Here is a 56,531-nt window from a genome sequence, read left to right as displayed (position 1 = left end):
GTGTCGAGCCAGTGCTGCTTGTCGGTGGTGTCCGAAGCCCAGTACTTGTCGTGCGCGTAGTAGCCGAGGTAGTCCGCCGGTTTGACGGCGCCGCCGGGATTGACGGTGCCGTCGGCGTTGTAGGCGGTCGGCGGCTGGTGGAAGAACTGGGTGGCCGCCTCGGGGCTGTGCCCGAGGGCGGTCAGGATCGCGGTGGTCGGCTGGAACCCGACCCCGTCCTGCCGGTCGCCGAGCAGGTTGAAGCCGCGTCGCGCACCGTCCGGCGGGAACGGGCCCGGCCAGTGGCCGTTCTTCAGCGCGGCGTCCAGCTGGGTGACGTGCTCGGCGATCGGGTTGAGGAAGTGCGGGTCGTAGCTGCCGGTCGCCAGGATGCCGGAGAGCACCTGGTAGCCGTACGGGGCGAACTGCGGGCCGTGCGCGGGGCCCAGCTGCTGGCCGCCGGCCCGGCGCAGGGCGGCGGCCCAGTCGTCGGACAGGTGCGGCTGGTTGCTCTGGCGGGTGGCGGTGGCCAGGTTGAGCCCGAGGTTCTGTTGCAGCTCCCGGTACGCCGCCCAGCGGGCGTCGTTCGCGGTGGTGTAGTGCTTCGGGTCGCCGACCATGCTGTTCCAGGACTTGATCAGGCCGTCCGGGCCGAGGTCCTGGTAGAACCGGGTGGCGAACGCCGGGTCGTTCGCGTGCGCGGCCAACAGCGAGTTGAGCTCGGTGAGTTCGGGGTCGCTGATGTCCCCGCCCCGGGCAGCGAGCCGGGCGGCGCGCTTGCCGTCCGCGTCCGGGCCGCCGCCGATCGCCTGGCCGTTGAAGGCGTGGTCCTGGCCGGTGGAGGTGTCGGAGTTCAGGGCGTAGGCGATCCGCTCGTCGGCGGCGGTGGCCTCGGCGACGGCGGCGTCGATCGCCTGCCGGAAGACGGCGGCGGTGTCGCTCCACTCCTTCACGTAGTCCGCGTAGGCGCCCGGGTCGTGGTGGGTGGCCGCGTCCGCCCCCGGCCAGCTGATGGTGCCGGTGTCGGTGACGGTCAGCTTGGCGGCCCGGGCGTCGCCGACGGCCTTGTCCAGCTTGGCCCTGGCCGCCTTGAACTCGGTCGCGGCGTCCTGGAAGATCGAGGCGAGCGCGGTCGCCTCGGTCACCGCGTCGGTCAGCTGGTCGTTGGTGCGCTTGAGCCCGGCTCGCGCCAGGGCGGCCGCGGGACCGTTCCAGCAGGCGGAGTCGACCTTGCCGGTCACCGTGGTGTTCCAGTCCTGGTCCAGGGCCTTGAGTTTCTGCGCGACGGTGTTCCAGGCGGTGGCGGCGCTGTCCAGGGCGCCGAAGTCGGCGGTGCTCAGTTCGTGGAAGTCGACCATGTCCGTCCCTCCGCTCAGGCGCCCAGGTCGGACTTCACGGCCGACTCGTTCCGCTGGTAGTTGGCCGTGCTGGAGCGCAGCGCCTGGGTGGTCTGGCCGATCGTCTGGCCGAGCGCGTCGACGCACTGGTCCCAGGTGGCGGCGGCGGCCTTGGCTGCCTGGCCGGTGGCCCAGTGGGCGAGCGAGGTGGCGACCTTGGCGGTGGCCTCGTCGGCGGCGCGGCCGTCGCCGTTCAGCCGGCCGTGGATCTGGTCGGCGTTGTTGCCCGCGATGGTGAGCGTGTCCAGGTCGGCGGAGACGATGTCGCCGCCACCGCCGGGCGCCTGGGCCGAGTTGAGCCTGGTCCCGGCGGGCGCCCCGCCCCGGGCGGCCTCCTGGGCCCGGGCCTGCGCGGTGAGGTTGCCGTCGGCGTCGTAGGCCCACGGGTTCATCATCCGGTCGAACTCGGTTGCCCGATCCGACATGTCGATCGTTCCCCCTCAGTGCCGGGCTCGCCCGGCGTCCCCGTTGGTGAAGCACTCGGTGGTGGTCGTGGTGCGGGTTCATCTTGCTTGCCGCATATGGTGGTTGTGTTGCGGCCCGGTCCGCAACCCGCACCGACCGCGGGCCGGAAGACGGACGCGGATCAGGAGGCCCCGGCCCGCACCCGGTGAACCGCCTCGGTCAGCACCGCGCCCAGCGGCAGACCGACCCGGGCCTCGGCCAGCTCGTCGCCGCGGGTCGCACCCTGGTTGACGATCACGACCGGCGTGCCCGCGCGGGCGGCCCGGCGGACGAAGCGCAGGCCCGACATGACCGTGAGGGACGAGCCGAGGACCAGCAACGCCTGTGCGGCGTCGACGAGTTCACAGCAGCGCTGGACCCGGGGCTTGGGCACGCTCTCCCCGAAGAAGACCACGTCCGGCTTGAGCGCTCCCCCGCAGGCCCTACAGGGCGCGACCCGGAAGCCGTCCACCAGCCCCGGCGACAGCTCGGCGTCGCCGTCCGGGTTGACCCGGCCCGGCCCGTCCCGGAACCCGGCGTTCAGCGCCTCCAGCCGCAGGTCCAGCTCCTGGCGCGAGCTGAGGCGCCCGCACCCCAGGCACACCACCCGGTGCAGGCCGCCGTGCAGTTCCACGGCCGTCCGGGTACCGGCCGCACGGTGCAGACCGTCCACGTTCTGGGTGATCACCGCCGACACGTGGCCCGACCGCCGCAGCTGCTCCACCGCCCGGTGCCCCGCGTTCGGCTCGGCCCGCGCGATCGTGCGCCAGCCGACGTGACTGCGCGCCCAGTACCGGCGGCGGGCCGCCTCGCTGCCGGTGAACTCCTGGTACGTCATCGGCGAGCCGCGCCGCCGGCTGCCGGTCTCGCCCCGGTAGTCGGGGATGCCGGACTCGGTCGACAGCCCCGCACCGCTGAGCACGACCACCCCCCGCCCGGCCAGCAGCCGCACCAGCGCCGCCAGCCCGGCCGCATCGGCCGCGCCGGCCGCCGTACCGCCGAGACTCGTCGCGGGCACACCCATGCCGTCCAGGGTAGAACCGGCCTGCCGACTCCTCGACCGGGCTTTCCCCGAGGACTTCTCGTCGATCGTACGGTTCCTCCTTTCTCCGAGGAACAGCCGGAACAGATGCCGGGCCGATGCTAGGGTCATTTTGTGATAAACGACAATGGCAGCGCAGCGCATCGCACGGAGCTCCCCGATTTCGCCGAACTGATTGTCGTCGGGGGAGGAATGGCCGGCCTCGCGGTCGCCGACGAATGGGAACGGCGCGGTGGTTCCGGCGCACTGGTGCTGGAGGCCGGACCGGGCGATGATCTCACTCATTACCGGGCGTCCCATGACGAATCCGAGGCGCTCGAGATATGGCTGGATCCGGAGTCCGACCCGTCCTTCTGGCGGCCCTGGAGCACGTCCGGTTCGGCCTATTCCGGGATATCGGCCCTGCGTCGACGGCTGGGCGGCCGCTCCCTCTACTGGCACGGCGTCAGCCTGCCCATCGAGGACTGGGCCCTGCGGGACGGCAGCTGGCCGCCGGCCGTGGTCCGCGACCTCACCCGGTCATGGGACGGCGGTGACTCGCTGTACGACCGGGTGACCGCGGAGCTGACGCAGTGGGCCGCGGCGGGCGGGCGGCAGTCACTCGACGCGGGTCCCGGGCTACGGCTGGGGCCGTACGCGTTCACGCCGACCCCGCAGGCCGTCCGGAGTGAACCCGGACAGGAGACACGGTGGGCGGCCTACAGCCCGCTGGCCGGCTGGCGCGACCCGGCGGGCGGTCTGCTGCACCGACCCGGGGTGGAGCTGATCACCTCCTGCCTGGCCCTCGGCGTCCTGGTGGAGGACGACGCGGCGGTCGGTGTCCGGGTACGCCGTCACGGGGCCACCAAGGACATCCGGGCGCACCGGGTGGTGCTGGCCGCCGGGTCGGTCGAGAACGCCCGGCTGGCGATCCAGGCCCTGACGGAGGGCGGCCGGCTCGCCGAGCCGGAGCTGCCCGGGCTGCGGGACAAGATCGCTCACGGCTTCACCGTCTCGTTCGACCTCGGCGAGCTGCCGCCGGAGGTCGCGCAGGCGGCCCGGCGCGGCTCGTTCCTCTACTCGCCCGCACCGGAGCGGTTGCGTTCCAATCTCTTTCTCAGCCTTCGCCTCAACGCCTTCGGGTCGGCAGCGCTGGATGTCTGGATCATGGGCGAGCAGTCCGCGGACGCCTCCGGCCTCGTGCGCTGCACCCCCACCCCGCAGTGGCCCTGGCCGGTTGCGGTGGAGGCCACGCCGAGCCGGGAGGATCTGGCGCTGGCGACCGCGCAGCAAACGGAGTTGCAGACGGTGTGGGACTCGCTGTCCGGTCTCCTGGACAGGCCGGCCTCCGCCCTGAAGTTCGACCGGGAGTACGGCAGCCCCGACCTGCCGCGGCGGCTGCTCTCCGTCCAGAACGCCCGCGCCGCGAGCGGCCCGATCACCTACTCCTTCCCCCTGGGGTCGGAGCAGCACGACGCCGGCACCACACCGTTCGGGTCGCTCCTCGACGACGGCCACCAGTTCACGGCCGTCCCGGGCCTGTTCGCGGCGGGTCCGTCCAGCTTCGCGCGCACCGGCGCGGCCAACCCTTCGCTGACCACGCTGGCCCTGGCCAAGCGGCTCGGGGCGATCCTCGCCGCGTCCTCGCCCGCACCCGCGGCGGCCGCCTCGGCAGGCTAGACGGGCTGAGACGAACGCCGCTGCGGCCCGTTCCGGAGCGCTGCTCCGGGACGGGCCGGGGCGGCCGTGCGTCCCCCCGGCCGGAAGCGGACGGACGGGGGCGGCCGGGCGGGAGTGGCCGGACGGGAGTGGCCGGGCTCAGACGGTGGACCAGGGGATGTCCCGCCGGCCGTCGCGGTCGAACACCTCGCCGTCCTGGATCCAGCAGGTCGTGGGGAACGCGCTGTCCCAGTCCTCGATCGCGTCGATGCCGACCTGGCCGATCAGGTTGGTCCGGTAGTAGGGCTCGTCGGTGGCCACCACGCCGTGTTCCCGGTCACGAGCGAACCGGACCACACTCCCCGGTTCAAGGTCGAGGAGTTTCCCCTCGAAGACGAAGCCTTTCCCCTGGTGAATCCAGAGGTAGTTGAATCCCGCCCGGTCGACGTGCGGTTCGAGTTCCCCGAGACGGCGGAACGTGGCCTTCACGAATGCGGTGTCGGGCTCGAACCTGGAAAGCGTGAGAATGTCGTCCAGCCATTCCGCGTGGTGTTTCCGATCGTCGTACACACCGGTGGCGAAGAATCCGCACACCTGAAGGTCGTACGGGACCGGTAGGAAGGCACGCCAGGTCTCGCCCGGAATTCGGCCGAGGAGATCCACTCCGTCCACGATCGTTTCCATGCTGGTCCTCCTCAGTCGGGTGTTCCGAATCGGTTGGTGACACCGGGCAGTCCGGCCAGGAATTCGCCGGTCTCCTGCCGACCCCGGGCCGGGTCGAGCCGCCCGGTGACGATCCGCGCGACCAGGCGCGCCGCGGCTCGGGCGTCATCCTCGCGCGCACCGGCGCGGGTCAGTTCCTGAAGGCCCAGCCGTAGACCGGGCCGGCCGTGCGACGGCAGCGGAACAGTGGTGGAGCGCACTCCCGCGTCGAGCAGCCGGCGGCCCCACTCCGCATGCGGCAGGCCGGGTGGCGGCGCCACCCACACCTGGTGGGTCTCGGTGTAGCCGAACCCGGCACCCGCCACGTCGAGGCCCTCCTCCGCCAGGCTCTGCGCGAACGCCCGCGCGTTGGCGACGATCTGCCGACCGTAGGCCCCCCGCGCGTCCATGAGTTCCTCCAGTGTGACGGCCAGCGCCGCGACACTGCCGGTGTGCCCACTGGACACCCGGAACGGAAGGGTCTCGTCGAGTCGTTGGGCCAGGTCGTCCCGGTCGGTCAGCAGCACCGCCTTCTGCGGGCCCGGGAAGGTCTTGTGCGTACTGGCGGAACACAGGTCCACGTCGCGCCACAGCTCCGACCCGTAGGCGGAGGGCAACAGGCCGAGGATGTGCGAGGCGTCCAGGCAGAGCAACGCGTCGGGGCCGATGGCGGCCCGCAGTTCGGCCGGGCGGGGCAGGCGCAGGAGTGTGGACAGATCGAGGTAGACGAAGTTCGGCGGGTCGGCGGCGGCGGCTTCCGCCAGCCGGTCGGTGTCGATGCGCAGCGACGTCCGGTCCACCGGCACATGGCCTACCCGGTAGCCGAGATCGTGGCAGATCCTCGCGGTCGCATAGTGGCCACCGCCGTCGGGGTCCATCACCAGGACCCGGTCGCCGGCCTTGCAGAACGTCGTGAGCATGCTCTGCATGGCGTGCAGGCCGGACAGCAGGTTGACGAACGCGTGCCGGACCTCGAAGTACTCGCCCGTGAGGCCGGCGCAGAGTGCGTACAGATCGGCCAGCTGGTACGGGTCCCCGTAGTGGAAGACCTCCCCCTCGGACCCCGGGTACCGCGCCCCGAGCTCCGAGCCGAGGGCGCGCAGCGCGGCAGGTGAGAGCAGGTTCTCGGTCGGGAAGAGGTTGAGGGTCGGGGCTGCCGCCGCGAGTTCGGCTAGACGCTTTCCGACCTGCCCTGACACCTCGTCGGGTGGCGACGGGGCGGCCGGGCCCCGGGGCGGTGTCGGCCACACGCCCGTACTGGTACTCACACGTCTCCTCGTGCACCTGGGAGTTGGCACGTGGGGGCGCTTCGGTACGCGCGCTGGAACCACGGGTCACAGAGCCCGTGGTCGCCGGCAATCAACGTGATCAGCCGACGCCGTCGGCCAGTTCACGCCAGATCCCCCGATCTTGCCTGCGACCTACCTTGCGACATCGCCTGTCCGCCGTCAAGCGTTCACATGTTTCGCCATGTTGCGACCTCGTGGCGCGAGCTGAGTGACCGTCAGATCCTTGACGGTGATGGATCAATCATGTTCAGTGGACTGTCGTTGACCGAGTGGACCATCGTCCACGCACCGGGCGCCGCGCACCTCACACAGCGCGCGCCCCGTCCACGCATCCCGCTGCATCCCACCGCGCTGCCTTCGTCGAGGTCCGAACCTCGGCCCTTTGCCCACGCGCTGAACGTTTCGAGCGAGAAAGGGGCATTCCTCCATGAGAATCACCCTCCTCAACTTCGCACCGCCCGAACCCGACCCGCGCGGAGCGGGGATCCGGTGGTGGCACAAGTCCGGTGCCCGGTGGCCGGCCACGATCCCGGACCGGAAGAACGACGGCACCGAGTTCTTCCCCTACCCGTTTCTCCTCTCCTACCTGAAGTCGCTGCTGGAGCAGGACGCCCACCAGGTGGTGCTGCTGGACGGCTGCCTGGAGAAGTGGACGACCGACCAGGCGCTCGCCGCGGTCGCCGCGACCCGACCCGACTACGTGGTGTTCGAGACGTCCGAGCAGACCGAGCTCCCGGACAGGCTCACGGTCGGTCGGCTCGGCGCGCTCGCGCCGGTCGTCCTGATCGGTCCCAACGTCAGCGAGGACCGCGACGACCTGCTCGACTGGGAGGGGGTCCACGCCGCCGTCCCCGGCGAGTACCTGCTGAGCACCCGCGACTTCTTCCGCACCGGCGGCCCCGGGATGCAGCGGCGCCAGGAGATCATCGGCACGACCGCCATGGACGCGCTGCCCTTCGCCCACCGTGACCCGGTGACCTACCCCCGTTACAACGCCCGTTTCAAGACCACCCCGGCCGGGGTGCAGGGCGTGTTCGTCAGCATGTGGGGCTGCCAGTACCGCTGCAACTTCTGCATCTGGGTGCATTCCTGGTGGTCGAGGTCCAGCCAGTTCCAGAAGGCCTTCTCGATCGAGCGGCTGTCGGCCGAACTCGACCGGATGCAACACGACTTCCCCGGGATCACCAGCTTCTACGACGACTGCGACAACCACGACTACCGCAAGCCCGAGGCGGAACGCTTCGCGGAGATGATGGGGCGTCGTGGACTGCCGTGGGCGATCCTGACCAGGGCCGACACCTTCATGACGCGCGGCGGGGAGATCGACCGGGACATGTGGCGGGCCTACCGTGAGGCCGGTCTGTACGCGGTGAAGATCGGTGTCGAGGGCGGGCAGGCCGCCATGGACGCCACCAACAAGCGCCTCGACGAGAACGTGGTGCGCGAGTTCGTCCCCTTCATGCAGGATCTGGGCATCTCCGTCTACTCCTCCTTCATGCTCGGCATACCGAACACGGACGACGAGGCCGACCACGCCACGATGCGGCTCATCGCCGACCTCGCCGACCACCGCCCCGACCTGTTCGAGTACCTGATCTCGTACTGCGACGTCACCCGCGTGGTGCCGTTCACCGCCGACACCGAGAACCGCCGACGGCTGCACGACGGCCAGCTCGCCATCGAGGACCTGTACGCGGCACAGGGACTGCCCGGCTCGGTGTCCACCGTGGCGCCCAACAACTTCCCGCTCTGAGATGGCCGGCACCTTGCTGAACACCGCATCCGAGGCGTCCGTCACGGTGTCCGCCGACACCACGGCGCTGCGTGCGCTCGGCCCGGTCTGGACGCGGCTCGCCGAAACCGGAGCCGCGACACCGTTCCAGACCTACGCCTGGAACCTCGCCTGGTGGGAGCTGGTGGGAGAACGCTCCCCGCTGTTCCACCTGCACGTGGTCACCGTGACGGTCCGCGGACGGGTCGCACTGATCGCACCGCTCATGGTCGAGCACACCGACGCCGGCGCGCGGATCCTCAGGTTCCTCTCCGATCCGTGGGGCGACTACCAGGACGTGGTGACCAACCTCGACGGCGAGGACCTGCGGGTCGCGTTCACCACGCTGAACCGCCACCTGGAGGACGGGTTGGGCACCGGGTGGGACGAGATCCGATTCACCGAAGTCCGGGCGGGTTCCCGCTTCGCCGCACATCTGATCACCGCCCCGGGCACCGAGTGGTCGGCCACCGACTCCACCCTCTGCCCGACCAGGTGGCTCGGGGACGGCCCCGGCAGCGGCAGGAACTCCGCCGGGAAGCTCGCCCGCGCCCGACGTCTCGGGGAGGTCCGGCTGACGCTCTGGAACCACGCCCAGGACATCCGGGACCGCCTGCCGGACTACACCGCGATGCACGTCCGGCAGTGGTACGGCCGGCCGGACTGCGGGATCACCTTCACCGACCCCGAGGTCGCCAGGTTCTACCTGGAGTGCCCTCGCTACCTCGCGCCGGCCGGGCTGCTCGGACTGGCCGAGCTGACCATCGGCACCCGGCCCGCCGCGTTCTACTTCGGATTCCTGTACCGGGGCACCTTCTGGGGATACCGGCCGGCGTACGAAACCCAGCTGGCCCGACTGTCTCCCGGGCGGCTGCTGCACCAGCTGCTCTTCCAACAGCTGGCCGAAACCGGCTTCCACACCTTCGACATGATGCGTGGCGACTTCGCCTACAAGCAGACCCTCGCCACGGACAATCCGTTCAACCTCGCCCTGACCCACTCCGGCGAGGCCGGCGGCCGATGACCGAACGACCGCTCACAACCATGGGGGAAACCAATGTCCGGACCGGGCCACAGCCTGATCGGCGAAGCGGAGCGCGCGAACGTCCTGCGGGCCCTGGAGGGCACCCTGACCCGGTACCGCTACGGGCAACCGGGTGAGCCCAGCTTCGTCCACCGCTTCGAGCGCGCCGTGGAGGACACCTTCGACGCCCGCCACTGCATCGCCACCAACAGCGGCACGTCCGCGCTGCTCTCGGGCCTCGCCGCACTCGGCATCGGCCCCGGCGACGAAGTCCTGGTGCCCGGTTACACGTTCATCGCCTCGGTGGCGAGCATCGTGCACGCCGGGGCCACCCCGGTCCTCGTCGAGATCGACGACACCCTGAACATCGACCCGGTCGACGCCGCCTCCAAGATCACGCCTCGCACCCGGGCGATCCTGCCGGTGCACATGCTCGGCGCCGGCGCCGACATGGATGCCATCGGCGACCTGGCCGCACAGCACGGACTCGCCGTGCTGGAGGACGTCGCCCAGGCCTGCGGCGGCAGCCACCGCGGCCGTCGGCTCGGGACCATCGGCGACGTCGGCGCCTTCTCGCTCAACTACTTCAAGGTGATCACGGCCGGCGAGGGCGGCTTCCTGCTCACCGGCTCCCGGGAACTGTACGAACGGGCCTACTCCTTCCACGACCACGGGTTCAAACCGCTGCGGGACGGAGCGATCGACGCCGACTCGCTCTTCGGCCTGAACCTGCGGATGGGAGACCTGGCCGGGGCGGTGGCCTTCGCCCAGCTGGGACGGCTGGAGGACGTGCTGAACCGCACCAGGTCGCGGAAGGCGGCCCTGGTCTCCGCGATCGGGGACCTGCCGGGTGTCCGCCGGCGCCGGCTGGTCGATCCCGCCGGGGACTGTGCCACCACGGTGGTGTACCTCTTCGAGGACACCGACGCCGCCCGCCGGGTCGCCGCGCGGCTCGGCACCACCACCTTGGTCGACTCCGGCCGCCACTACTACGGCAACATGCCCCAACTCCTCTCCCTGGGCGCCGGTGACCGCACGTCGAGCACCTTCCACCGCCGGGACCAGCGCGCCATGCCCGACTACTCGCCCGGCAGCCTGCCCCGCACCGACGACCTGTTGGCCCGCGCGGTGGCCGTCTCGACCGGCGCGGCCGACAGCTACTCGGCCACCAACTTCGGCGTGGACGTGCACAGTTCGGACAAGGAAGTGGAGCTCGCGGCCGAGCGGTTCCGGGCCGCCGTGCTCTCCGGGGCGAGCCGGTGAATCCGATCCTCCGACGGCACCGGTGCGAGGAGGCGTCGTGAACATCCTGCCCACGGCAGCCCTCGACTTCGCGCCCGCGCCCCTGCCCGGCTCGGTCGGATCGAACACCGCCACCGTGCTGGCCGCCGAAGGTGTTCGCGACCTCTCGGTCGACATCCTGCGACTCGCCCCGGGCGGTCTGGTCCCCGGCCACGCCGGCCGGCGCGACCAGGTCTGCCTCGTACTGGACGGCAACGGGTGGGTGCACGACGCCACCCCCGCACAGCGGCCGATCCGTCGCGGGGACATCGTGCACTGGTCGAGCGGAGAGGAGCGCGGCATCGGCACCGACGAGGGCCTGCTGCTGCTCTCACTGCGTTGTCACTCCGGGACGGAGGGGTCTCACGATGCCGGCCGCTGACCCACGACCGCTCGGCGACCGCACGGTGTTCCCCATCGGCCTCGGCGCGCTGCCGCTGTCCGTCGAGGGACGGCCGCCCCGGGCGCAGGCGCTGCGCACCCTGCACACCGCACTGCAGGCCGGGGCCACCCTCATCGACACCGCCGACTCCTACGGCCTGGGCCCCGACGAGATCGGGCACAACGAGGAACTGGTGGCCGCCGGCCTCGCGGCGGCGCCGTCGCTCGCCGCCGGGGTTCTGGTCGCCTCGAAGGGCGGGCACTACCGCCCGGGTGACGGCAGCTGGGCGATCGATGCCCGCCCGGAGCAGTTGCGCCGGGCCTGCGAGTCCTCCCTACGCGCCCTCGGCCGCGACACCATCGACCTCTACCAGCTGCACCGGCCCGACCCCCAGGTGCCGTACGCCGAATCGGTCGGTGCACTACGGGACCTCCGGCAGGAGGGCAAGATCCGGATGGTCGGGGTCTCCAACGTCGATCTGGAGCAGCTCCAACAGGCGCGGGCGGTGGTCGAGGTGGTCAGCGTCCAGAACCGCTTCTCCCCCGCCGACCAGAGCTCCCGCGAGGTGCTGACGTACTGCACCGAGCACGGCATCGCCTTCCTGCCCTGGGCACCGCTCGGCGGACTCGCCACCGGCGGACGGCTGCCCGACCGGCTGGCCGAGGTGTTCGGACTGGTCGCCCTACGGCACCGCGTCTCCGTCCAACGGGTCTGCCTCGCCTGGCACTTGGCCACCTCCCCGGTGGTCGTGCCGATTCCGGGCACGACCCGGCCCGAGTCGGTGACCGACAACGTGGGCGCGGCGGAGCTGCGTCTCGAACCGGCGGAACTGCGGCTGCTGGACGATGCCGTCCACTCGGCCGCCCGAACCGACGGCTCCGCGAAGGACCAGGGCCGTCACCACGACACCGACCAGCACGCGGGAGCACACCCATGAGCGACACGTCCCCGGTCCGGATCGGCTTCTTCGGCAAGCCCGAGGAGCCGCTGAGCCTGCGCGGGCTGGAATTCCTGCGCCGCACCGCCGAGTTCGAGATCGTCTTCGTGACCACCGGCCGCGGTCGCGGCTCGACGACCGGCACCGGCACACTCCAGCGCCACGCCCGCGCCCACGGGCTGCGGCTGCTCGACTACCCCGACGTCGAGGACCGGCTGAGCGAGGTCGACCTGGTGCTGTCGTTCTCCAACTCGGTCGTCTTCCCGGCCTCGTTCCTGAACAAGGCCAGACTCGGGGTGGTCAACATGCACCCCGCGGCCCTTCCGGCGTACCGCGGCAGCCACGGGCTGGCCCACGCGATCCTGAACGGCGAGACCCGGGCCGGCGTCACCCTCCACTACTGCGCGGAGAAGATCGACGCCGGGCCGGTGATCGACCTCCAGTACATCCCGATCGGCCCGGACGACTCGGTCCGCTCGATGTGGGGAAAGATCGACGACCTCGCCCACGCGATGCTGGTCGAACTGGCGCCTCGTCTCGCGGAGGCCGCCCGGCGGGGCGAGCGGCTGCCCACCGTGCCCCAGGAGCCCACCGAGGCACGCTGGTACTCGACCCGCTCGCTGCCCGACGAGTGGGAGTTCGACCCGGACCTGCCGCCTGAGCTCCAGCGGCGGTACGTGCGGGCCTTCGACTATCCGGGACGGCGACCGGCCCATCTGCGGGCGGGCGGCTCGTACGTCCATCTGACCGTCCGGGGCGGGGAGATCGTCATATCCGGCGTGACGCCCGCCGACGACAACGGGGGAACAGCATGACGACACCACAGCCACCGGCGGAGCCGGACCTGGGCCCGATCGCGGCACTGGAGGATTCGCTGCTCCAAGTCGCCGTCCTGCACTGCGCCACCAGCCTCGGCCTCTTCACCGCGGTGGAACGCACCGACGGCCGACCGGAGAGCGTGGCACGCGCCCGCGGGGTGAGCACCCGTGGGGTGCGCGTCACCCTCGACGCGCTGTGCGCGATGGACTTCGTCCGCAAGAGCGACGGCCGTTACCGACTCACCGACCTCGCCCGCCACTACCTGGTCGAGGACAGCCCCGGGTACTACGGCGACACGCTCCTCAAGACCACGCTCATGCCCTCACTGATCGACGAACTCTCCTCCTCCGTCACCCGCGGCTTCGCCGACCCACGCCTGAGCGAGCGCGAGAACGCCGGCGCCCTCTGGGCCGAGGACTTCGCCCCCAGCCTGGTGTCCTGGTCACAGGAGGCTGCCGTCGCGCGGGAGACCTGGCGTGCGGCGGGCGTCGACCTGCACGGCCTGCGCGACGCCCGGGTCCTGGACCTCGGCTGCGGAGCGGCGGTCAAGAGCCTGGTCACCGCGCAGGTCCACCCCGGCAACCGGGTCACCGCGGTGGACCTCCATCCCGAAGTGCTGGATGTCGCCCGCAAGGTGGCCGATCTGATGGGCGTCGGCGACCGGCTCGACGCACGCACCGGGGACCTCCGGGAGCTCGACCTCGGCACGGAAGTCGCAGACCTCGCCTTCTCCAGCGCGGTGCTCTACTTCTACGCACCCGAGGAACTGGCCGGGGTGTTCCGGCGGATCCGCCGAGCACTGCGGCCGGGCGGAACGCTCGTGCTCAACCACCGCATGCCGGACGACGAGCGGACGACCCTGCTCGAACCCCTGCTGCTCGCGGTCCAGCTCTTCCTGCTGCACCACGACAGTCAGGTGCTGACGTTCGCCGAATACCGGGACCTCCTACTGGACGCCGGATTCGAACGGGTGGAGCAGCGCCGGTGGGACCTGCTCACCGCCCAGGTCCGGTGAACGCCCCCGGGTACTTCCGACGACCTCCGGGCCGACAGGTGCTGCGCTCGTTCGGCCTGGACGGACCGGTGCGGCCGGTCCCCGGAGGCCAGGGCACCACCTGGCGCTGCGCGGACGCCGCCCTCAAGCCGGCCGTCCCGGGCGAGACCGAGTGGGCCGCCCCGGTGCTGGCGGCCCTTGCCCCCTCCGACACGCTGCGCGTACCCGAACCGCTGCCGGGACGGGACGGCTGGACGGTCGACGGCTGGTCCGCCACCCGGTGGGTTCCGGGCCGGGCGGACCAGGCGCGCACCGCGGACATCATCCGGGCAGGTGAGGACTTCGCCGCGCTGCTCGCGGATGTGCCACCGCCCGGCTTCCTGCGCGAACGGGACGACCCCTGGGCCGTTGCCGACCGGATGGCCTGGCAGGAACAGCCGCTTCCGCCGGACGGCGCGTACGTCGACCTGGTCGAACGACTCGCGGGCGAGCTGCGGCCGGTCCCGCTCGGGGCCCGGCTGATGCACCCGGACCTCAAGGGCAACGTGCTGTTCCACCCGGGCCTGCCGCCCGCGGTGATCGACTGGCCGCCTTACCTGCGGCCGGTCGCCTGGGGCAGTGCCCTGGTCGCCGTGGACACCCTCGACACCGACGCCTCCCGCCTGGACGTGCTGGCGCCGGCAACCGGCCCGCACTGGCGCCAGCTGCTCATCCGGGCGGAGCTGTACCGGCTGTGCGTGAAGAACGAGGCGGCCCGTCGGGGCATCCGGCTGGTCGACGACAAGACCTTCCACCGGGAGACGACAGCGCGGCTGATTCGACTCCCCGGCCGGTAGAAAAATCACCGGAAAGCGCTTCGGAGAATTCGCCGAAGCGCTTTCCGGGCTGCCCGGAAACGGTTATGAATTCAGCCCCGCAAATAGCCCTTGAATGCATTGACCGACATCTCCGGACGCTGTTAGTGTCCATTTCCGGCAGCCCCCTTCGGGCCCGCCGGATCGCGATCCATTCCCTCTCCAACAGAAAGGTGGTTCCTCACATGGCACTCAGCTCGACGAGCATGCGCAGCCTCAAGGCCGCCGCGGTGGCCGCAGTGGCCGTGGCCGCGCTGGCCTCCGTGGGCACGGTCGAGGCCTCGGCGACGACTGCGCCGGCGCACCAGGACACAACCTGCGCAGTCGCCCCGGCGAACGACACCGTCCAGGTGCAGAGCCTCATCTGCCACTGGTGATGCGCATTGTCGAATAGCACCGGGCCGATGACTCCGGAGCATTCGCAGGCTGGTCGGCCGAGTCTCCACGAGCACTCGGCCGGCCGGTCGCAGCAATCTCGCCGAATAATTCGGCGCAACGGTTCGGAACTGGAGACACTCATGCCTGTACGCAGAATTCTGGCATTGCCGGGGGGCGCCGCCGCCGCCGCGGTGTACGCGGAATCCGTCCAGGCGGTCACGACCGTCGCCGACTCCCCGGAGCAGCTCGTCGCCGAACTGCTCGCCGATCCTTCCCCCGCCCTGGTGTCGCTCGGCGCCGACGCCGTCGAGGCAGACGTCGCCCGGATCGTCACCGCCGCCCACACCGGCGAGCGCCGGATCGGCTTCCTGGACGGCTGGCGCGGCCCGCACGCCGCCGCCGCGCACGCCAAGGCCCTCGCCGGCTGGACCTCCACCAGCCGCCCGGGCGTCACCGCCTGGCTCGACGAGACCACCATCGCCGAACTCACCGGGCAGTACGACACCCTCACCCTCGCCGACACCTCCGCCGGCCTCGACAGCCTCCTGGAGTCCGACGGCCAGCGGGTGCTCTGCCTCACCACGCACGGCAACGGCATCGACGCGCCGGTCTCCCAGGCCTTCCTCTGCGGCCTGTTGGACCAGCCCGAGGGCCATCCGCTGCGCAGTTACTTCCCCTGCGGCTACGGTGCCCCGTGCATCCGGGAGGGCCTCGGCCCCGACGGCACCGTCGTCCGCGTTCCCCGGGTGTCGACCCACCGGCTGCCCGGAGACGTCGTCGTCTGGGGAACCTGTAGCGGCGTGCTGACGGCGGACGCGCCGTTCGACCCGAACGGGGGGCTGCTCCAGGGCCTGATCCGCACCGACCGACTCCGGCAGGTGCTCAGCACCTACAAGTCCTGGCTGCTGGACGAGGCCGCGGTGCTCGCCGCCGGGTTGCTGGTCGAGGCCGGCCACCCGCTGGGTGATGCCGTCCGGTTGCTCAATGCCGCCGCCCTGGCGAAGGCCGACCACGCGACACCGCCGCCCTGGATCCTCCTCGGCGACCCGACGGCCACCCTCACGCCCCACGCCTTCGCGGTCTCCGACGAACCCGCCGACATCGGGCGGTCCAAGTCCGGCCTGATCCGGGTGGATTCGACCGAGCGTGACCGGCTGCTGCTGATCCGGGGCCCCGAACCCGCCGACGAGTCGGCCCGCTCCTGGCTCACGCCGGTCGGCGGCAATCCGCTGGCGCTCTGGCTGCGGGACCGGCCGAGCGACGGTGACACCCGCCTCGACGTCCGGTCGAGCGACGACAGTGCCGAGATCCGGACCCTCCAGCGGGTCTGGTCGGCGGCACCGTCGCTGGAGTTCACCCACCGCTACCTCGAAGACGCGGCAACCGCCTCGGCCGGACCGGGCTTCGAGTACCCGCAGGAGCTCCGCTCCCGGGTGCTGGACACCGCGGCCCGGACGCGCTCCCTGGTGCCCCTGCTCGCCCTGGACAGCGCCTTCTCCGGCAGCGCTACCGACCTGGAGGAGCTGGCGGCCGCCGAGGCCACCGCCTGGCACGACCTCAATCTGGCCCTGCACTCCCGATTCGTCGACCACCTGCGGGTGACCGACCACCGGTTCAGCCCCGTCTACCTGAACCGACCCGGCGCCGACCGGTCCTCGGCGGGCACGGGCACGTGTCCGTACTGCGCCCACGACACCGTCATCCGCACCCGGCGGCCCAACGGCGGGGAGGCGGCCCGGGCGACGGAGTTCTGCGACGGCTGCGGGACGATCAGCGATGCCGAGGCCCACCACGGCCGGATCCTGGTGCTGGGGCCGGACACCGTGACGGCCGGCCACAGCGCCGAGTACCAGGTCCGCGTCGACGGCGCCCGGGACGCCCACCCCCAGGTGCTGGCCGCCGCGCTGATGGTGCGGCCCGTGCCCTGGTTCCGGGAGGAGCGTCCGGAGAGCGTCCTGGTCACCTCGTCACCGACGGGCGCAACCGTCCGCTGGACCGCCCCGGCCGGTTCCCACCCCGGCATCTACTACCTCAACGCCGCGACGGTGACCGACGGCTCGATCGGGATGGGCCACCGGCCCGTCACCGTCCTGCCCGGCTGAGTCAGGCGCACCGACCGGACCCGCGGCGACCGCGAGCCGCACCGGAGCACGATCGAAGGACACCATGACCGACATTCTCTCGACCGAACCGATCACGCCCACGACAACACCGGCCCGCACGACCGGAGCGGACCGTCGACACACCGCGATCGACGCCCTGATGACCGCTGTCGACGCCCTCGGCGCCTCCACCGGGCCCCACGTCGAGCACACGTCCGTCGTTCTCGGCGAGGAACGGCACATCGTCCCCCTGGTCGGCGGTCTGCACGCCGTCAACGCCGATCTGTGGGACGCCGAGGACGAGGCCCGTCGGCCCGGCGCGGACGATTCCGCCGTCGCCGCGGCCAAACGCCGGATCGACCGCCTGAACCTGCGCCGGCACGCCTTCGCCGAGGCCGTGGACGACTGGGTCTTCGCGGCCGTACCGATGAGTCCGACGGCAGAGCTCCACACCGAGGCGATCGGCATCGTCGTCGATCGGCTGTCGGTCCTGACCCTGCGGGAGGCCCACTACCGCCGCGGGGGCAGCGGGACCGAGGGCGTCCTGGTCAACGTACGCCGACAGCGGGGCGATCTGCTCGGCGCGCTGGCGACGCTGCTCCGACAGTGCGCCGACGGGCAGCGCCGGGTGCAGCTCTACCGGGCGCACAAGGCCTACGGCCGGGGTTGAGTCGTGGCAACGCCCCGACGGGCCCTGATCGTCCTCAACGCGGGACTCGGGAACTGGATCATCGCTGCCCCGGTCATCCGCCAACTCCTGGATCAGCAGCCTGGGTTCCGCTACTCGCTGATTGCCAGCACCGGCCCCCAGGCCACCCTGCCGGAGCCCTGGCGGCTGCCCGGGGAGATCGAACCGAGCCCCCCGGCGCTCTGGCGGCGCTTCTCCCCCGACCACCACGAGGCCGTCCTGAGCCATCTCCACACCCACGGGCTCGATCTGCTGATCAACCTCCGCAAGGAGGATCCGGCCCTCGACGGGAACTACTTCGCCTTCCGGGACAAGGCTCGGAACGCCGGTGTCGAATGCTGGGACCTGCATGAACTCGGCGCCGCGAGCCAAGCCCGCCCGATCGGCGACCAGATCTGCGATCTGCTCCGGCTGCACGGTGTTCCCCTGCTCCCGAGCCCCCCGGCATGGCTGGCGTCCGAACGGACCACCGCCACCGCACCCGTGATCGGGCTCTTCCTGGGCGCGAGCAAGGGCGTCAAGCGCTGGTCCACTCGGAGCTGGGTGGACGCCGTCCACCGGATCGCCGCCGCGCACCCCGACGACACGATCCAGCTGACCACCGGGACCAGCACCGACGAGCGCCGTCAACTGACGCTGGTGCTCGCCGAGTGCGCCGACCTGCCGAGTGTCTCGGCCGTCGAGCTCCCCGGCCGACAGGCCCTGTTCGACTGGCTCGCCGGCCTCACCGGGCTGGTCACCCTCGACACCGCGGCGGCCCACCTGGCGGCCGCCCTCGGTTGCCCGACCGTCGGGCTCTACTTCAGCACCCTCGGGTCCGTCTGGGGCCCACGGGCGGCACCAGGACTGTTCGAGACCCTGCAGAGCGGGATCGGCACCCGCTGTCGGGCGATGAAGGTCGACGGCACCTGCGGCCGGCTCGCCCTGGGGTGCCCGGCGCCCTGCCGCCGCGGCGTCACGGCCGAGGCCGTGGCGACCTCGCTCGGCCGTGTCCTGACCCAGCAGCCCACCCCACGATGACCCCCACCGCGCCGAACCACGAGAATGGACATCCCATGACTGTCGTCGTCCCGACCGAGCAGCCGCGAGACGAGCACACCCCGGGAGCGCACCGTCGCCCCCTCGTCGCGATCATCGGTGGACGGGCCCAGAACGTCGCCGACGAACGGGACCTCAAGCTGGCCGAACAGGTCGGCGCGGAACTCGCCGCCCGAGGCTACGGCGTCGTCAGCGGCGGTGACGACGGGGTGGCCGAAGCCGTCAACAAGGGCTGCCATCAGGCCGGCGGCGTCACCATCGCAGTCACGAAGGAGCAGCACCGCGGCTGCGGGCCCTACGTGAGCTACGTGGTCCCCACCGCGATGGACCTCAGCCGAAGCGCGCCCCTGCTCTGGGCGGGCGACGCCGTGATCGCCTTCCGCGGCCGGTTCGGCACCATGTTCGAGCTCGGTCTGGCGCTGGACGCCGAACGCCCGGTCGTCCTGGTGGGCGAGCCCACCTTCGTCACGCCCGAGGTCACCGAGACGCCCGGCGTGGTGCTCCTGCCCGACCTGGCCGCACTCACCGCGACGCAGGTGGTCGACGCGGTCGAGGCTCTGCTGAACCCGCTCCGGTGAACGCACCCGGCCGCCGGCCACTGCCCCTGGTGGCGCTGTCCGGCACCGAGTTGACGCACGGCGAGCCGCTCGACCTGCTGCTCGACACCGCGCTCGTGCTGGGTGCCGATGCCGTCGAGCTCTGGTACCCGGTCAACCTGGCCCGTGGTGACCGCGCAGCAGCCGACTCGCCGTCGGCCCGTGGGCTCCCCGTCGTCGGCATCGGCTCGCCGACCGAGCTGGGCACGCCCGAGCTGGCCGATCGGGACCGACGCACCCTGACGGAGGCCGTCCGCCTCGCGGCGGAATGCGGAATCCCCTGGGTGAACACCTACTTCGGCTATCCCGCCGGAACCGACGACCGGCAGAACGCCGACGACTACGCCCGTGCGCTGGAACCGGTGCTGGCCCTGGCGGAGGAACGCGGGGTCGGGATCACCCTGGAGAACGAGTTCGACTGCTTCGGTACCGACCACCGGGGCGTCGACCTGACCAGGCGGCCGGCCGCGGTCGCCCGCCTGGTCGAGGTGATCGGGTCGCCCCGCTTCAAGCTGACCTTCGACGCCTGCAACGCCCTGTTCGCCGGCCTCGACCCGTTGGCCTACCTCGACCAGTTGGGCGAACACATCGTCCATGTGCACGTGAAGGACGGTCGCAGGGGACCCCGGGCGTCCGATGCCCCGGACGGCTGGCGAACGTTCCACGACCGGGGCGTCCCCTGTCACACGGCACCCCTGGGCCAGGGTGACGTCCCCTGGCCGGCCATCGTCGAGGCCCTCTCCGCCGGCGGCTACACCGGCGCGTACTCCCTGGAGCCGCACGGTGATCCGCAGACCCGCACCGAGGCCTGGCGGCAGGGCCTGTCAACGCTGCGCGCACTCCTCGACGTCCCGGTTCCGGAGGTCTGACCCGACCGCCGGGGGACCTCCGCGGGTCCCGCCGCTGCGCTGGGTGCGCTGCGCGATCTCCTGGACGAGGAGGGCTTCGATCCCGGTCAGGCTCGGCCGAGGACGCGGTCGACGGTGATCTCGATGACCACGCGGTCCGGGTTCACCCGGGGCTCCCGGTAGCGCTCGGTGTAGCGGCGGACGGCGTCGGCGACCTGCTCCGGCTCCTCGCGGACGACGGCCACGCCCTCCAGGGTCGACCAGCGTGCCCGGTCGACCTGGCAGACCGCGACCCGCTGGCCCTCGGGACCGGCCAGCGCCACGTTGCGGGCCTTGCGGCTGGTGCGGCTGGTGATGACCCGGGCGATCCCGGTCTCCGGGTCGTACGTCACGCCGACCGGCACGACGTGCGGCGAGCCGTCCGGGCGGCGGGTGGTCAGGGTGGAGATGTGGCGCTCGCGCCAGAAGGCGAGGAAGGCGTCGTCGAGCTCGCGTGGATCATGGGCCATGGTCGTGATCGTACGACCCCCGGGCCGGCGCCTGGACACCGGCCCGGAGGGCGGACGGGAGGGCTCAGTGACCGCGGGCGATCCACTCCGGCAGGGCCGGGGCCTCGGCGCCGATGGTGGTCGGGTCGCCGTGGCCGGTGCGCACCACCGTCTCCGCCGGGAGCGCCAGCAGCCGCTCCCGGATCGAGTCGATGATGGTCGGGAAGTGCGAGAACGACCGGCCGGTGGCGCCCGGGCCGCCCTGGAACAGGGTGTCGCCGGTGAAGACGGTGCCCAGCTCCGGGGCATACAGGCAGACCGCGCCCGGGGCGTGGCCCGGGGTGTGCAGCACGGTGAGGGTGACGCCCGCCACCTCGATCCGCTGCCCGTCGGCGAGTTCGCCGTCCGGCAGGCGTTCGGGGTGGGTGAGCTTCCACAGCGGCAGGTCGTCCGGGTGCAGCAGGATCGGCGCGCCGGTGCGGGCGGCCAGGGCCGGGGCCGCGTCCACGTGGTCGTTGTGGGCGTGGGTGGAGACGATCGCCAGCAGCCGACGCCCGCCGAGCGCGGCCGCGATGGCCTCGGCGTCGTGCGCGGCGTCGATCACCACCGCCTCCTCGTCGTCGCCGACGATCCAGACGTTGTTCTCCACCTCCCAGCTGCCGCCGTCGAGTTCGAAGGTCCCGGCGGTGACCAGACGGTCAATCCTCGCGCCGGTCACAGGACCACCACCGAGCGGAGCACGTCGCCCTGGTGCATGCGCTCGAACGCCTGCTCCACCGCGTCGAGTTCGATGGTCTCGGTGACGAACGCGCCGAGGTCCAGGCGGCCCTGGAGGTAGAGGTCGATCAGCATCGGGAAGTCCCGCGAGGGCAGGCAGTCCCCGTACCAGGAGGACTTCAGGGCGCCGCCCCGGCCGAACACGTCGAGCAGCGGAAGCTCCAGCGTCATCTCCGGCGTCGGGACACCGACCAGGACGACGGTGCCCGCCAGGTCCCGGGCGTAGAAGGCCTGCCGGTACGTCTCCGGGCGGCCGACGGCCTCCACCACGACGTCCGCGCCGTGGCCCCCGGTCAGCTCGCGGATCGCCTCGACCGGGTCGGTGGTACGGGAGTTGACGGTGTGGGTGGCACCGAGCCCGCGGGCCGTCTCCAGCTTGCGGTCGTCGATGTCCACCGCGATGATCCGGGCCGCGCCGGCCAGCCGGGAGCCCAGGACGGCCGCGCCGCCCACGCCGCCGCAGCCGATCACCGCGACCGAGTCGCCCCGGCCCACATTGCCGGTGTTGATCGCGGCGCCGATGCCCGCCATCACCCCGCAGCCCAGCAGGCCGGCGACGGCCGGCTCGGCCGCCGGGTCGACCTTGGTGCACTGGCCGGCCGCGACCAGGGTCTTCTCGGCGAACGCGCCGATGCCCAGCGCCGGGGACAGCTCGGTGCCGTCCAGCAGCGTCATCTTCTGCTTCGCGTTGTGGGTGTTGAAGCAGTACTGCGGGCGGCCGCGCCGACAGGAACGACACTGGCCGCACACCGCACGCCAGTTGAGCACCACGAAGTCGCCGGGCGCGACCTCGGTGACGCCCTCGCCGACCGACTCGACGATCCCCGAGGCCTCGTGGCCGAGCAGGAACGGGAACTCGTCGTTGATGCCGCCCTCCCGGTAGTGGAGGTCGGTGTGGCACACCCCGCAGGCCTGGATCCGCACCACGGCCTCGCCCGGGCCCGGATCCGGCACGACGATCGTGGTCACCTCCACGGGCGCGCCCTTGGCACGCGCGATGACTGCCTTGACCTGCTGGGCCATCCGAAATCCACCTCCGTCGACCGGCGCGGCTGCGCGCCGGCGTGGCCTTTGACCTGCGACTCAACGACTGCCCACGAAGCGTAGCGTCCGCCGCGGCCGCCCGACGCGCGGACGGCCCGACGCGCACGTGCCGCCGGCATATCCGGCACGGCCCGGCACGCCGTCGGAATCCGGCCCGGCACGCGGCCCGGCAGCGGGGCGCGCGGGCGGGCGCCGCGCGCCGCCGAGCGACCGTCAGACCGCCCCGAACTGCCCGGAAAGCATCGCCGTTGGCTGGAAGTGCCGCAGACGACCGCCCCGCCGCCCACGTACGGTCGTAGCAGAAGCGGTTCACGCGACCACGCTCAGCACATCCGCACCCGGCGCGTACCGACCTACGCCGCCGCACCACGCGCACCCGCCGTACGTCACCGCAGCTCGCCGTAACCCCGCTGCACCCCGCTACGCCCCACCGCACCTCGCCGCACCACCACTCGCTCCGGCACGGCCGGACCCGGGCAGCCTGAACCCCCGGCTCGCCCGCACCCGGTCCACCCGTCCCCCGTGTCCCCGCACGTCCCCGGATCCACCCCCCGTCGGGCCGCCCTGCGCGCGGCCCACCGCCCTGGAGTCTGGAGTACGGATGTCCGCCGAGAACAGTGCGACCGGTGCCGGACCCGGCACCGCCCCGCTCGCCCCGCTGCACTGCCTGCGCCACCTCGAACCCGGACCGCCCCGGCCCGCCGCGCTCGCCACCGGCACCCCGGTCTGGCTGGTCAGCCGGCACGCCGACGTCCGGCAGGTGCTCACCGACCCGCGCCTCGGCCGCGCCCCGCTCTACGCGCCGGACGCGCCGCCGCTGATGGTCACCCCGAACATCCTGGACGACCCGCAGAGCCTGCTGAACATCGACGGCACCGAGCACCAGCGGCTGCGCCGCACCGTCCAACGGGCCTTCACCCCGCGGGCCATCGCCCGCTGGCGGCCCTGGGTCGCCTCGGTGATCGAGGCCCTGATCGACGAACTCATCGACCACGGCTCCCCCGCCGACGTCATCGCCGCCTACACCCGGCCGCTGCCCATCGCGGTCATCAGCCGGCTGATGGGGCTCGACGGCCTCGACGGCAAGCGGCTCGCGCACTGGAGCGACCACGCGCTCTCCACCACGGCCCACCCCGCCGAGGCGATCGTCACCGCGATGCGCGAGTTCGCCGGCTTCGGAGCCACCGTGATCGCCGAGCGCCGCGCCCGCCCCGGCGACGACCTGGTCAGCAGCCTGCTCGCGGCCGCCGCCGAGGACGGCACCATCACCGAGGGCCAAGTGGTCTCGCTGGTCATCGGGCTGGTCGTGGCCGGGCACGAGACCACCATGACCACCCTCGGCAACGCGCTCGTCTACCTCCTCGGCGACGGCCGCGACGCCTGGCAGCGGCTCGCCTCCGACGAGGCCAGCGCCGCCGCCGCGACCGAACAACTGCTGCGGGCCGTCCCGCTCGGCGACGCCGACCACCTGCCCGGCCTGCTGCGCCGCGCCGTCGAGGACGTCGAGATCGGCGGGGTGCTCATCCCGGCCGGCGACATCGTCGCCGCCGACACCGGCGCCGCCAACCAGGACCCCCGGGTCTACACCGGGGACCTGCTCACCGAGCTGTTCTCCCCGCTCGCCGCCCCGATGCTCACCTTCGGCGCCGGACCGCACCACTGCCTCGGCGCCTGGCTGGCCCGGATGGAGCTCGAACTCGCCCTCCACCGGCTCGCCCGCCGCCTCCCGGCGCTGCGCCTGACCGGGTCCGCCGAGGCGATCGACTGGCGGCGCGGCCTGCTCACCCGCAGCCCGCACTCGCTCCAGGTCGCCTGGTGACGGGCACTCCGGGGACGGGCGCACCCGGACGGGGCGCACCGGGCCGGGGCACGCACGACCCAGGCGCCGACGTGGCTGCGGAGCCGGCGGTCGTCCGGGTCGACCGGGACCGCTGCATCGGCTCCGGCATGTGCGCGCTCAGCGCCCCCGAAGCGCTGGCCCTCGACCTCGACGGCCTGGCCGAGCCGCTGGCCGGCTACGCGGCGGGCGGCGCGGAGCTGACGGAGGGCCTGACCGAGGCCGTCGACTTCTGTCCGGTCGAGGCCCTCGCCCTGCACTCCGCCCGCGGCGGCCACCGCATCGCCCCGGCCGACTGAACCGGCCGCCTGAACCGGTCTCCTGAACCGACCTTCTGGACCGGCCGCCTGAGCCACCCTCCCCCGGTGCCGCCCGCTCACCCTCGGCGGGCGGCACCACCGGCCGTCGTTCGCTCCCTCAGCGTCCGCAGGCCAGCGCCGCACGGATCTCGGCGGCCGGATCGCCCTCGTGGTACGGGCGTTCGCTCGTCTCGATGTGGTCCAGGAACTCCTGGTACCGCACCGCGTAGGACAGGTGGTACAGCGGCTCCACCAGCTCCAGCGCGCGCCGCGGCCGCGCCTGCGGGGCGTGCTCCCGCCAGGCCTGCTCCCAGACCGACACGAACTGCTCCCAACGCTCGGGCGCGAGGTACTGGCGCGGGCGCAGCCCGTCCAGGGCGGGGTGACCGAGGCAGGCGTCCGCATAGTCGACGACCACCGAACGCTCGCCGTCGGAGCGCCAGTTGCCCGGGTGGAAGTCGCCGTGCACCAGCGTCTCCGGCAGCCCGCAGGCCGCCAACTCATCCAGCAGCGCCGGCAGTTCGCCGACCAGCCGACGGGCGGCGGCGAGCTCCTCGGCGGTCAGGTCGCTCTCCCCCGGGAGCCGGTCGAGCAGCGCCTGCGCCTGGGCGAGCAGGGTGCGGGGCGTCCGGTCGCGCAGTCCGGCCGCCGCGGCGCGCCCGTCGGCGGCGAAGGCCGCCTGGGCGGCCACCAGCCGGGGCACCACGTCGGCGACGGCCTCGGCGGACGGCTCCCAGCAGTCCTCGCCGGGCACGTGGTCGAGCAGCAGCCGCCCGCCCGCCGGGTCGGCGGCCAGCACCGGGGGCACGAGGGTCGGGTCGGCGCCGCCGAGCAGCGCGATGACCTCGCTCTCCCGGGCGTTGAAGGCGGGGGTGGTGGTCTTCAGCCAGGCGTCCGGGCCGCCGGTGGTCGGGATCCGGAACAGGCCCGACAGGTTCCAGGTCCGGATCTGCCGGGCGGGGCCGGCGGCCGGGCGGCCGATCCGGGCCAGCTCCTGCGCGGCCCAGTCCAGCGCCGCGCGCAGCCCCTCCGGCGTCGCCCAGGCGGCGCGCCGCTCGGCGGGGCCCAGCAGCGCCGCCGTGCCCGCGTCCATCGGCCGGGCGGCCGGGCCGGCGGGCCCGACCGGCCGCCGGAGCGCCTCGGCGTGGTAGGCCACCCGCCCTCCGTGGCCGCCGGTCTCGCTCACGCCCTCGGCGAGCCGCACCACGAGCACCGGCACCCCGGCCAGTTCGGCGGCCCGCTCCACCACGCCGTCCACCGACGACCACCAGCCCAGCGGCACCTCGAACGGCCCCAGCGGCCCGAAGTACTCGCCCTCGTGGGTGAGATGGACCATGACCGTGCGCTCGCTCGCTCGTTGCATCCGGGCAGCCTCCCCCACCCGGGGCGTCGTACGCGACCGATTTTCCGCCCGCTGCCGAGGGGGCCGGTCCCGGCCTACGATTCCGCGGATGACGACCATCACGTACGAGTGGCGCGGCGAGTTCGACAACGCCGCCGTCCACGAGCTGCACGCGCAGGCCTTCGGCCCCGACCCGGAGCCCGTCGACTGGCGGGACCGGGTCCATCGCCACAGCCTCGGCTGGGTCTGCGCCCGGGAGGGCGAGCAGTTGGTGGGGTTCGTCAACGTCGCGTGGGACGGCGGCGGCCACGCCTTCCTGCTCGACACGATGGTCGCCGAGGACCGGCGCGGGGCCGGCGTCGGAACCGCGCTGGTGGCGGCCGCGGCGCGCGGCGCCCGCGCGGCCCGGTGCGCCTGGCTCCACGTGGACTTCGAGGAGCGGCTGCGGCCGTTCTACCTGGACGCGTGCGGCTTCCGGCCCACGGCCGCGGGGCTCATCGCCCTGGGCGGGGGCTGAGGCGCGGCCTCTCCGCCTGCTGCGTGGAGTTGGGTGATCCGGTGGCTTCCCCGCATGTCACCTGCCCAACTTCTTTGTGTCATCTGCCAGTAGGGCGGTCGGATCGGGGCGGAGCAGACTTTCGCCACGACCACGGCTGCGGCTGCGGCCCTCCGGGCCCCGGACTCCCGGAGCCTGGAGGCCCGGCGTGGCCACGGACAGCACGAAGCACAGGAGGGGACGGCACATGAGCGTGGAGCAGCAGTACGACCAGATCGGTGAGGCGTTCGAGGGGTTCAAGTCCCTGCCGTTGATCCAGTACGGGGAGGTGCCGAGCTTCCTCGCCCTGGTCGGGGACGTGAGCGGCAGGTCCGTGCTCGACCTGGCCTGCGGCACCGGCTTCTACAGCCGGGAGTTCAAGCGGCGCGGCGCCGCGGAGGTGTTCGGGGTCGACATCTCCGTCGAGATGATCGCCGCCGCGCGGGGCATCGAGCAGCGCGAGCCGCTCGGGCTGCGCTACGAGGTCGGCGACGTGGCCGAACTGCCCGAGCTGGAGCGGCAGTTCGACGTCGCGCTGGGTGTGCAGTGCCTCAACTACGCCGAGGACCGCGCGAGTCTGGAGCGGATGTGCCGCAACATCCACCAGAACCTGGTGCCGGGCGGGGAGTTCTTCGTGTTCGCCCAGCGGCCCGACTACCAGTTCGACTGCGAGTCCCTGGAGAAGTACGGGTTCCGCTGCGAGCCGACCGGTGAGGAGACCGAGATGGGCCCCCGGTGTCGGGTCACGGCGCTGCTCGACCCGCAGCCGATCAGCATCTTCGGCACGGTACCGCGCCGCGAGGTCTACGAGGAGTGCCTGCGGGCGGCCGGGTTCACCGCCCTCGAGTGGGTTCCGTTGCAGGTGTCCGAGGAGGGGATCGCCAAGTACGGCGAGGAGTTCTGGGCGGACCTCCTCGCGCACCCGCCGCTCGTGCTGCTGCGCTGCCGCGCCTGACCGACGGCGAGGCGGTCGGCCCGGGCGCCCGGGCCGACCGCACGTCACCCGGCACGACAGGGCACGACACAGCATGACCACGCGTCGTACCGTCGTACCCGTGACCGACGAAACCTTCCGCCACCCGCGACTCGCCGCCGTCTACGACCCCCTCGACGCCGACCGCGGCGACCTGGACGCCTACCTCCACCTCGCCCAGCAGCTCGGCGCCACACGGGTGTTGGACATCGGCTGCGGCACCGGCGTGTTCGCGCTCCGGCTCGCCGACCACGGGATCGAGGTGGTCGGCGTCGACCCCGCCGGGGCCTCCGTCGAGGTGGCCCGGGCGAAGCCGGGCGCCGACCGGGTCCGCTGGATCCACGGCGACGCGGGCACCCTCCCACCGCTCCGGGTCGACCTCGCCACCATGACGGCGAACGTCGCGCAGGCGATCGTCCCCCCGGACGCCTGGCAGGCCACCCTGGCCGGCGCCCACGCGGCCCTGCGGCCCGGCGGGCACCTGGTGTTCGAGACCCGGGACCCGGCCCGGCGCGCCTGGGAGGGCTGGAACCGCGCGTCCTCCCACCGGATCACCGACGTCCCGGGCGTCGGCCCGGTCGAGACCTGGGTCGACCTGCTCGACGTCACCGGCCCACTGGTGACGTTCCGCTGGCACTACGTCTTCGCCGCGGACGGCCAGGAGCTGACCTCCGACTCCACCCTGCGCTTCCGGGAACGCCCGGAGATCGAGGCGGACCTGGCCGCCCACGGCTTTCTGCTCCGTGAGGTCCGCGACGCCCCCGACCGCCCCGGCCAGCAGCTCGTCTTCCTCGCGCAGCGCCGCCCGTGAGCCCGCGGCCGCGGAACGGCCGCCTCCGTCATGGAAACGGCCAGCGTGCCCACGGAACGGCCGGCGCGGCTACGGAATGGCCACCGCCGCGCCGGAGACCCGGATGCGGGGATCCCCGTCGTGCAGGGCGACCCGCAGGACGCCCGGGCGGCCGAGGTCCTCGCCCTGGTGGAGGGTGAGGACGGCAGGCGCGGCGGCCGCGCCGAGCTCGCGCAGGTAGGCGCCGAAGGCGGCCGCGGCGGCACCGGTCGCCGGGTCCTCGACGACGCCGCCGACCGGGAAGGGGTCGCGGACGTGGAAGACCTCCGGGCCCTCCCGCCAGACCAGTTGGACGGTGGTCAGGTCACGGGCGGTCATGTAGCGGGCGAGCCCGTCGAAGTCGTAGTCCAGGCGGGCCAGCCGCTCGCGGGTGGCCGCGGCGAGGACGAGGTGGCGGGCGCCGGCGTAGGCGAGCCGGGGCGGCAGCGCCGGGTCGAGGTCAGTGCGGGCCCAGCCGAGCAGGGCGAGCGCCTCGTCCACCTCGGCCGCGGTGACCTCCTCCACCCGGGGTTCGACGCTGGTGAGGGTGGCGCGCAGCACGCCGTCCGCGCCCTTGTCGACCTCGACCGGGACCTCGCCCGCCGCCGTCGCGAAGACGTACCGCCCGGGGCCGGTGCGCTCGGCGAGGGCGACCGCGGCGGCGACCGTCGCGTGCCCGCAGAAGGGCACCTCGGCGAGCGGGCTGAAGTACCGCACCCGGTACGCGCCCTCGGCCGGGCCGGGGGTGAGGAAGGCCGTCTCGGAGTAGCCGACCTCGGCGGCCACGGCGAGCATCCGCTCGGCGGACAGTCCGGTGGCGTCCAGCACCACGCCCGCCGGGTTTCCGCCTTCGGGGCGGGTGGCGAAGGCGGCGTAGCGCAGGATCTCGGGGGCGGGCACGGCCTCGGTGGCATCGTTCGTCATGCCCGGACGAACTCCGTCCGGTCCGCGCCTGTTCCCGGGCGCCGGTTCACCGCGGCACCGCCGCCAGGAAGTCCGAGCCGAGCCGGGCGGCGCCGGCCAGGTCGAGCTGGTGGAGCGCCCGGCAGTGTCCGGCCGCGCCGAGCGGTGTCCGGCGGCCGCCCCACCGCGCCCTCCGGATGCGGATCGCCCGCGCACCGCCGATGCTGGCGGCGACGCGTGCCCGGCCCAGGCGACACGTGCCCGGCCCAGAGGAAGGACGCCCCGAACCGTGAGCGCACTCGACTTCGAGATCATCGACAGCCCCGACAGCTCGCTGAACAAGACCTCCGTCCTGGTGACCGGCCCCAACGACGCCCTGCTGGTCGACGCCGGGTTCACCCGCTCCGACGGCCGCCGGCTCGCCGAACGGATCCGCGCCACCGGCAAGCGGCTGACCACCGTCTTCGTCAGCCACGGCGACCCGGACTTCTACTTCGGCGCGCAGGAGGTCCAGGACGCCTTCCCGCAGGCCCGTTTCCTGGCCACCGCCGCCACCGTGGACCACATCCAGCACACCTTCGAGGACAAGCTGCGGTCCTGGGCGCACCTGGGCCCCGAGCTGCCCACCCGGCTGGTCCGGCCCGAGGTGCTGCCGGGCGACGAGATCGTCTTCGAGGGCCACCGCTTCGAGCTGCGCGGCGCCGACTTCCACCTGCCCGACCGGCACTACCTGTGGCAGCACCACCACCACGCCGTCCTCGGCGGGGTGCTGCTCTTCGAGGGCCTGCACGTGTGGACGGCCGACACCCCCACGCCCGCCCAACGCGCCGCCTGGATCGACCTGTTGGACGGGATCGAGGAGCTGGAACCGCAGTTCGTCGCGGCCGGCCACCGCACCGCCGACGCGCCCGTCGACCTCACCGCCGTCCGGCACACCCGGGACTACCTGCGCGCCTTCGAGACCGAGACCGGCCGGGCGCCGGACGCCGCCGCCGCGAAGGAGGCGCTGGAGCGCCGCTTCCCCGACCTGGGGCTGCTGATCGCCGTCGACCTCGGCACCAAGGTCGCCATGGGCGAGATGACCTGGGGCTGAGCAACGATGATCGAGATCCCGCGGGGCACCGCCGCGTTCGCCGAGTCCGCCGCCCCCGCCGACGTGGTGCGCCGGCAGTACCTGGCCTCGGCCCGCGGCGACCTGGCCGCGCTGCGCGCCACCCTGGCCGAGGACGTCGAGTGGACCGAGATGGCCGGCTTCCCGCTGGCGGGCACCTACCGCACCCCGAAGGGCGTCACCGGCAACGTCATGGAGCGCCTGGCCGCCGAGTGGCGGGACTGGACGGCGCACGACGACACCTACGTCGTGGACGGCGAGGACGTGGTGGTCCTCGGCCGCTACACGGCCGTCCACAAGGACACCGGAAGACCGCTCGCGGTGCGCGTCGCCCACCACTTCACGGTGCGCGGCGGCCGGATCGTCCGGTTCGAGCAGTTCACCGACACCGCGCTGGTCAGGGACGCGATGACGCCGTAGCCGCACCGGCGGCGGCAGCCCCTGGCTTCACCCGAACGGGGGAAGCCAGGGGCGGCGCGCCCGGCACGGCCTCGACACCCCACCCGGACGGCGGCAGGCTGGCCCCTGATTCCGGCCGGAGAGCGAGGAGTTCAGCATGGGCACGGGCACGGCGGGCACCACCGGGACGGCGGGCAGCGGGCGCGATCAGCACCCGATCGTGATCGTCGGCGCCTCCCTCGGCGGCGCGAAGGCCGCGCAGGCACTGCGCGAGGCCGGGTACGGCGGCGGCATCGTCCTGATCGGCGAGGAGCACGAGCGCCCGTACGAGCGGCCCCCGTTGTCCAAGGGCTACCTGCTCGGCAAGACCGCCCGGGACAAGATCTACGTCCACCCCCCGCAGTGGTACGCCGAGCACGACATCACCCTGCGCCTGGGCACCGCGGTGGCCTCCGTCGACCCGGCCGCGCACACCGTCACGCTCACCGACGACGGCCGCATCCCGTACGCCAAGCTGCTGCTCACCACCGGCTCGGTGCCGCGCCGGCTGCCCGTGCCCGGCGCCGACCAGGCGGGCGTGCTCTACCTGCGCCGGGTCGACGACAGCGACCGGATCAAGGCGGCGCTGCGCCCGGGCGCCCGGATCGTGGTGATCGGCGCGGGCTGGATCGGCCTGGAGACGGCGGCCGCGGCCCGGGCCGCGGGCGCCGAGGTCACCGTGCTGGAGGCGGCCGAGCTGCCGCTGCTGCGGGTGCTGGGCCGGGAGGTCGCCCAGGTCTTCGCGGACCTGCACCGCGACCACGGCGTCGACCTGCGGTTCGGCGCCCAGGTCGAGGAACTCACCGGCAGCGGCGGCACGGTGGACGGCGTCCGGCTCGGCGACGGCAGCACGGTGCCGGCCGACGCGGTGGTCGTCGGCATCGGCATCAGCCCGGCCAGCCGGCTCGCCGAGGAGGCCGGGCTGGAAATCGACAACGGCATCAAGACCGACCAGCACCTGCGCACCTCCGACCCGGACGTCTACGCGGCCGGGGACGTCGCCAACGCCTACCACCCGCTGTTCGACCGGCACATCCGGGTCGAGCACTGGGCCAACGCCGTCAACCAGCCGCAGACCGCGGCCCGCGCGATGCTCGGGCAGCCCGACGCGGTGTACGACCGGGTGCCGTACTTCTTCACCGACCAGTACGACCTCGGCATGGAGTACGTCGGCTACGTCGAACCGGACGGCTACGACCAGGTGGTCTTCCGCGGTGACCCGGCCACCCGCGAGTTCATCGCCTTCTGGCTCTCCGCCGGCCGCGTCCTGGCCGGCATGAACGTCAACATCTGGGACGTCGTCGACCCGGTCCGCGAACTGGTCCGCTCCGGCCGGACGGTGGACCCGAAGGCCCTCGCCGACCCGGCCGTCCCGCTCGGCGACCTGTAGCGCCGTCCCCTCGCGGGAACGGGCCGTACCCGCCGCTCCTCGGCGGGTACGGCCCACTCGACTCAGCGGCTGGGCTCCTGCATCGTGACGCAGTGGGCGCCACCGCCGCCGTTGCCGTAGAGGTTGTCGAGGTTGAGCTGGACGACGGGCCTGCCGAAGGCGGACTCGATGGCCGCCTTGGCGGCCGCGTCCTTGGCGGTGTCACCGAACTGGGTCGTGATCACCGCACGGTTGGTCACGGCCCAGTTCATGTACGAGCTGAGGAACTGCTGCTGCCTGCCCTGCGGGATCCGGGGCAGGGTGTCCGGCCCCTCGATGGCGATGACCTGCAACGCGCGGCCCCTGGCGTCGGTGGAGTTCACCAGCACGTCGTGGATGGCCTGGGCGTTGGCGGTCCAGACGTCTGGCCGGACGGCGCCGGCCAGCTGCACCATCACCACGCCGGGTCGGACGAACCGGGCGGTGCCGTCGATGTGGCCGTCGGTGACGTCCTTCCCGGTGACGCCGGGCAGCCAGATCATCTTCGAGGCGCCGAAGCGGGAGAGCAGCTCCGCCTCGATCTGGTCCCGCGTCATGCCGGGATTGCGGTTGGCGTTCACCCAGCAGCTCTCGGTCGCCATCAGCGTGCCGTCGCCGTCGCACTCCACCCCGCCGCCCTCGCCGACCACCGACGCCTTCGCGAACGGGACGCCCAGGTAGCCGGCGACGTTCTGCGCGACCGTGCGGTCCTTGTCGTAGGCGGAGGCGGGGAGGCCGTAGAAGCTGGTGGCGTTCTCGCCCCAGGCGTTGAAGTTCAGACCGAAGGCGTCCAGGCCGCCGGCCCCGTCGACCCGGAACAGCGGGCCGGTGTCCCGCATCCAGCAGTCCGCGACCGGGATCGAGCTGATCACCGTGACGGTGGACCCGCACAGGCTCCTGGCCCGCGACGCGGCCGACGCGCCGTCCGCGCACATGATGACCGGCTCGTACTTGGCGATCTCCACGGCGAGTCTGGCGATGTCGCTCTGGATCTTGGAGAGCAGGCTGCCCCAGATCACGGAGCTGGACGGCCAGGCCATCCAGGTCCGGTTGTGCGTCTCGTCCTCCCCGGGCACCCGCCAGGAGGCGGCCTGGGCCGGCCGGATGCCGCCGAGGACCGGGCCCACCAGCAGCGCGGCTGCGGCCGCCCCGGTTCGGGTCAGCAGGGTCCTGCGGCTGATGCCCGGCTTGTCGTCGTCGTGCGAGGTCTTCACGTCGTGCTCCTTTTCGCGAACGTTCGGTACGTGCAGGGGGATCGACTCAGTGGAGTTCCGCCAGCAGCCCCTCCTCCCGGACCATCCGGCGCTCGGCGTCCAGGTCGAGGCTCCGCGCGAAGGCCCAGTAGAGGGCGCCGGCCACCGGCAGGCCGACGAAGACCGAGTAGTCGACGCCGTCGAGGACGTCCGCGGCGGGCCCGACGTAGAGACCGGTGATCACCATGAACGGGGCCATGCAGGCCAGGCCGATCAGGTAGGCGAGGTTCCCGCGCCAGCCCCACCGGCCGTAGATGCCCTGCGGGTTGAAGATCTCCCGCACGACGTACTGGCCGCGCCGGACGAAGAAGAAGTCGACCAGGTTGATGGCCGTCCAGGGGATGAACAGGTACGTCAGCACGACCACGACGTTGGCGAAGAACCAGTTGAAGCGGTCGATCCCGACGAGGGTGGAGATCACCCCGACGGCCACCAGCATGATCCCGATCGTCGCCACCCGGATGGTCCGGGTCGGCTTGACCGGGTGGAACGAGTCGATGATGGAGATCATGGTGAGGCTGCCGCCGTACTGGTTGATCGCCATGATCGAGAGCAGCCCGACCAGCAGCACCACGACCGCGATCGTGCCGAATCCGCTGAACAGCCGGTCGGCGGCGAGCTTCAGCGCGGTCACCGGGTCGGTGCCCGCGGGGGCGCCGGCCGAGACCACGGCGCCGAGGATGAACACCCACAGCCCGGAGACCGCGCTGGGCAGGTAGGTCCACCAGAAGGTGCTGCGGACGGACACGTCGGGCCGGAGGTAGCGCGAGTAGTCCGAGACGTACGGCGCCCAGCCCAGCTGGAACCCCGCGACGAAGACGAACACCAGCATGAACGGGGCGAGTTGGAACGGGCCGGCCTGCCAGACGCCGGCCGGCAGACCGCCGCCGAACAGCGCCGCCGCGGTGACCGCCGCGGTGATCACGACGAACGGCCAGGTGAGCCATCTGTTCAACCAGTGGATCCAGTCGTAGCCGAACAGGGCGATCACGGCCGCCACCACGGCGGCGATCAGGTAGCCGGCCCCGTTGGGGATCCCGGAGAGCGTGTTCATGGCCTGACCGGACAGCAGGGCGTCCGAGGTGTTGAAGGCCACGTAGTTGACCAGGGCGAACACCCACACCGTGAGCGCGGCCCCAAGGTACCCGAACTGCGGCCGTGACTGGACCAGTTGGGGCAGTCCCAGCTGAGGCCCCTGGGCCGCGTGGAACGCCATGAAGAACGTGCCGAAGAGCGATCCCAGCACGGTGGCGACCACCGTCCACACGAGCGAGGCCCCCATCGAGAGCGTCACGACGCCGGTCGCCAGGCCGGTGAGGTTGAGACTGCCGACGAACCAGATGGCGCCCATGCTCGATGGTTTGCCGTGCCGTTCGTCGAGGGGCACCCAGTCGATCGAGTGCTGTTCGATGCCCGTGGGGCGCGTGGGACGTCCGGGATCTGCGGGACCTTCGGGACCTGCGTGGTCCTCGGCGATCGAGGCGGGTTTCCTCATGTGGTGGCCTTCGGTGTGCGGGGGCAACTGCGGCCCACGTCGACTGCCCCGGCATTCCGCGATCACGGGGCGGCGCCACCCTAGGGACTGACTTAAAACTCAGTCAATAGTTTTGACAAACGCCCTGAGCAGCATGGGAACATGCCGCCCAGGGCTCGACTTTGACGAGATTTTCAGTTCTGCGCGTACGCGGCGCCGGGTTGCGCGCCCGGGAACCCGCCGATCGGCGGCCTCCTCCCCGTCGACCGGCGGATTCCCCCGAGGAACCGTCAGGGACCAGCCTTGCGGGCAGTTCGACAGGTTCACGTCAGTTCATGTCACCCCCACCAGGCGGCCCCATACCGCCGGACAAGGACAGTCATGAAGAGCTTCCCCCTGCCCAGGATCCTCGCCACCGCCGTCGCGGCCACCGCCGTCGCGGCCACCGCGCTCGCGCTCGCCGCGCCGGCGAGCGGCGCATCGGCGAGCGGCGCCTCGGCCGTGAGCGGCGCCTCGGCCGTGAGCACGCCGAGCCGGCCCATCATCGGCGGCGGCAGCGCCTCGCAGACCTACTCCTTCATGGTGTCGCTGCAACAGGACGGCCAGCACATCTGCGGCGCCTCGCTGATCTCGCCCACCTGGGCGGTCACCGCGGCGCACTGCGTGGCCGGCGGCTCGGCCGACCAGTTCACCGTCCGGGTCGGCTCCAGCGACCGGACCTCGGGCGGCGAGGTGGCCCCGCTCGCCCGGATCGTCCCGCACCCGAACTACAGCACCAACAACGACATCGCCCTGATCCAGCTCGCAACTCCCGTCCAGGCCACCCCGATCGCGATCGCCGACAGCGCGCCGACCGGCACCGCCACCCGGCTGCTCGGCTGGGGCCAGGAGACGCCGCCGCGCGGTGGCGACAACGGCCCGGACCAGCTCAAGGAGCTCGACACCAGCCTGCGCGCGAGCGGCTGCGCCGAGGGCTTCGACGCCTCCTCCGAGCTCTGCGTCGACAACCCGCAGGGTTCGGACGGCAACAACCAGGGTGCCTGCTACGGCGATTCCGGCGGCCCGGCGATCGCGCGGATCAACGGCGAGTGGCGGCTGCTCGGCGCCACCAGCCGCGCCGGCGGCAGCTCCTCCGACTGCGCGGTCGACCCCTCGATCTACACCAACGTGACCGCGTTCAAGGACTTCATCCGGAGCACCATGGCGAGCTGATCCCTACCGAGCTGGGCCTGCTACCGAGCTGATCCTTCCCCGGGGGCCGGAGCGCCCTCGACCTGCGGCCCTCCGCCCCCGCCCGGGGGACGGAGGGCCGCTGTACGACCGGGCCGGCGCACGGACACGGCGGCCCCGCCCCGCCCTACCGCGCCCGGCGTTCGACGCCGTCGAGCAGCAGGCCGAGCCCGAACTCGAACCCGCGGTCGTCGAGGCCCGTCGCGCCGCCGCCGCGGGCGAAGGAGCCGTCCAGGGCGTCCGCGAGCGCCGGGTACTGCGGCCGGTACTCGGCCGGTTCGCGGGTGAAGCCGGCGGTGAAGGTCTCCATCGCGGAGCCGAGCACCAGGTAGTCCAGGGCCGCCGCGACCTCCGCCGCGTCCGCGGGGCCGAGGCCGGCCCTGCCGAGGAGGGCCAGCAGCGCGTCGTAGCCGCGCAGTGCGCTGTCCGCTTCGACGCGGCGGCGGGCGAGCAGGGCGACGGCGTTCGGGTGCCGCAGGAAGACCGCGCGGTAGCCGCGCGCGTACGCCGCGAGGCCGGCCCGCCAGTCGGGATCACCCAGCGGCGCGTGGTCGATCTCGTCGTTGACCAGCCCGGAGACCGCGTCGACCAGGGCATCCTTGCTCGGTACGTGGTTGTAGAGCGACGCCGCCTTGACTCCGAGCCGCTCCGCCAGTGCCCGCATGGTCAGGCCGCCGGCGCCCTCCTCGTCCACCACCTGGAGCGCGGCGATCGCGATCCGCTCGCGGGTCAGCAATGCCCTGATCGGTCGGCCCACCGAAAAATCCCCTCTTCCGCTCTGCGTGTCCGGGGGCTATCGTGCCAGACCAACAGCCGTCGCTAACAAAGTTAGTTTTATCAGGAGGGCGCCGCCCGTGGCCGACAACACCGCCGAGAACACCCCCACCGATGCCGACCGGCTCGCCGCACTCGGCTACCAGCAGGAGCTGAGGCGCAGCCTGAACGTGCTCGGCAACATCTCCATGGGCTTCGCCGTGGTCTCCCCGGTCGTGGGGCTCTACGCCGCCGTGCAGGTCGGCATGAGCGTCGCGGGCGGGGCCTGGGTCTGGGCGCTGCCGCTGTGCCTGCTCGGGCAGTGCCTCGTCGTGGCCGTCTACGCCGAGCTCGCCTCGCAGTGGCCGCTGGCCGGCGGCGCGTACCAGTGGAGCAGACGCCTGGCGAGACCGGCCGTCGCCTGGCTGAGCGGCTGGATGTGGCAGTTCGCCGTGATGTTCGGCAACACCACCGTGGCCTACCTCGCCTCGCCCTGGCTCTTCGCGCTCTTCGGCGCCGTCCCCACGCCCGCCGAGCAGGTCCTCGTCTCGGTCGGCTTCATGCTCTTCTGCACCCTGGTCAACGCCTACGGCATCAACCTCCTGCGCTGGTTCGTCAGCCTGGGCATCGCCGCCGAAGCCGTCGCCTCCGTCCTGGTCGGTTTCACCCTGCTGCTGGTCTTCCGGCAGCACGGCTTCGCCCTGCTCACCGACTTCCTCGCCGCGCCGGAGGGGCTGGGCATCAGCGACACCGGCGCGCTGCTCGCCGCCGTGGCCGTCGCCGGCTGGGCGTTCATCGGGTTCGACGCCTGCGTGTCGACCGCCGAGGAGACCAAGGACGCCGCCCGGCAGGTGCCCAGGGCCATGTGGTGGTCGCTGCTCAGCGTCGGGCTCGTCGTCATCCTCAACGCGGTCTCGGTCGAGCTGGCCCACCCCGACCCCGCCGAGGTCGTCGCCGTCCAGGACCTCGACCCGGTCACCACCGCCGTCACCCACGCGTTCGGCGGCTGGGCCGACAAGCCCTTCGTCCTCGTCGTCCTGATCAGCTTCACCGCCTGCCTGATGGCCTCCCAGGGCGGCGCCGCCCGCGGCCTCTACTCGCTCGCCCGCGACGACGTCTTCCCGTTCTCCCGCCACGTCCGCAAGGTCAACCGGCACAAGGCGCCGATCGGCGGCCTCGTCGCCGCCACGGTGATCAGCTGCTCCGCACTGCCGCTGGGCCTGAACACCTCGGCCATCGGCAGCCTGATCACCTTCGGCAGCGCCGCCACCTTCGTGCCGTTCTTCCTGCTCACCCTGGTCGCCCTGACCGCCCGCCTGCGCCGCACCTGGCAGCCCGCCGGCGCGGTCGGCTACGGTCGCCTCGGCACCCCGCTCAACCTCCTCGCGGTGCTGTGGACCGGCTTCGAACTGGTCAACATCTGCTGGCCGCGCGCCATCCTCGCCCCGGCCGGAGCGCCCTGGTACCAGATCTGGGCGGCACCGCTCGGCGTCGGCACCGTCACCCTCGCCGGCCTGGCCTACCTGCTCACGCGCCGCCCCGACCGCCGCATGCCCGACCCCGGCCAGGACGGCCCGCGCCCCGACGAACTCGCCCCCGCCGTCCTGTAGTCGGCACCGGCCCGGCCCGGCCGGCACCACGTACCGCGGCGCCGCACCCCCGAGGCCGCACGCCTCGGACCGTTCGACCGAACCACCCTGGAGACACCCCGCATGACCCACACGTTCGACGTCGTCGAGACCGGTATCGCCGAGCTGCGCGCGGCACTGGAGAAGGGCGAGACCACCGCGGTCGCCCTGCTCGACGCCTACCTCGCCCGGATCGAGGCCTACGACCGGCCCGGCACCGCCACGGCGCTCAACTCGCTCGTCGTGATGAACCCGGACGCCCGCGCCGACGCCGAGGCCGCCGACGCCCGCCGCGCCCGCGGCCGGACCCTCGGCCCCCTCGACGGCATCCCCTACACCGCCAAGGACAGCTACCTCGCCAAGGGCCTGACCGCCGCCGCCGGTTCGCCGGCCTTCGAACACCTCGTCGCCCAGCGCGACGCCTTCGCCATCGAGCGGCTGCGCGCCGCCGGCGCCGTGCTCATCGGCCTGACCAACATGCCGCCGATGGCCAACGGCGGCATGCAGCGCGGCGTCTACGGCCGCGCCGAAAGCCCCTACCGCGCCGACTGGCTGACCAGCGCGTACGGCTCCGGCTCCTCGAACGGCTCGGGCACCGCCACGGCGGCCTCGTTCGGCGCGTTCGGCCTCGGCGAGGAGACCTGGTCCTCCGGCCGGGCGCCCGCCTCGAACAACGCCCTGTGCGCCTACACCCCCAGCCGCGGCGTGATCTCGGTGCGCGGCAACTGGCCGCTCGTACCGACCATGGACGTCGTGGTCCCGCACACCCGCACCATGGCCGACCTCCTCGAACTGCTCGACGTCGTCGTCGCCGACGACCCGGACACCCGCGGCGACCTGTGGCGGTCCCAGCCCTGGGTGCCGCTGCCCGCCCCCTCCCGGGTCCGCCCGGCCTCCTACCCGGCGCTGGCCCCCGCGGACCCGGCGGCGGCGCGCGCAACACTCGCCGGCCGGCGGGTCGGCGTGCCCAGGATGTACATCAACGCCGACCCCGACGCCGGGACCAACCCCGACGGCGGCATCGGCGGCAGCACCGGGCGGCGGATCGACACCCGCGCCTCGGTCATCGCCCTGTGGCAGGCCGCCCGCCGCGACCTGGAGACCGCCGGCGCCGAGGTCGTCGAGGTCGACTTCCCCGTGGTGACCAACTACGAGTCCGACCGGCCCGGAGCGCCGTCCCTCCACACCCGGGGCCTGGTCGGCCCCGACTTCCTCACCTGCGAGATCCTCGACCTGTCCGCCTGGGCCTGGGACGACTTCCTGCGCGCCAACGGCGACCCCGCACTCCCGACCCTCGCCGACGTCGACGGTACGCGCATCTGGCCCAAGCACCCCGGCGAACTGCCCGACCGCTACGCCGGATTCGACGACGTGATCGCCGACTACCCCCGGCTGGTGCGCGAACGCCCGTACGCGTCCGTCACCGAGATCCCGCACCTCGAACAGGGGCTGCGCGGCCTCGAGGAGACCCGCCGGGTCGACCTGGAGAACTGGATGGACGAACTCGGCCTGGACGCCGTGGTCTTCCCCACGGCCGCCGACGTCGCCCCGGCCGACATGGACGTGAACGAGGCCTCCGCCGACCTCGGCTGGCGCAACGGCGTGTGGGTCGCGAACGGCAACCTCGTCCCGCGCCACCTCGGCATACCGACCGTGACCGTACCGATGGGCACCATGACCGACACCGGTATGCCGGTGGGCCTGACCTTCGCCGGCCGCTCCTACCACGACACCACGCTGCTCCGGCTCGCCGCCGCCTTCGAGGCGACCGGCCACCGCCGCACCGAACCACCGCGCACCCCCCGGCTCCCGGCCTCCTGAGGCACCGCCGAGCGGGCCCCGGCGCCGGACGGGGCCACAGGGAAGCCCAATCCTGTTGCGACCGGGGGTGTGCCGGCGCATCTGGAACGCGGCGGACTCGTGGTCGCGATCGTTCTTCTGATCCTGCCCCTACCGTCTACGCGGCACGAGTCCGGTTTCGAAGGCGACGATCGCCAGGTGGACGCGGTCCCGAGCCTTGAGCTTGGCGAACAGACGCGCGACATGCGTCTTCGCCGTCGCCGCGCTGATCACCAACCGCTCGGCTATCTCGGTGTTCGACAGTCCCTGTCCGACCAGTGCCAGCACCTCACGCTCCCGGTCGGTGATCCCCGCGATGGGACTCGGGTCCGCGGCGGGCCCGGCGTCCGGTCCGGGGGCCGCGGAGCCGGACGTTCGGGCGAAGTCCGCGATCAGCCGTCGGGTCACGCTCGGCGCGATCAGCGCGTCGCCCGCGGCCACCACGCGGATCGCTTCCAGGATCGCGTCCAGGGCCATGCTCTTGAGCAGGAATCCGCTGGCCCCGGCGCGCAGCGCGCCGTAGACGTACTCGTCGTCGTCGAAGGTCGTCAGCACCAGGACCTTGGGCGGGTCCGGCTCGGCGGTCGCCTGCCGGGTCGCCTCGATCCCGTCCATGCCCGGCATCCGGATGTCCATCACCACGACGTCCGGCCGCAGTTCACGCACCAGGCGCACCGCCTCGCGGCCGTCGCCGGCCTCGCCGACCACCTCCAGGTCGTCGGTGTCGCCGATCAGGATCCCGAGCCCGACCAGCATCAGCGGCTGGTCGTCGACCAGCAGTACCCGCACGCTCATGCCGGGAGCCTCGCCGTCACCCGGAATCCGCCCTCGGGACGCCGGCCGGCGCTGAACTGGCCGGACAGCAACGTCACCCGCTCGCGCATGCCGAGCAGGCCGAAGCCGCTCCCGCCCGCCGCGGAGAGCCTCGGACGGCCCGGCCCGCCGAGACCGTCGTCCCCGTCGTCCACCACCTCGATCGTCACCCCTTCCGGCTCGTAACCGACCGCGACCCGGCACGTCCGCGCCCTGGAATGCCGCACCACGTTCGTCACCGACTCCTGGATGATCCGGAACGCCGACAGTTCGATCTCCGGCGGCAGTGGACGCCGCTCGCCCCGCCAGGTCACCTGAACCCGCACCCCGGCGCCGGCCGTGCGTTCGGCGAGCTGCGGGACGTCGGCCAGGCTGCCGGCCGGCGCCAGCGGAGCGGCCTGCGGCATGGCGTCGTCGGGCTCGGCGCGGCGGAGCGCCCCGAGCATGCGCTGTAGCTCCAGCAGCGTCTCCCGGCTGGTGGTCTCGATGCCGGTCAGCGCCTGCCGCGTCTGCTCGGGCTTGGTCTCCACGACCCGCGCCGCCGCTCCCGACAGCACCGTGATGATCCCGATGCTGTGCGCGACGCTGTCGTGCAGCTCGCGGGCGATCCGCAGCCGCTCGGCCATGACGACGCGGGCCGCGGTCTGCTCCTGGAGGGCTTCGAGGTATTCACGGCGTTTGCGATACACCCCCCCGAAGACCCACGCGACCGCGAACCACAACGCGAACCCCCCGGCCCACTGGACCGCGTCGCTGACGGACTGCTCGCGGGTGTGGATGTCGTTGACGAGCGCGGCCGCGACGCCCGCGACGGAGCCGACGGCGGCAGCCTTCGGCCGCCGGACGGCGAGGTACCCGACCAAGCCGACGAGCAGGACGAACACGATCGAGGGCCGCGCGCCGAAGGCCTCGCCGAGGACTGCTTCGCCCAGGACCGCCGCGAAGACCCCCGCCGGCAGACGGCGCACCAACAGAACCGGCAGGGCGAGCAGGATGTACAGACCGATCATCTGGGCGGGCTCGAGGTCGGGGAACCGGAACAGGCCGTACTCAGGCGTCGGCATCGTCAAGGGGAGCATCAGCGCGTACGAGCAGGCGGTGGCCAGTACCACGGCCTGTGACGTCAGCCCGGTCACACGCTTCGATGTCGAGAGACGCTGGAGAAGCTGTTCCATATGAAGATCGTATTCAGTGGCGTCGGCTCTGCGCGTCGCCCCGGGGATGTACGCCGGATACGCCCGCGGGCCGATGGCCTGGGCAGAGGTGACATCCGCCGGCCGACGCGATGGATCGTGGTCCGTTCCTAGGTTCCTGATCATGACGAATGCACCGATGATCGATCTTCGCGACACGACAAAGAAGTACGACGACGGCCCGCCCGCACTGGCCGGCGTCACCTTGTCCGTGGCGGCTGGTGAGTGCGTGGCGATCCTCGGCCATTCCGGCAGTGGCAAGTCCACGCTGCTGAACCTGATCGCGGGTCTGGACAAGCCTTCCAGCGGCACCGTGACCGTCGACGGCACCCGCGTCGACCAGCTCGGCGAGGCCGGTTCGGCGAAGTACCGCCGGGCCTCCATCGGCATGATCTTCCAGTTCTTCAACCTGCTGGACGACCTGACGGTGTTGGACAACGTCATGGTTCCGGCGCAACTGGCCGGGATGGGCAAGGGCGAAGCGCAGCGGCGGGCCGTCGAGCTGCTCGACTCGCTGGGCGTCGACCGGCACGCCAAGGCCTATCCGCAGCGGCTGTCCGGCGGGGAACGGCAGCGGGTGGCGGTGGCCAGGGCCCTGATGAACAAGCCGGCGCTGCTGCTGGCCGACGAGCCGACCGGCGCGCTGGACTCGGGCTCGGCCGAGGACGTGCGCGAGCTGCTGCTGGACCTGAACAGCGAGGGCCAGACCATCCTGCTGGTCACCCACGACGTACAGCTGGCCGCGAGCACCGCGCGCCGCACGATCGAGTTGGTGGACGGCGCGGTCGAGCGGGACGTCGTCAACGACGGCAGCGGTGCCGGCCTGGCCGCCCGCACGCCGCTGACCCGTCCGGCGGGAGGAGCCCGATGACACTGCGCCAGCCACCCGTGCCCCAGCGCCTGTTCGAGGTCTCCTTCCGGGCCGTGGCCCGCCTGCTGCCGGCGGTGAGCCGGTGAGCGCCCTGGGCAAGGTCGTACGTTCCGGCGTGGGCCGCCGTCGGATCCAGTCCCTCGTCATGGCCCTGACCACGTTCGCCGCGGTGACGTCCTCGGTGCTCTCCCTCGGTCTGCTGACTGTCGTGCAGGCCCCGTTCGAGCACGCTTTCAGTACTCGGCACGGGGCGCACCTGGCGGTCCAGTTCGATGGTTCGAAGGTCACGGCCGCGCAGGCCGCCGCCACCGCGCACGCCGCCGGCGTCACCGAGGCGGCCGGGCCGTACCCGGTCGCAGCCGCCCTGGACACGACGATCGGCACGGACTGCTCCAAGGAGGATTGGGCCGGTCACGACAACGGTCCGATCACCGTCACCACCAGGCCCGACCTGGGCAGCATCTCCGGGATGGACCAGCTGGCGCTGACCCAGGGGCGCTGGCCGACGAGCCCGGGCGAGATCGCCCTGCCGTGGCAGCACTATGCCACCGACTGCTTCGGCGATTCGGTGGTGTTCTCCTCCCTGCCGGGCAAGCCGTCGTTCAAGGTCGTCGGCTTCGCCAACTCGGTGACCAACAGCGCGACCGCCTTCGCCACCGCCGACGGTTTCGCGCGGCTCACCGCCGCCGGTGCCAAGTCCGACGTCCAGATGCTCTACCGGTTCACCATGGCCGGGACCGCCGCCGACATCGCCACCGACAAGCAGGCGGTGGCCGCCGCCGCGCCGGCCGGCTCGGTCGAGGCCGGACAGTCGTACCTGACCGCGGAGCAGCAGGCGACCGGCAACGCCAAGGCCTACGTGCCGTTCCTGATCGCCTTCGGGATCCTCGGGTTGTTCATGTCGGTGCTGATCATCTCGATCGTGGTCAGCGGGGCCGTGGCCTCGGGAATCCGGCGCATCGGGATTCTGAAGTCGTTGGGCTTCACCCCTTCGCAGGTGGCCCGCGGCTACACCGCGCAGGCCATGATCCCGGCGACACTCGGCGTGGTGCTCGGCACGGTTTTCGGCAACCTCCTGGCCGTGCCGATCCTGGGCGAGGCCACCCAGCAGCTCGGCGCGGCCAGTGCGGCCGGTGCCACGATCCCGTTGTGGGTCAGCGCCGTGGTGCCGCTGGGCACCCTGCTGATCGTCGGCGTCACGGCTCTGATCCCGGCACTGCGGGCCGGCCGGATGCCGACGGTGCGGGCCCTGGTGGTCGGCCGCGCCCCCAAAGCCGGGGGCGGTCAGGCGGCGCAGCGTCTGGCCTCGCGGCTGCCGCTGCCCCGGGCCATGTCGTTGGGGCTGGCCCAGCCGTTCGCCCGGCCGGCCCGGGCCGTACTGGTCGGTGCGGCGGTGCTGTTCGGCGTGGTGAGTGCCACGTTCGCGGTGGGGCTGGAGACCGGGTTCAACAAGTACCTGGACGTCAGCACCTCAGGCTTCAGCGTCGCGTCGAAGATCGTGATACCCACAGCCGACGTGGGCGTGCCCTGGGGTCTCTACGGCCCCAACGACCCGCGCAACCCGCACCTGGATGCCGCCAAGGTGGCTGCCGCGCTCGCCGAGACCCCGGGCACGAAGGCCGCGTTCGGCTGGGGCGAGAGCGGTGCGACCATGGTCGGCGGCCCGCCCGGCGGCGAACCGACCAGGGTGTTCACGGTCACCGGCGACCTCTCCTGGACGCACATGGAGCTGCTGTCCGGCCGCTGGTACTCGGCGCCCGGCGAGGCCGTGGTCGGCGACAAGCTGGCCACAGCGGTGGGGATCCACATCGGTGACGACGTCACCGTGGTGCAGCAGAACAAGGAACTGTCGCTGAAGGTCGTCGGCATCAACTTCGACATCAGCCAGGGCGACTACACGGTCATGACGGATGCGGCCACCTTCACCGCCGCCGGTCTGACCCCGCACATCGACCAGTTCAACGTCGAGCTGGCCTCGAACGTCAGCGGACCGGACTGGTCCGCCTCGGCCGCCGCCGCGCTGACCCCGCTGAACGCCTCGATCCAGTCGAACTCGGGCGGGGGCAAGACCATCGTGGTGATCACCATGGGCGCCCTGGTGGCCACGCTCACGCTGATGATGACGGCGGTCGCCGCGCTCGGGGTGCTGAGCATGGTGGTGCAGGACACCCGGGAACGGGTCCGTGACCTGGGGATCCTCAAGGCCCTCGGGATGACGCCCAAACAGACCGTCGCGATGGTCCTGACCTCGGTGACACTCACCGGCCTGATCGCCGGGCTGATCGGGGTCCCGCTCGGGGTCGCGGTGGAGAAGGCGACGCTGACCCCGATGGGGAACGCGATCGGCCGGCACCTGCCGCCGAGCGTGTCCCACGTCTACACCGCCGGGCTGCTCATCCCCCTGCTGGCCGGCGGGATCGTGATCGCCCTGCTCGGGGCACTGCTGCCGGCCGGCTGGGCGGCCCGGTCGCGGACCGCCACCGCGCTGCGGACCGAGTAGGACCGAGCAGAGCCGCTGGTCGCTGCGGCAAAGCAATGGGGCTCGTCGTCCGGCTGGAGGACGGACGGGACCACGCCACCGTGATCCCTAGATCGGGTTCGGGCAGATCCAGACCCAGGTGGAGCGCAGGTGCCCGACCGTGGCGTGGACCAGCTTGAGCGGGCCCGGGCAGGGGAAGTCGTCGTCGCCGGGGTCGTCCTCATCGGTGCGTCGCAGGCTGCTGTCGATGACGATCCGGTTCACCGTGTGGCCCTCGGCTTCGAGGAGTGTTCTGGCGAACTTCTCGGGGTCCGCGCGGAAGGCCGACTTCTCCTCCTGGGTCAGGGCGAGGTCGAAGACCTCCACCTCCTGCACCGACGCCTGCGGGACCTCGCGGGTCACCCTGGCCATCCGAACCACCTCCTCGGTTTCCCCCTTCTCACCAGCATCCTCGCAGTGGACGGGTCGCGCTACGTCACTGTCGGTGAGCGCGGGGTGAGCCGCCCCGGGCCCCGGGTATCCGAATCCGGCCTGCCCTTCAGAGCCGGACGGTGAACCAGGTGGTCTTGCCGCTGCCGCTGGGGCGGACCCCCCAGCCGTCGGCCAGGGCGTCGACGATGATGAGCCCCCGGCCGGACTCCTCCTCGCTGGTGGCAAGGCGGGGGTGGGGCAGCTGGGAGCTGCGGTCGCCGATCTCGACGGTGAGTTCGGTGCTGGTGCGGCGCAGCTGAAGTTCGATCGGCCCCTGGCCGTGCTGGACGGAGTTGGTGAGGATCTCGGACAGCAACAGGCAGGCGTCGTCGGTTCGTTCGGCGCAGCCCCAAGCGGTGAGCGTCTTGGTGAGGAAGGCGCGGGCCTCGCCGACGGAGGAGGGAACGGTGGGCAGGTCGGTGGTGGCGGTGGCCAGCGGGGCGGCGGGAAGCTGGAGCAGGAGGAGGGTGACGTCGTCGTTGTGGCCGTCGGTTCCGGGCAGCACGGCGGAGAGGACGTGGTCGGCGACGGCTTCCAGTCCGCCGTCGCCGGTGAAGGCGCGGCCGACGGTCGCGACCAGCTCGGTGATCTGGGCCTCGATGTCGCCGCCGGGGATCTCGACCAGGCCGTCGGTGTAGAGCAGCAGGGTGGCGCCGGGCGGTACGGCCAGACAGGCCTGCTGGTGGGGGATGCCTCCCACGCCCAGCGGGGCACTCACCGGGGCCGGCAGCGCCCGGACGTTCTCGCCGGGGGCGGCCAGGAGGACGGGCAGGTGCCCGGCCGAGCAGATCGTGACCTCGCCGGTGTCCGGGGCGATGACGAGGTAGCAGCAGGTGACCAGCTGGTCGGGCAGCTCCAGGTCGGTGACGGCCGCGTCCAGGGCCTGCATCAGCTGGCGGGGTTCCATGCCGGTCTTGGCCAGCGCGTGGGCGGCGGAACGCAGCTGCCCCATGACGGCGGCCGCCTCCAGTCCGCGGCCCATGACGTCGCCGATCAGGACGCCGACGCGGCCGGCGCCCAGGGGGATGAGGTCGAACCAGTCGCCGCCGACCCCGGCGCCCTGGGTGGCGGGCAGGTAGCGGCTGGCGGTGGCCAGGCCCGGGATGGCGGGTGGGGTGCCCATCAGACTGCGCTGCAGGGTGAGGGCGATGTGCCGTTGCTGTTCGTACAGGGCGGTGAGCTCCGCCTCCGCTCGTTTCCGGTCGCTGATGTCGCGGACGATGGCGCAGGCGCCGGTCACCGTACCGTCGGACGTCCGGGTGGGCCACAAGGTCACGTCCACGTCGATCAGCTGGCCGGTACGCGTGACCCGCAGCGTCTCGAAGTGCTCGACCTTCTCGCCGTCTCCCAGTCGCTTCAGCAGCGTGGTGATTTCCTCCCGGTACTCGGGCAGGGCCAGCATGGCCACATGGCGGCCGAGCGCCTCGCCGGCGGTGTAGCCGTACAGCGAGTGCGCGGCGGCGTTCCAGTAGGTGATGCGGCCGTCGAGGGTCTTGGCGAGGATGGCGTCCTGGGAGGACTCGACCAGCGCGGCGAGCTCGTTGATGCGGGCTTCGGCGGCCTTGCGGTCGCTGACGTCGCGCACGGCGGCGGAGAAGAGCAGACCGTCCGCGGTCTCCAGCGGGCTGAGACTGATCTCGACCGGGAACTCCGTGCCGTCCTTGCGCAACCCGTACAGCTCCAGCCCCGCCCCCATCGGACGCACCTGACGGTTCGCCGCGTACTCGTCGCGATGCCGATGATGCTGACCCCGGAACCGCGCCGGCACCAGCAACTCCACCGAGCGCCCCAGCAGTTCCTCCCGCGGATAACCGAACAACGCCTCCGTCTGCGCGTTGACCAGCGTGATGACCCCCGCATCGTCCACGATCACCATCGCGTCCGGCGCCGCCTCCAACAGCGCCCGGAAGCGGGCTTCGGCGGCCTTGCGGTCGCTGACGTCGCGCACGGCGGCCGAGAAGAGCAGACCGTCCGCGGTCTCCAACGGGCTGAGACTGATCTCGACCGGGAACTCCGTACCGTCCTTGCGCAACCCGTACAGCTCCAGCCCCGCCCCCATCGGACGCACCTGACGGTTCGCCGCGTACTCGTCGCGATGCCGATGATGCTGACCCCGGAACCGCGCCGGCACCAGCAACTCCACCGAGCGCCCCAGCAGTTCCTCCCGCGGATAACCGAACAACGCCTCCGTCTGCGCATTGACCAGCGTGATGACCCCCGCATCGTCCACGATCACCATCGCGTCCGGCGCCGCCTCCAACAGCGCCCGGAAGCGTTCCTCCACCGCCCCCACCCCCACCGTGACACCCCGGCAGCCCATCCCCTGGCCGGCAGCCGTGTCCTCGCCCGGTCTCCGGCCCACCACGTCGCCCACGCCCGCTCCCTTGCCTTGCTGTACCGGTGGTGCTGCTCCACCCCAGCGCATCAGGACTCCGGGCGCCTATATATGTCCGCAACTGGCCGTTGACGGTTGGATAGTCCCAAAAGAAGATCAAAAATGACCATATACCGTGGGCTTGGGCCCACTCCCCCGCGACAGGGCGGCTTCAGGACTCCACGACGGACATGTCCATCACGAAGCCATCGGACCACAGGCTAGGTAGTCCCGACTGTTCCGGCGGTCTCGCCGGGGGTGATTCCCTCGAACGGGTGGGGCCGGCTGCGGCCGCGGCGTTTATGGTGCTCCGGGAGCAGCGGTCGAGGCTGGGGTGCGCGATCGCAGGCGTTCCCCCTGCGGCCCGAACATGATCAGGTATTCGACCGGTCCACCGGATCCGGCGTTCGCGACTCCGTGGGCGGTGCGGGTGTCGAACTCGGCCACGTCCCCGGCGCTCAGCACGAGGTCCTGCTCGCCGAGCGCCAGCCACAGCCGCCCGTACAGGACGCACAGCCATTCGTACCCGTCGTGGGAGACCTGCCGCGGCCGCGCCGGCGGCCCGTCGATGGCGGGCAGGACGTGCTTGTGGGCGTGCAGGCCCCCGACGTACCGGGTCAGCGGTAGCACCGCCTTGTCGTTGCCGGAACGCTGCGACACCGAGGTGCGCCGTCCGGCCGCCGCGGCGGGTGCGGTGCCGGCCAGCTCGTCCAGGGAGACGTCGTACGCCTTCGCGAGTTGCAGCAGCACCTCCAGGGTCGGCTTGCGCCGGCCGGTCTCGATCCGCGACAGCGTGCTCAGCGAGATGCCGGTCGCGCGGCTGACGCCGGTGAGTGTGGCGCCGTGCCGCTCGCGCGCGCTCCGCAGCCGAGGGCCCATGGCCGCCAGCGTGTCGGCTGTGCCGTCGTCCGTCACCGTCGCCCCGCTCCCTCCGGCCGTGCCGCATTCACCGCGCTGTCCTGCCAGTTTGCCAGGATGACAAGAGTGTTCGCGTCGCGCGGCCGCCGCGCCGCATGATCGGTGGGTAACCGCAGCCGACCGTGAACCGAGGAGAAGCGATGCACCAGCCCGCGCCGTCCGCCGACCTGCGCCACCGCACCGTCGAGGCACCCGCTGGGCGCCTGCACCTGGTCGAGCAGGGCACCGGGCCGCTGGTCCTGCTCGTCCACGGCTTCCCCGAGTCCTGGTACTCCTGGCGCCGCCAACTCCCGGCCCTCGCGGCGGCGGGGTACCGGGCCGTGGCGCTCGATGTGCGCGGCTACGGCCGCTCCTCCAAGCCGGCCGCGACGGACGCCTACCGGATGCTCGATCTGGTGGAGGACAACGTCGCCCTGGTGCGCGCCCTGGGCGAGAAGAGGGCGGTGGTCGTCGGACACGACTGGGGCTCCAGCATCGCGGCGGCCTCCGCCCTGCTCCACCCCGAGGTCTTCCGCGCCGTCGGACTGCTGAGCGTCCCCTACGCGCCGCCCGGCGGCCCCCGCCCCACCGACGTCTTCGCGCAGATGGGCGGCGACCAGGAGTTCTACGTCTCGTACTTCCAGGAGCCCGGCCGGGCCGAAGCGGAGATGGAGCCCGACCTCCGGGGCTGGCTCGCGGGCTTCTACGCGGCCATGTCCGCCGACACCATGCCCGCCCAGGGCGAGCCCGACCCGCACTTCGTGGCCCGCACCGGCGGCCGGCTGCGCGACCGCTTCCCCCGCGGCAAGCTGCCCGTCTGGCTGACCGAGGACGACCTCGACGTGTACGCCGGGGAGTTCGAGCGCACCGGCATGACCGGGGCCCTCAACCGCTACCGCAACATGGACCGCGACTGGGAGGACCTCGCCCGGTACCGCGGAGCCCCGATCGAGCAGCCGTCCCTGTTCATCGGCGGCGCGCTGGACGCTTCCACGACCTGGATGGCCGACGCGATCGACGCCTACCCGGCCACCCTCCCCGCCCTGGCCTCCACCCACATCCTGGACGGCTGCGGGCACTGGATCCAGCAGGAGCGCCCCGAGGAGGTCAACCGCCTGCTGACCGCCTGGCTCGACTCCCTCCGGGGCTGAACCGGCGGGTGTGCCGGCCGGCCTCCGTCGCTGGAGAACCCCGGTCGGCACACCCGAGGGCAGCGCCCGAACCCCACGCCCGCTCAGTGCCGCAGCGCCGGACGGTGCCCCGTCCGGTCAGCCCAGCGATGCGCTCGCCGCACGCAGTTCGTCCAGGGCCGCCAGGGCGTACCCGGCGAGCCCGTCCTCGGCGCCACGATCGTCCTCGGCCCATGCGGCGTACCCCCGCTTGAACGCGAGGACGCCCAGCTCGCCCGCGAGAGCCGCAGTCGGATCGGGTACGCCGCGGGCGACCAGAGCGGTTGTCATCGCGGCCGCGAGACTGACGGTCTTGAGGGTGTCACGCTCTTGGAGCTCGGCGCTGGCGGCGACGGCCGCCTTCAGCCGGGGGGCGAGCTCGCGACTCCCGGGGCCCATCGCGGCCGAGGCGCGCTCGAGACCGACGGCGACCGCCTCGAGCGGGCTGGCGTCACCGGGCGCATCGGCGATCCCCTCGGCCAGCAGCCGGCTCAGCGTCTCCTGCCCGGCGACCAGCAGCTCGCGCTTGTCGGGGAAGTGCCGGAAGAAGGTGCTCTTGGTGACTCCGGCACGCTCGGCGATCTGCGCGACCGTCGTGGCGTCATACCCCTGCTCCGTGAACAGGTCGACCGCAGCCACGACGAGGCGTTCACGCGCACCTGGTTCCCATCGACCCATGAGCTCAGTATATGTGACGGGACTCTTGTCCCATCACTCTGCTAGGGTGATGGGACAAGAGTCCCATCACTTCTGGGAGGTTTCCATGCGCGTCTTCGTCACCGGCGGCACCGGTCTGATCGGTTCCGCGGTCGTCGCCGAACTCCTCGGCAAAGGCCACACCGTCCTCGCGCTCGCCCGCTCCCACGCCTCCGCACAGGCCGCCGAGGCAGCCGGCGCCGAGCCGCTGCGGGGAGGCCTCGCCGATCTGGACGTCCTGCGCTCCGGCGCCGCCCGGGCCGACGGGGTGATCCACCTGGCCTTCGGCAACGACTTCAGCAGCCCCGAGGCCCTCGCCCGGAACGTCGCCGAGGAGACCGCCGCCCTCACCACCCTCGGCGAGGAACTCGTCGGCAGCGACCGCCCCTTGGTCACCGTCTCGGGTACCCCCTGGGTGCCGGGCCGCGCCTCCACCGAGGCCGACCCGGTGCCGACCGACGGGCCGGTCGGCGGCCGCGGTCGCACGGTCACGGCGATCCTGGGCCTGGCCTCGCGCGGGGTCCGGAGCACGGCCGTACGCCTGCCGCGCACGGTCCACCACCAGGGCACGGGCGGGTTCGCCGGCCTGCTGACCGACATCGCACGCCGGAGCAGGATCTCCGGCTACCCCGGCGACGGCACACAGCGCTGGCCCGCCGTCCACGCGCTCGACGCGGCCGTTCTCTTCCGGCTCGCCCTGGAGCAGGCGGAGGCCGGTACCGCGTGGCACGCCGTGGCCGACGAGGGGGACGCGGTACGGGACATCGCGGCCGTCATCGGCCGACGGCTGGGCCTGCCGGTCGAGTCGGTGCCGGAGGAGACCTACGGCCCGCTCGGCCCCATCTTCAAGGCCGACCAGCCCTCGTCCAGCACCCGCACCCGGCAGGCGCTCGGCTGGGAGCCGAAGCACCCCAGCCTCCTGGCGGATCTGGAGAACATCCAGCCCTGATCGGCGACCGACGACCGGGGCGGGCCAACTGCCGGCGTCCTCACCTCCGTCGCTCGCGACCGAACGTCTCCCGGGCCGCCTTGGCGTCCCGCCGCCAGGTCACGTACGTGCCGGGCGCCGTGGTGCTGCCGTTCCAGCAGCCCCACCCGCCCGTCCACGCGTCCTGGCAGCGGGCCGCCGTGCAGTGGTCCGACGAGGGCGCGGGCTGGAACGGCAATGCCAACCTGCAGTGGTCCTTCCTCGCGCAATAGGCCGCCGACCGGGCGGTTCACGACGCGCGGCCCGAACCGTGCAAGGCCGTCAACAAGTCTGCCCCTCAGCTCCGTCCGCCTGGCCGCCGCGCTCCACCTCGTGGTGCGCGGCGGCCACGGTCGGGTCGTGTCACTGTCGATTCCGGCTCCTCCGTCGCGCGAGCCGGCCCGCCACCGCCGGCGAAGCGGTGGCGGGCCGGTGCGCGGTGGTGCTGCCCCGGTGGCTCAGCCCCAGGGCTGGGCGACCAGCCAGCTGGTGTCGGCGGCCCAGCTGGTGGCGCTGTCCCAGCTGTTGGAGCCGCCGTTGCTCGCTATGTAGGCCGTGTAGTTGTAGTGCCGGAGGTACTTCGTCGGGAAGTTGACGGACTGGAAGGAGGTGCCGACCCCGCTGTTGCCCGTAGTGGGGCAGAAGGTGGCGTCCTGGGCGAAGGGTCCGGCGCCGTTGTCGACGTCCAGGTAGAGCTCGTAGTTGTAGTGGTGCAGGAACTGCCCGGGGTGGTTGGCGGACTCGAAGGAAAGGCAGGAGCTGCTGGCCAGGCCGGCACGGACGATCCAGGTGGCGTCGGCCTTGTCGGTGGCCGAGCTGGAGGAGTCGGTGCTGGAGATGACGACCTTGTTGTCGGCGTCGTCGTGGCGAAGGTAGTGCGAGGTGCAGCAGGGCGCGGTGGTGGCCCGCAGGGAGATCCGGGAGCCGGGAGCCAGCGTGCCGGTGGCCGTCGAGCCGCTGTGGTAGCCGGCGGCGGTGATGTTGGCCTGGACCGCGTTCTCGGTGGCGTCCGACGGGTAGCCCTGGGTCATGACCCCTTCGTAGAAGGTGCCTTGGGCCCACTTGCTGTTGTCACCGCCGATGCCGAGGATGATCGCGCCTTCCTTGTGCATCGGGTTGTAGCCGGTGGCGTTGGGGCGTGCGCCGTTGTAGAAGGTGGACAGGCCGCCCGACTGGGCGTCGCCACCGCGGAGGGCCCACTGGTTCGGGCCGCCCTTGAGCATGGCGGTCAGGAACCGGTTGTTCACGCTGGGGTCATTGGCGTTGAATCCGCGATTGACCCCGGAGAACAGGCCGTTCTCCAGGTCGGCCATGACCCACGGCCCGTTGCCGCTGCCCGAGCCCCAGCTGTTGTTGTTGCCGAAGTAGAGGGCCTCCATGTGGCCGTTGCCGGTGTCCAGGTTGTTGGTCTCGGCGTTGCCGTAGTCGAAGCAGCAGCCGCCGTTGAAGTGCGTGCCGTCGAAGATGGCGTACATGCCCTCGGGCTGATCGCCGGTGGCGATGCCGTTGGTGTTGTTGTTGCGGTAGCCGGTCCCGGGGGCGACGTAGACGCCGTACGCCTTGTGCCCGCCGACGGTGACCGGCGCCTCGAAGGCGTTGGCGAGGTTGTCCGGCCCGCCGGCCGCCCCGCCGGCGGGCGCCTGGGTGAGGTGGTTGCCCTTGCCGGACTGGTCGTAGAGGACGGTGATGACGCAGCTGGTGCCGGCGCAGAAGGAGTCCTGCGCGGCGGCGTCGGCGTAGCCGCCGGCGCTCAGCAGGCCGATGTCCCTGGTCGCGTTGTCGACCGCGCGCCTGACCTGGTACAGCGGGCCGTTGTACGCCCCGTACAGGGCCCGGGTGGTGCTGTGCGCCGCCACGCACGGCGTGCCACCGGCGAGGTAGACGTCGCACGGCCCCTGGGTGGCCGCCTGCGAGGTGCCGGCCGCGGCGGTGAGCAGGCCGGCGGCGAGCGCGGCGGTCGCACCGACCGCGAGGAGGGCCCGCCCGGCCCTGCGGAGAGACGGTTTGATCATGAAGAACTCCTTCACGGGGTGGGGTGTGGAGTGAGCGGTCCGGTTCGGCTCCGTCCGTCGTCGCCGCCGGACCCGGCTCGGGCTGCCGCTCGTCAGCTCCAGGGAGCGGCCGCGAGCCAGCTGGTGTCCTGGGCCCATGACGTCGGGTTGTCCCAGGCGTTGGCACCGCCGTCGCTCGCGAGGTAGCCGGCGAGGCGGTAATGGCGGACGTACTTGGCCGGGTAGTTGAAGGACTGGAGCGAGTAGCCCGTGCCGCCGTTTCCGGGCTGGGCGCAGAAGGTGGCGTCGGCGGCGAACTGGCTGGTGCCGGCATCGGGCTGGAGGTGGAGCTGGAACGCGTAGTGCCTGAGGTAGCTACCGGGTGTGTCGGCGGACTCGAAGGAGACGCAGCCGCTGTTCGCCAGGCCGGCCCGGACGATCCAGGTCGCGTTGCCCTTGTCGGTGGCGGAACTGCCGGAGGTCACCGGCGCGATCACCACCCTGTCGTCGCTCGTGTCGTGCCGCAGGTAGTCGCCGGTGCAGCAGGAGGTGGTGGCCCGCAGCGACACCTTCGCGCCGGGGGTGAAGGGGGTGGTGGTGGTGTAGCCGGCCGCGGCGATGTTGGCCTGGACCGCGGCGTCGGTGGCGTCGGACGGGTAGCCCTTGACCACGGCGCCCTCGTAGAAGGTGCCCGCGCTCGCGTTGCGGTTGGTCTGGCAGCAGTCGCCGCCGCTGCCGAGGATGACGGCGCCCTGCTTGTGCATCGGGCTCCATCCACTGGGCAGTGAGCCGCTGTAGAGCTGGGTCAGGCCCCCGGACTGGGAGTTGGCGCCCTTGAGTGCCATCCGGGTGGTGCCGTCGTTCTTGAGCATCGCGGTGACGAAGCGGCTGGTCTGCGAGACCTGGTCGGGGTTCCACGTCTTGCTGCCGCCGGGGAACAGGCCGTTCTCCAGGTCCGCCTGCACCCACGGTCCGGTTCCGGTGCAGCCGCCGAACCAGCACTCCGTGCCGAAGTTGATCGCGTCCATGGCGCCGTTGCCGTCGGCCTTGTGGTCGATCTCCGTGTTTCCGTAGTCGAAGCAGCAGCCGTTGTTGACGTGGGTGCCGCTGGTGACCATGTACTCGCCCTCGGGTGAACTGCCGGTCGGCACGCCCCCCGTGGAGTTGTAGGCGAAATAGCTGTTGCCGGGGTTGATGTGGAGCGCGTACGCCTTCCGGCCCCCGAGGCTCAGCGCTTCGGTGTTCGCGGTGGCCGCCGTGTCGGCGCCGCCGGTCCCGCCGGTCCCCTGGTAGACCAGGGTGTTGCCGCCACCGGTCTGGTCGTGGACGCGCGTGATGGTGCAGGTGGTACCCGCGCAGAAGGAGTCCTGCGCCGCGGCGTCGGCAATGCCTCCGGCGGACAGCACGCCGACGTCCAGCAACGTACCGTCCGAAGCCCGCTGCACCTGGTACAGCGGGCCGTTGTAGGAGCCGAACAGGGCGCGGGTGGTGCTGTGCGCCGCGACGCACGGCGTTCCGCCCGCGGCATAGACGTCGCACGGGCCCTGGGCGGCGGCCACGGAGGCGGTGGCCTGGGAGGCGGTGGCCGCACCGGTGAGCAGGCCGGCGACAAGCAGCGTGGTCGCTCCCGCTGCCAGCAGCGCCCGCCGGGCGCGGCGCAGCCACGATCGTGTGGTCATGGACGAACTCCTTCGTGGGTGGAGGAAGGAAGGCGCCTGATTTCTGTTAGCGCTAACAATTCCAGCCAGGAAGGGCGCGCGCGAGGACGGCACGGACACCTCCCGTGCCGCAACGGGCATCACTATGGCCAGTCGCCAGGACACCGTCAAGACATCGCGCATTGACGGACGGTCCGGCCTCAACTCATGGCTGGTGCTTCGCGTTGGCCGGCAGCGTCGAGGTCATGCCGGTCGAGGGTGGTGGCGGCCGGGTCGTCCCGCTCCACCATGCGGTGGCAGGTCCCCGAGATGAAGGCCCTGATCCAGAGTTCCCGGCGGACCCGCTCGGGCACCGCCTCCTGACCCCGTCCCACCCCGCCCCGGCTGCCACCCGGCAGCCGGGGCCCGTCACGTCCCGAGGTGCACCGGTGGCTCCGCTGAGTCCGATGACCGGCACGGTTCCTGAGGATGGATCAGACTCGCTCGTCGCTCGCGGTTCCGGCGGCGGCGCGCGCGAGGCGGCCGCGGATCGCGTACCAGCCGGCGACCAGCACTGCGGCGATCAGTGGCACGCACAGCACGGTGGTG

Annotated in this window: 52 protein-coding genes (1 of these 52 running past the window's edge); 31 read left to right on the top strand and 21 right to left on the bottom strand. The window is 72.3% G+C overall.

Going from position 1 to position 56,531, the window contains the following annotated elements; all coding sequences use genetic code 11:
- From ABTY15_RS24600 to ABTY15_RS24590, 3 genes are all read right to left on the bottom strand, one after another.
- Positions 1-1,337, bottom strand: partial view of a hypothetical protein gene (locus ABTY15_RS24600; protein ID WP_350599090.1) — the 5' portion only. Its footprint begins 937 nt before the window's first position; 1,337 of the gene's 2,274 nt are visible here — the first part of the coding sequence; it begins with the start codon at positions 1,335-1,337; its stop codon lies beyond the left edge, outside the window.
- Between the two features lie 14 nt (positions 1,338-1,351).
- The gene (locus ABTY15_RS24595) at positions 1,352-1,801 is read right to left on the bottom strand and encodes a hypothetical protein (protein ID WP_350599087.1); all 450 of its coding nucleotides are present in this window, start codon (positions 1,799-1,801) and stop codon (positions 1,352-1,354) included.
- Between the two features lie 161 nt (positions 1,802-1,962).
- Entirely contained in the window at positions 1,963-2,844 is an 882-nt protein-coding gene (locus tag ABTY15_RS24590; RefSeq protein ID WP_350599083.1) for an NAD-dependent protein deacetylase, read from the bottom strand.
- A 210-nt stretch (positions 2,845-3,054) separates the two neighbouring features.
- Here ABTY15_RS24590 and ABTY15_RS24585 point away from each other — a divergent pair, with 210 nt between their 5' ends.
- Positions 3,055-4,521 (top strand): GMC family oxidoreductase, encoded by a 1,467-nt coding sequence (locus ABTY15_RS24585; RefSeq protein ID WP_350599077.1) that lies wholly within the window; start codon positions 3,055-3,057, stop codon positions 4,519-4,521.
- A 138-nt stretch (positions 4,522-4,659) separates the two neighbouring features.
- On the opposite strand, the gene ABTY15_RS24580 is transcribed toward ABTY15_RS24585, so the two are convergent.
- Complete coding sequence (locus ABTY15_RS24580; protein WP_350599073.1) at positions 4,660-5,184, bottom strand: hypothetical protein; 525 nt, start codon at positions 5,182-5,184, stop codon at positions 4,660-4,662.
- 11 nt (positions 5,185-5,195) lie between these two features.
- Positions 5,196-6,470, bottom strand: a complete 1,275-nt coding sequence (locus ABTY15_RS24575; RefSeq protein WP_350599067.1) for a PLP-dependent aminotransferase family protein — start codon at positions 6,468-6,470, stop codon at positions 5,196-5,198.
- A 448-nt stretch (positions 6,471-6,918) separates the two neighbouring features.
- Here ABTY15_RS24575 and ABTY15_RS24570 point away from each other — a divergent pair, with 448 nt between their 5' ends.
- The 14 genes from ABTY15_RS24570 (at position 6,919) to ABTY15_RS24505 (ending at position 20,224) form a co-directional block, all read left to right on the top strand.
- Positions 6,919-8,244 (top strand): B12-binding domain-containing radical SAM protein, encoded by a 1,326-nt coding sequence (locus tag ABTY15_RS24570; RefSeq protein WP_350599063.1) that lies wholly within the window; start codon positions 6,919-6,921, stop codon positions 8,242-8,244.
- 13 nt (positions 8,245-8,257) lie between these two features.
- A complete protein-coding gene (locus tag ABTY15_RS24565) occupies positions 8,258-9,286 on the top strand; it encodes a GNAT family N-acetyltransferase (protein ID WP_350599056.1) in 1,029 nt (342 codons plus the stop codon).
- 33 nt (positions 9,287-9,319) lie between these two features.
- Positions 9,320-10,549: a DegT/DnrJ/EryC1/StrS family aminotransferase gene (locus ABTY15_RS24560; RefSeq protein ID WP_350599052.1), complete on the top strand. Its 1,230-nt coding sequence runs from the start codon at positions 9,320-9,322 to the stop codon at positions 10,547-10,549.
- A gap of 37 nt (positions 10,550-10,586) precedes the next feature.
- Positions 10,587-10,949, top strand: coding sequence for a hypothetical protein (locus ABTY15_RS24555; protein WP_350599047.1), 363 nt, complete (start codon positions 10,587-10,589; stop codon positions 10,947-10,949).
- Positions 10,936-11,886, top strand: a complete 951-nt coding sequence (locus ABTY15_RS24550; RefSeq protein ID WP_350599043.1) for an aldo/keto reductase — start codon at positions 10,936-10,938, stop codon at positions 11,884-11,886. The genes ABTY15_RS24555 and ABTY15_RS24550 overlap by 14 nt, the downstream gene beginning before the upstream one ends.
- Complete coding sequence (locus ABTY15_RS24545) at positions 11,883-12,701, top strand: formyltransferase family protein (protein WP_350599037.1); 819 nt, start codon at positions 11,883-11,885, stop codon at positions 12,699-12,701. Before ABTY15_RS24550 ends, ABTY15_RS24545 begins: the two co-directional genes overlap by 4 nt.
- Entirely contained in the window at positions 12,698-13,720 is a 1,023-nt protein-coding gene (locus ABTY15_RS24540) for a class I SAM-dependent methyltransferase (RefSeq protein WP_350599030.1), read from the top strand. Before ABTY15_RS24545 ends, ABTY15_RS24540 begins: the two co-directional genes overlap by 4 nt.
- A gap of 38 nt (positions 13,721-13,758) precedes the next feature.
- Positions 13,759-14,535 (top strand): aminoglycoside phosphotransferase/kinase family protein, encoded by a 777-nt coding sequence (locus ABTY15_RS24535; protein ID WP_350599027.1) that lies wholly within the window; start codon positions 13,759-13,761, stop codon positions 14,533-14,535.
- 203 nt (positions 14,536-14,738) lie between these two features.
- Entirely contained in the window at positions 14,739-14,930 is a 192-nt protein-coding gene (locus ABTY15_RS24530) for a hypothetical protein (RefSeq protein WP_350599024.1), read from the top strand.
- A gap of 165 nt (positions 14,931-15,095) precedes the next feature.
- Positions 15,096-17,033, top strand: a complete 1,938-nt coding sequence (locus ABTY15_RS24525) for a hypothetical protein (RefSeq protein WP_350599021.1) — start codon at positions 15,096-15,098, stop codon at positions 17,031-17,033.
- Positions 17,034-17,097: 64 nt separating this feature from the next.
- Entirely contained in the window at positions 17,098-17,703 is a 606-nt protein-coding gene (locus ABTY15_RS24520; RefSeq protein WP_350599016.1) for a DUF4254 domain-containing protein, read from the top strand.
- 3 nt (positions 17,704-17,706) lie between these two features.
- Positions 17,707-18,741, top strand: coding sequence for a glycosyltransferase family 9 protein (locus ABTY15_RS24515; protein WP_350599009.1), 1,035 nt, complete (start codon positions 17,707-17,709; stop codon positions 18,739-18,741).
- Between the two features lie 35 nt (positions 18,742-18,776).
- Complete coding sequence (locus ABTY15_RS24510) at positions 18,777-19,337, top strand: SLOG cluster 4 domain-containing protein (RefSeq protein ID WP_350599004.1); 561 nt, start codon at positions 18,777-18,779, stop codon at positions 19,335-19,337.
- Entirely contained in the window at positions 19,334-20,224 is an 891-nt protein-coding gene (locus ABTY15_RS24505) for a sugar phosphate isomerase/epimerase family protein (RefSeq protein ID WP_350598998.1), read from the top strand. Before ABTY15_RS24510 ends, ABTY15_RS24505 begins: the two co-directional genes overlap by 4 nt.
- 86 nt (positions 20,225-20,310) lie before the next feature.
- Here ABTY15_RS24505 and ABTY15_RS24500 read toward each other — a convergent pair whose 3' ends face one another.
- The 3 genes from ABTY15_RS24500 to ABTY15_RS24490 form a co-directional block, all read right to left on the bottom strand.
- Entirely contained in the window at positions 20,311-20,712 is a 402-nt protein-coding gene (locus ABTY15_RS24500; protein ID WP_350598991.1) for a pyridoxamine 5'-phosphate oxidase family protein, read from the bottom strand.
- A 64-nt stretch (positions 20,713-20,776) separates the two neighbouring features.
- A complete protein-coding gene (locus ABTY15_RS24495) occupies positions 20,777-21,409 on the bottom strand; it encodes an MBL fold metallo-hydrolase (RefSeq protein WP_350598984.1) in 633 nt (210 codons plus the stop codon).
- On the bottom strand, positions 21,406-22,491 hold the full coding sequence (locus ABTY15_RS24490; protein ID WP_350598978.1) for an S-(hydroxymethyl)mycothiol dehydrogenase: 1,086 nt from the start codon (positions 22,489-22,491) through the stop codon (positions 21,406-21,408). Before ABTY15_RS24490 ends, ABTY15_RS24495 begins: the two co-directional genes overlap by 4 nt.
- Before the next feature lie 622 nt (positions 22,492-23,113).
- Here ABTY15_RS24490 and ABTY15_RS24485 point away from each other — a divergent pair.
- Together ABTY15_RS24485 and ABTY15_RS24480 are read left to right on the top strand one after the other, a co-directional pair.
- On the top strand, positions 23,114-24,331 hold the full coding sequence (locus ABTY15_RS24485) for a cytochrome P450 (protein ID WP_350598972.1): 1,218 nt from the start codon (positions 23,114-23,116) through the stop codon (positions 24,329-24,331).
- Positions 24,332-24,402: 71 nt separating this feature from the next.
- Entirely contained in the window at positions 24,403-24,648 is a 246-nt protein-coding gene (locus ABTY15_RS24480; RefSeq protein ID WP_350598965.1) for a ferredoxin, read from the top strand.
- 118 nt (positions 24,649-24,766) lie between these two features.
- On the opposite strand, the gene ABTY15_RS24475 is transcribed toward ABTY15_RS24480, so the two are convergent.
- Entirely contained in the window at positions 24,767-26,011 is a 1,245-nt protein-coding gene (locus ABTY15_RS24475) for an aminoglycoside phosphotransferase family protein (RefSeq protein WP_350598961.1), read from the bottom strand.
- A gap of 88 nt (positions 26,012-26,099) precedes the next feature.
- Between ABTY15_RS24475 and ABTY15_RS24470 the strand changes: the two genes are divergently transcribed.
- The 3 genes from ABTY15_RS24470 to ABTY15_RS24460 all read left to right on the top strand — a co-directional run bounded on the left by ABTY15_RS24470 (position 26,100) and on the right by ABTY15_RS24460 (position 28,309).
- Complete coding sequence (locus ABTY15_RS24470) at positions 26,100-26,507, top strand: GNAT family N-acetyltransferase (RefSeq protein WP_350598955.1); 408 nt, start codon at positions 26,100-26,102, stop codon at positions 26,505-26,507.
- Positions 26,508-26,733: 226 nt separating this feature from the next.
- Positions 26,734-27,480 (top strand): class I SAM-dependent methyltransferase, encoded by a 747-nt coding sequence (locus ABTY15_RS24465; protein WP_350598950.1) that lies wholly within the window; start codon positions 26,734-26,736, stop codon positions 27,478-27,480.
- 100 nt (positions 27,481-27,580) lie between these two features.
- The gene (locus ABTY15_RS24460; RefSeq protein ID WP_350598945.1) at positions 27,581-28,309 is read left to right on the top strand and encodes a class I SAM-dependent methyltransferase; all 729 of its coding nucleotides are present in this window, start codon (positions 27,581-27,583) and stop codon (positions 28,307-28,309) included.
- A gap of 69 nt (positions 28,310-28,378) precedes the next feature.
- On the opposite strand, the gene ABTY15_RS24455 is transcribed toward ABTY15_RS24460, so the two are convergent.
- Complete coding sequence (locus ABTY15_RS24455) at positions 28,379-29,251, bottom strand: PhzF family phenazine biosynthesis protein (RefSeq protein WP_350598940.1); 873 nt, start codon at positions 29,249-29,251, stop codon at positions 28,379-28,381.
- Positions 29,252-29,519: 268 nt separating this feature from the next.
- Between ABTY15_RS24455 and ABTY15_RS24450 the strand changes: the two genes are divergently transcribed.
- From ABTY15_RS24450 to ABTY15_RS24440, 3 genes are all read left to right on the top strand, one after another.
- Positions 29,520-30,323 carry an MBL fold metallo-hydrolase gene (locus tag ABTY15_RS24450; protein WP_350598935.1) on the top strand — a complete coding sequence of 268 codons (804 nt, stop codon included), beginning with the start codon at positions 29,520-29,522 and terminating at the stop codon, positions 30,321-30,323.
- A 6-nt stretch (positions 30,324-30,329) separates the two neighbouring features.
- A complete protein-coding gene (locus tag ABTY15_RS24445; RefSeq protein ID WP_350598930.1) occupies positions 30,330-30,761 on the top strand; it encodes a nuclear transport factor 2 family protein in 432 nt (143 codons plus the stop codon).
- A gap of 136 nt (positions 30,762-30,897) precedes the next feature.
- Positions 30,898-32,169: an NAD(P)/FAD-dependent oxidoreductase gene (locus tag ABTY15_RS24440; protein WP_350598925.1), complete on the top strand. Its 1,272-nt coding sequence runs from the start codon at positions 30,898-30,900 to the stop codon at positions 32,167-32,169.
- Positions 32,170-32,231: 62 nt separating this feature from the next.
- Here ABTY15_RS24440 and ABTY15_RS24435 read toward each other — a convergent pair whose 3' ends face one another.
- Both ABTY15_RS24435 and ABTY15_RS24430 read right to left on the bottom strand, forming a co-directional pair.
- Positions 32,232-33,401 (bottom strand): agmatine deiminase family protein, encoded by a 1,170-nt coding sequence (locus ABTY15_RS24435; RefSeq protein WP_350598918.1) that lies wholly within the window; start codon positions 33,399-33,401, stop codon positions 32,232-32,234.
- A 46-nt stretch (positions 33,402-33,447) separates the two neighbouring features.
- Positions 33,448-34,851 (bottom strand): purine-cytosine permease family protein, encoded by a 1,404-nt coding sequence (locus ABTY15_RS24430; RefSeq protein ID WP_350599185.1) that lies wholly within the window; start codon positions 34,849-34,851, stop codon positions 33,448-33,450.
- 444 nt (positions 34,852-35,295) lie between these two features.
- Here ABTY15_RS24430 and ABTY15_RS24425 point away from each other — a divergent pair, with 444 nt between their 5' ends.
- Positions 35,296-36,126 carry a S1 family peptidase gene (locus ABTY15_RS24425; protein ID WP_350598913.1) on the top strand — a complete coding sequence of 277 codons (831 nt, stop codon included), beginning with the start codon at positions 35,296-35,298 and terminating at the stop codon, positions 36,124-36,126.
- A gap of 145 nt (positions 36,127-36,271) precedes the next feature.
- On the opposite strand, the gene ABTY15_RS24420 is transcribed toward ABTY15_RS24425, so the two are convergent.
- Positions 36,272-36,901 (bottom strand): TetR/AcrR family transcriptional regulator, encoded by a 630-nt coding sequence (locus ABTY15_RS24420; RefSeq protein WP_350598906.1) that lies wholly within the window; start codon positions 36,899-36,901, stop codon positions 36,272-36,274.
- 97 nt (positions 36,902-36,998) lie between these two features.
- Here ABTY15_RS24420 and ABTY15_RS24415 point away from each other — a divergent pair, with 97 nt between their 5' ends.
- Both ABTY15_RS24415 and ABTY15_RS24410 read left to right on the top strand, forming a co-directional pair.
- Positions 36,999-38,507 (top strand): APC family permease, encoded by a 1,509-nt coding sequence (locus ABTY15_RS24415; protein ID WP_350598903.1) that lies wholly within the window; start codon positions 36,999-37,001, stop codon positions 38,505-38,507.
- 102 nt (positions 38,508-38,609) lie between these two features.
- Positions 38,610-40,346, top strand: coding sequence for an amidase (locus ABTY15_RS24410; protein WP_350598899.1), 1,737 nt, complete (start codon positions 38,610-38,612; stop codon positions 40,344-40,346).
- Between the two features lie 129 nt (positions 40,347-40,475).
- Here ABTY15_RS24410 and ABTY15_RS24405 read toward each other — a convergent pair whose 3' ends face one another.
- Both ABTY15_RS24405 and ABTY15_RS24400 read right to left on the bottom strand, forming a co-directional pair.
- Positions 40,476-41,159 (bottom strand): response regulator, encoded by a 684-nt coding sequence (locus ABTY15_RS24405; RefSeq protein WP_350598892.1) that lies wholly within the window; start codon positions 41,157-41,159, stop codon positions 40,476-40,478.
- Positions 41,156-42,496: a sensor histidine kinase gene (locus ABTY15_RS24400; RefSeq protein ID WP_350598887.1), complete on the bottom strand. Its 1,341-nt coding sequence runs from the start codon at positions 42,494-42,496 to the stop codon at positions 41,156-41,158. Before ABTY15_RS24400 ends, ABTY15_RS24405 begins: the two co-directional genes overlap by 4 nt.
- Here ABTY15_RS24400 and ABTY15_RS24395 point away from each other — a divergent pair.
- Positions 42,495-43,241, top strand: a complete 747-nt coding sequence (locus ABTY15_RS24395) for an ABC transporter ATP-binding protein (RefSeq protein WP_350598881.1) — start codon at positions 42,495-42,497, stop codon at positions 43,239-43,241. The two genes, ABTY15_RS24400 and ABTY15_RS24395, sit on opposite strands and share 2 nt — an antisense overlap.
- A gap of 145 nt (positions 43,242-43,386) precedes the next feature.
- Positions 43,387-45,741 carry an ABC transporter permease gene (locus tag ABTY15_RS24390; RefSeq protein WP_350598877.1) on the top strand — a complete coding sequence of 785 codons (2,355 nt, stop codon included), beginning with the start codon at positions 43,387-43,389 and terminating at the stop codon, positions 45,739-45,741.
- A gap of 87 nt (positions 45,742-45,828) precedes the next feature.
- Here ABTY15_RS24390 and ABTY15_RS24385 read toward each other — a convergent pair whose 3' ends face one another.
- The 3 genes from ABTY15_RS24385 to ABTY15_RS24375 form a co-directional block, all read right to left on the bottom strand.
- On the bottom strand, positions 45,829-46,131 hold the full coding sequence (locus tag ABTY15_RS24385; RefSeq protein WP_350598869.1) for a hypothetical protein: 303 nt from the start codon (positions 46,129-46,131) through the stop codon (positions 45,829-45,831).
- Positions 46,132-46,258: 127 nt separating this feature from the next.
- Positions 46,259-48,511: a SpoIIE family protein phosphatase gene (locus ABTY15_RS24380; RefSeq protein ID WP_350599179.1), complete on the bottom strand. Its 2,253-nt coding sequence runs from the start codon at positions 48,509-48,511 to the stop codon at positions 46,259-46,261.
- A 354-nt stretch (positions 48,512-48,865) separates the two neighbouring features.
- Positions 48,866-49,444: a helix-turn-helix domain-containing protein gene (locus ABTY15_RS24375; protein ID WP_350599173.1), complete on the bottom strand. Its 579-nt coding sequence runs from the start codon at positions 49,442-49,444 to the stop codon at positions 48,866-48,868.
- Positions 49,445-49,623: 179 nt separating this feature from the next.
- On the opposite strand from ABTY15_RS24375, the gene ABTY15_RS24370 reads away from it, so the two are divergent.
- Positions 49,624-50,613: an alpha/beta fold hydrolase gene (locus ABTY15_RS24370; RefSeq protein ID WP_350598866.1), complete on the top strand. Its 990-nt coding sequence runs from the start codon at positions 49,624-49,626 to the stop codon at positions 50,611-50,613.
- Positions 50,614-50,730: 117 nt separating this feature from the next.
- Here the strand turns inward: ABTY15_RS24370 and ABTY15_RS24365 are convergent, their stop codons facing one another.
- Complete coding sequence (locus ABTY15_RS24365) at positions 50,731-51,309, bottom strand: TetR/AcrR family transcriptional regulator (RefSeq protein ID WP_350598862.1); 579 nt, start codon at positions 51,307-51,309, stop codon at positions 50,731-50,733.
- An 85-nt stretch (positions 51,310-51,394) separates the two neighbouring features.
- Here ABTY15_RS24365 and ABTY15_RS24360 point away from each other — a divergent pair, with 85 nt between their 5' ends.
- Positions 51,395-52,276, top strand: a complete 882-nt coding sequence (locus ABTY15_RS24360) for an SDR family oxidoreductase (protein WP_350598856.1) — start codon at positions 51,395-51,397, stop codon at positions 52,274-52,276.
- Between the two features lie 80 nt (positions 52,277-52,356).
- A complete protein-coding gene (locus ABTY15_RS24355; protein ID WP_350598853.1) occupies positions 52,357-52,527 on the top strand; it encodes a hypothetical protein in 171 nt (56 codons plus the stop codon).
- Between the two features lie 225 nt (positions 52,528-52,752).
- Here the strand turns inward: ABTY15_RS24355 and ABTY15_RS24350 are convergent, their stop codons facing one another.
- Both ABTY15_RS24350 and ABTY15_RS24345 read right to left on the bottom strand, forming a co-directional pair.
- A complete protein-coding gene (locus tag ABTY15_RS24350) occupies positions 52,753-54,306 on the bottom strand; it encodes an alpha-L-arabinofuranosidase B (RefSeq protein ID WP_350598847.1) in 1,554 nt (517 codons plus the stop codon).
- Between the two features lie 92 nt (positions 54,307-54,398).
- Positions 54,399-55,964: an alpha-L-arabinofuranosidase B gene (locus ABTY15_RS24345; protein ID WP_350598841.1), complete on the bottom strand. Its 1,566-nt coding sequence runs from the start codon at positions 55,962-55,964 to the stop codon at positions 54,399-54,401.
- Between the last annotated feature and the right edge of the window lie 567 nt (positions 55,965-56,531).

The sequence above is a fragment of the Kitasatospora sp. NPDC097643 genome (assembly GCF_040302625.1).
Taxonomy (GTDB): domain Bacteria; phylum Actinomycetota; class Actinomycetes; order Streptomycetales; family Streptomycetaceae; genus Kitasatospora.
The sequence above is the reverse complement of the archived record's forward strand: the minus strand, read 5'-3'. Positions and strand labels throughout refer to the sequence as shown.

Excerpts from the sequence above, each read along its gene's own strand:
- ABTY15_RS24445 (WP_350598930.1), top strand. The coding sequence starts at position 30,330 with ATGATCGAGATCCCGCGGGGCACCGCCGCGTTCGCCGAGTCCGCCGCC.
- ABTY15_RS24540 (WP_350599030.1), top strand. The coding sequence starts at position 12,698 with ATGACGACACCACAGCCACCGGCGGAGCCGGACCTGGGCCCGATCGCG.
- ABTY15_RS24570 (WP_350599063.1), top strand. The coding sequence starts at position 6,919 with ATGAGAATCACCCTCCTCAACTTCGCACCGCCCGAACCCGACCCGCGC.
- ABTY15_RS24350 (WP_350598847.1), bottom strand. The coding sequence starts at position 54,306 with ATGATCAAACCGTCTCTCCGCAGGGCCGGGCGGGCCCTCCTCGCGGTC.
- ABTY15_RS24580 (WP_350599073.1), bottom strand. The coding sequence starts at position 5,184 with ATGGAAACGATCGTGGACGGAGTGGATCTCCTCGGCCGAATTCCGGGC.
- ABTY15_RS24470 (WP_350598955.1), top strand. The coding sequence starts at position 26,100 with ATGACGACCATCACGTACGAGTGGCGCGGCGAGTTCGACAACGCCGCC.
- ABTY15_RS24365 (WP_350598862.1), bottom strand. The coding sequence starts at position 51,309 with ATGGGTCGATGGGAACCAGGTGCGCGTGAACGCCTCGTCGTGGCTGCG.
- ABTY15_RS24590 (WP_350599083.1), bottom strand. The coding sequence starts at position 2,844 with ATGGGTGTGCCCGCGACGAGTCTCGGCGGTACGGCGGCCGGCGCGGCC.
- ABTY15_RS24475 (WP_350598961.1), bottom strand. The coding sequence starts at position 26,011 with ATGCAACGAGCGAGCGAGCGCACGGTCATGGTCCATCTCACCCACGAG.
- ABTY15_RS24520 (WP_350599016.1), top strand. The coding sequence starts at position 17,098 with ATGACCGACATTCTCTCGACCGAACCGATCACGCCCACGACAACACCG.
- ABTY15_RS24395 (WP_350598881.1), top strand. The coding sequence starts at position 42,495 with ATGACGAATGCACCGATGATCGATCTTCGCGACACGACAAAGAAGTAC.
- ABTY15_RS24375 (WP_350599173.1), bottom strand. The coding sequence starts at position 49,444 with ATGGGCCCTCGGCTGCGGAGCGCGCGCGAGCGGCACGGCGCCACACTC.
- ABTY15_RS24585 (WP_350599077.1), top strand. The coding sequence starts at position 3,055 with ATGGCCGGCCTCGCGGTCGCCGACGAATGGGAACGGCGCGGTGGTTCC.
- ABTY15_RS24500 (WP_350598991.1), bottom strand. The coding sequence starts at position 20,712 with ATGGCCCATGATCCACGCGAGCTCGACGACGCCTTCCTCGCCTTCTGG.
- ABTY15_RS24385 (WP_350598869.1), bottom strand. The coding sequence starts at position 46,131 with ATGGCCAGGGTGACCCGCGAGGTCCCGCAGGCGTCGGTGCAGGAGGTG.
- ABTY15_RS24370 (WP_350598866.1), top strand. The coding sequence starts at position 49,624 with ATGCACCAGCCCGCGCCGTCCGCCGACCTGCGCCACCGCACCGTCGAG.
- ABTY15_RS24530 (WP_350599024.1), top strand. The coding sequence starts at position 14,739 with ATGGCACTCAGCTCGACGAGCATGCGCAGCCTCAAGGCCGCCGCGGTG.
- ABTY15_RS24595 (WP_350599087.1), bottom strand. The coding sequence starts at position 1,801 with ATGTCGGATCGGGCAACCGAGTTCGACCGGATGATGAACCCGTGGGCC.
- ABTY15_RS24510 (WP_350599004.1), top strand. The coding sequence starts at position 18,777 with ATGACTGTCGTCGTCCCGACCGAGCAGCCGCGAGACGAGCACACCCCG.
- ABTY15_RS24360 (WP_350598856.1), top strand. The coding sequence starts at position 51,395 with ATGCGCGTCTTCGTCACCGGCGGCACCGGTCTGATCGGTTCCGCGGTC.
- ABTY15_RS24545 (WP_350599037.1), top strand. The coding sequence starts at position 11,883 with ATGAGCGACACGTCCCCGGTCCGGATCGGCTTCTTCGGCAAGCCCGAG.
- ABTY15_RS24345 (WP_350598841.1), bottom strand. The coding sequence starts at position 55,964 with ATGACCACACGATCGTGGCTGCGCCGCGCCCGGCGGGCGCTGCTGGCA.
- ABTY15_RS24405 (WP_350598892.1), bottom strand. The coding sequence starts at position 41,159 with ATGAGCGTGCGGGTACTGCTGGTCGACGACCAGCCGCTGATGCTGGTC.
- ABTY15_RS24380 (WP_350599179.1), bottom strand. The coding sequence starts at position 48,511 with ATGGGCTGCCGGGGTGTCACGGTGGGGGTGGGGGCGGTGGAGGAACGC.
- ABTY15_RS24485 (WP_350598972.1), top strand. The coding sequence starts at position 23,114 with ATGTCCGCCGAGAACAGTGCGACCGGTGCCGGACCCGGCACCGCCCCG.
- ABTY15_RS24560 (WP_350599052.1), top strand. The coding sequence starts at position 9,320 with ATGTCCGGACCGGGCCACAGCCTGATCGGCGAAGCGGAGCGCGCGAAC.
- ABTY15_RS24425 (WP_350598913.1), top strand. The coding sequence starts at position 35,296 with ATGAAGAGCTTCCCCCTGCCCAGGATCCTCGCCACCGCCGTCGCGGCC.
- ABTY15_RS24400 (WP_350598887.1), bottom strand. The coding sequence starts at position 42,496 with ATGATCAGGAACCTAGGAACGGACCACGATCCATCGCGTCGGCCGGCG.
- ABTY15_RS24550 (WP_350599043.1), top strand. The coding sequence starts at position 10,936 with ATGCCGGCCGCTGACCCACGACCGCTCGGCGACCGCACGGTGTTCCCC.
- ABTY15_RS24440 (WP_350598925.1), top strand. The coding sequence starts at position 30,898 with ATGGGCACGGGCACGGCGGGCACCACCGGGACGGCGGGCAGCGGGCGC.
- ABTY15_RS24490 (WP_350598978.1), bottom strand. The coding sequence starts at position 22,491 with ATGGCCCAGCAGGTCAAGGCAGTCATCGCGCGTGCCAAGGGCGCGCCC.
- ABTY15_RS24455 (WP_350598940.1), bottom strand. The coding sequence starts at position 29,251 with ATGACGAACGATGCCACCGAGGCCGTGCCCGCCCCCGAGATCCTGCGC.
- ABTY15_RS24465 (WP_350598950.1), top strand. The coding sequence starts at position 26,734 with ATGAGCGTGGAGCAGCAGTACGACCAGATCGGTGAGGCGTTCGAGGGG.
- ABTY15_RS24390 (WP_350598877.1), top strand. The coding sequence starts at position 43,387 with ATGGCCCTGACCACGTTCGCCGCGGTGACGTCCTCGGTGCTCTCCCTC.
- ABTY15_RS24410 (WP_350598899.1), top strand. The coding sequence starts at position 38,610 with ATGACCCACACGTTCGACGTCGTCGAGACCGGTATCGCCGAGCTGCGC.